Source organism: Micromonospora sp. ANENR4, from assembly GCF_015354395.1.
Classification (GTDB): domain Bacteria; phylum Actinomycetota; class Actinomycetes; order Mycobacteriales; family Micromonosporaceae; genus Micromonospora; species Micromonospora aurantiaca.
This window is the reverse complement of sequence record NZ_JADKYQ010000020.1, coordinates 55,515-98,009: the sequence shown is the minus strand read 5'-3', so window position 1 is coordinate 98,009 and position 42,495 is coordinate 55,515. Positions and strand designations below refer to the sequence as shown.

The 42,495-nt window shown below is 72.9% G+C and carries 35 protein-coding genes (1 of these 35 cut by a window edge); 23 read left to right on the top strand and 12 right to left on the bottom strand.

The genetic code is table 11. The annotated features are described in order from the left end of the window. Window positions 1–159: 159 nt before the first annotated feature. The gene (typA, locus tag IRY44_RS28170) at window positions 160–2,028 is read right to left on the bottom strand and encodes a translational GTPase TypA (RefSeq protein ID WP_194803196.1); all 1,869 of its coding nucleotides are present in this window, start codon (window positions 2,026–2,028) and stop codon (window positions 160–162) included. A 131-nt stretch (window positions 2,029–2,159) separates the two neighbouring features. Here typA and IRY44_RS28165 point away from each other — a divergent pair, with 131 nt between their 5' ends. Then, window positions 2,160–3,605 (top strand): DedA family protein, encoded by a 1,446-nt coding sequence (locus IRY44_RS28165; protein WP_194803195.1) that lies wholly within the window; start codon window positions 2,160–2,162, stop codon window positions 3,603–3,605. A 32-nt stretch (window positions 3,606–3,637) separates the two neighbouring features. Next, complete coding sequence (locus IRY44_RS28160; RefSeq protein WP_194803194.1) at window positions 3,638–4,507, top strand: lytic transglycosylase domain-containing protein; 870 nt, start codon at window positions 3,638–3,640, stop codon at window positions 4,505–4,507. A 70-nt stretch (window positions 4,508–4,577) separates the two neighbouring features. Here IRY44_RS28160 and IRY44_RS28155 read toward each other — a convergent pair whose 3' ends face one another. Further along, window positions 4,578–6,704, bottom strand: a complete 2,127-nt coding sequence (locus tag IRY44_RS28155; RefSeq protein ID WP_194803193.1) for an MMPL family transporter — start codon at window positions 6,702–6,704, stop codon at window positions 4,578–4,580. A gap of 138 nt (window positions 6,705–6,842) precedes the next feature. Here IRY44_RS28155 and IRY44_RS28150 point away from each other — a divergent pair, with 138 nt between their 5' ends. The 5 genes from IRY44_RS28150 to IRY44_RS28130 all read left to right on the top strand — a co-directional run bounded on the left by IRY44_RS28150 (window position 6,843) and on the right by IRY44_RS28130 (window position 12,030). Further along, window positions 6,843–7,358 carry a MarR family winged helix-turn-helix transcriptional regulator gene (locus IRY44_RS28150; RefSeq protein WP_194803202.1) on the top strand — a complete coding sequence of 172 codons (516 nt, stop codon included), beginning with the start codon at window positions 6,843–6,845 and terminating at the stop codon, window positions 7,356–7,358. Next, on the top strand, window positions 7,355–9,010 hold the full coding sequence (locus IRY44_RS28145; RefSeq protein ID WP_194803201.1) for a CocE/NonD family hydrolase: 1,656 nt from the start codon (window positions 7,355–7,357) through the stop codon (window positions 9,008–9,010). The genes IRY44_RS28150 and IRY44_RS28145 overlap by 4 nt, the downstream gene beginning before the upstream one ends. 170 nt (window positions 9,011–9,180) lie before the next feature. After that, window positions 9,181–10,089, top strand: a complete 909-nt coding sequence (locus IRY44_RS28140) for a hypothetical protein (protein ID WP_194803192.1) — start codon at window positions 9,181–9,183, stop codon at window positions 10,087–10,089. Between the two features lie 97 nt (window positions 10,090–10,186). Then, entirely contained in the window at window positions 10,187–10,759 is a 573-nt protein-coding gene (locus IRY44_RS28135; protein WP_194803191.1) for a helix-turn-helix transcriptional regulator, read from the top strand. After that, complete coding sequence (locus IRY44_RS28130; RefSeq protein WP_194803190.1) at window positions 10,756–12,030, top strand: MFS transporter; 1,275 nt, start codon at window positions 10,756–10,758, stop codon at window positions 12,028–12,030. Before IRY44_RS28135 ends, IRY44_RS28130 begins: the two co-directional genes overlap by 4 nt. 49 nt (window positions 12,031–12,079) lie before the next feature. Here IRY44_RS28130 and IRY44_RS28125 read toward each other — a convergent pair whose 3' ends face one another. Continuing rightward, a complete protein-coding gene (locus IRY44_RS28125) occupies window positions 12,080–12,283 on the bottom strand; it encodes a cold-shock protein (RefSeq protein ID WP_013287480.1) in 204 nt (67 codons plus the stop codon). A 181-nt stretch (window positions 12,284–12,464) separates the two neighbouring features. On the opposite strand from IRY44_RS28125, the gene IRY44_RS28120 reads away from it, so the two are divergent. Both IRY44_RS28120 and IRY44_RS28115 read left to right on the top strand, forming a co-directional pair. Continuing rightward, entirely contained in the window at window positions 12,465–13,139 is a 675-nt protein-coding gene (locus IRY44_RS28120; protein WP_194803189.1) for a methyltransferase, read from the top strand. A 98-nt stretch (window positions 13,140–13,237) separates the two neighbouring features. Continuing rightward, window positions 13,238–13,846 carry a DedA family protein gene (locus tag IRY44_RS28115; RefSeq protein ID WP_194803188.1) on the top strand — a complete coding sequence of 203 codons (609 nt, stop codon included), beginning with the start codon at window positions 13,238–13,240 and terminating at the stop codon, window positions 13,844–13,846. A 45-nt stretch (window positions 13,847–13,891) separates the two neighbouring features. Here IRY44_RS28115 and IRY44_RS28110 read toward each other — a convergent pair whose 3' ends face one another. Then, on the bottom strand, window positions 13,892–14,545 hold the full coding sequence (locus IRY44_RS28110) for an MBL fold metallo-hydrolase (protein ID WP_194803187.1): 654 nt from the start codon (window positions 14,543–14,545) through the stop codon (window positions 13,892–13,894). Window positions 14,546–14,553: 8 nt separating this feature from the next. Next, on the bottom strand, window positions 14,554–15,270 hold the full coding sequence (locus tag IRY44_RS28105; RefSeq protein ID WP_194803186.1) for a maleylpyruvate isomerase family mycothiol-dependent enzyme: 717 nt from the start codon (window positions 15,268–15,270) through the stop codon (window positions 14,554–14,556). A 238-nt stretch (window positions 15,271–15,508) separates the two neighbouring features. Here IRY44_RS28105 and rsgA point away from each other — a divergent pair, with 238 nt between their 5' ends. From rsgA to IRY44_RS28080, 5 genes are all read left to right on the top strand, one after another. Further along, window positions 15,509–16,588, top strand: a complete 1,080-nt coding sequence (gene rsgA, locus IRY44_RS28100) for a ribosome small subunit-dependent GTPase A (protein WP_194803185.1) — start codon at window positions 15,509–15,511, stop codon at window positions 16,586–16,588. Window positions 16,589–16,797: 209 nt separating this feature from the next. Continuing rightward, window positions 16,798–19,740, top strand: a complete 2,943-nt coding sequence (gene uvrA, locus IRY44_RS28095; RefSeq protein ID WP_194803184.1) for an excinuclease ABC subunit UvrA — start codon at window positions 16,798–16,800, stop codon at window positions 19,738–19,740. A 100-nt stretch (window positions 19,741–19,840) separates the two neighbouring features. Further along, window positions 19,841–20,329 (top strand): Rieske (2Fe-2S) protein, encoded by a 489-nt coding sequence (locus tag IRY44_RS28090; RefSeq protein WP_194803183.1) that lies wholly within the window; start codon window positions 19,841–19,843, stop codon window positions 20,327–20,329. An 83-nt stretch (window positions 20,330–20,412) separates the two neighbouring features. Further along, window positions 20,413–22,365, top strand: a complete 1,953-nt coding sequence (uvrC, locus tag IRY44_RS28085; RefSeq protein WP_194803182.1) for an excinuclease ABC subunit UvrC — start codon at window positions 20,413–20,415, stop codon at window positions 22,363–22,365. A 626-nt stretch (window positions 22,366–22,991) separates the two neighbouring features. Continuing rightward, a complete protein-coding gene (locus IRY44_RS28080; protein WP_194803181.1) occupies window positions 22,992–23,648 on the top strand; it encodes a C39 family peptidase in 657 nt (218 codons plus the stop codon). A 92-nt stretch (window positions 23,649–23,740) separates the two neighbouring features. Here IRY44_RS28080 and recQ read toward each other — a convergent pair whose 3' ends face one another. Next, entirely contained in the window at window positions 23,741–25,612 is a 1,872-nt protein-coding gene (recQ, locus tag IRY44_RS28075) for a DNA helicase RecQ (RefSeq protein WP_194803180.1), read from the bottom strand. Window positions 25,613–25,810: 198 nt separating this feature from the next. Here recQ and rapZ point away from each other — a divergent pair, with 198 nt between their 5' ends. The 8 genes from rapZ to IRY44_RS28035 all read left to right on the top strand — a co-directional run bounded on the left by rapZ (window position 25,811) and on the right by IRY44_RS28035 (window position 32,887). After that, a complete protein-coding gene (gene rapZ / locus IRY44_RS28070) occupies window positions 25,811–26,707 on the top strand; it encodes an RNase adapter RapZ (RefSeq protein WP_135244018.1) in 897 nt (298 codons plus the stop codon). Further along, the gene (gene yvcK, locus IRY44_RS28065; protein WP_135241181.1) at window positions 26,704–27,708 is read left to right on the top strand and encodes a uridine diphosphate-N-acetylglucosamine-binding protein YvcK; all 1,005 of its coding nucleotides are present in this window, start codon (window positions 26,704–26,706) and stop codon (window positions 27,706–27,708) included. The genes rapZ and yvcK overlap by 4 nt, the downstream gene beginning before the upstream one ends. Before the next feature lie 54 nt (window positions 27,709–27,762). Beyond that, the gene (whiA, locus tag IRY44_RS28060; protein WP_018788213.1) at window positions 27,763–28,743 is read left to right on the top strand and encodes a DNA-binding protein WhiA; all 981 of its coding nucleotides are present in this window, start codon (window positions 27,763–27,765) and stop codon (window positions 28,741–28,743) included. A gap of 264 nt (window positions 28,744–29,007) precedes the next feature. Continuing rightward, entirely contained in the window at window positions 29,008–30,012 is a 1,005-nt protein-coding gene (gene gap / locus IRY44_RS28055) for a type I glyceraldehyde-3-phosphate dehydrogenase (protein ID WP_194803179.1), read from the top strand. Between the two features lie 52 nt (window positions 30,013–30,064). Next, window positions 30,065–31,264, top strand: a complete 1,200-nt coding sequence (gene pgk / locus IRY44_RS28050) for a phosphoglycerate kinase (RefSeq protein WP_194803178.1) — start codon at window positions 30,065–30,067, stop codon at window positions 31,262–31,264. Continuing rightward, entirely contained in the window at window positions 31,265–32,056 is a 792-nt protein-coding gene (gene tpiA, locus IRY44_RS28045) for a triose-phosphate isomerase (protein ID WP_135241179.1), read from the top strand. It abuts the gene before it with no gap. A gap of 95 nt (window positions 32,057–32,151) precedes the next feature. Beyond that, window positions 32,152–32,412: a preprotein translocase subunit SecG gene (gene secG, locus IRY44_RS28040; RefSeq protein ID WP_091420428.1), complete on the top strand. Its 261-nt coding sequence runs from the start codon at window positions 32,152–32,154 to the stop codon at window positions 32,410–32,412. Window positions 32,413–32,542: 130 nt separating this feature from the next. Then, the gene (locus IRY44_RS28035; RefSeq protein WP_018788218.1) at window positions 32,543–32,887 is read left to right on the top strand and encodes an RNA polymerase-binding protein RbpA; all 345 of its coding nucleotides are present in this window, start codon (window positions 32,543–32,545) and stop codon (window positions 32,885–32,887) included. A gap of 133 nt (window positions 32,888–33,020) precedes the next feature. On the opposite strand, the gene pgl is transcribed toward IRY44_RS28035, so the two are convergent. The 6 genes from pgl to tkt form a co-directional block, all read right to left on the bottom strand. Then, window positions 33,021–33,791: a 6-phosphogluconolactonase gene (gene pgl, locus IRY44_RS28030; RefSeq protein ID WP_194803177.1), complete on the bottom strand. Its 771-nt coding sequence runs from the start codon at window positions 33,789–33,791 to the stop codon at window positions 33,021–33,023. Between the two features lie 69 nt (window positions 33,792–33,860). After that, window positions 33,861–34,877 (bottom strand): glucose-6-phosphate dehydrogenase assembly protein OpcA, encoded by a 1,017-nt coding sequence (locus IRY44_RS28025; RefSeq protein ID WP_194803176.1) that lies wholly within the window; start codon window positions 34,875–34,877, stop codon window positions 33,861–33,863. A gap of 31 nt (window positions 34,878–34,908) precedes the next feature. Continuing rightward, the gene (gene zwf, locus IRY44_RS28020; protein WP_194803175.1) at window positions 34,909–36,423 is read right to left on the bottom strand and encodes a glucose-6-phosphate dehydrogenase; all 1,515 of its coding nucleotides are present in this window, start codon (window positions 36,421–36,423) and stop codon (window positions 34,909–34,911) included. Between the two features lie 50 nt (window positions 36,424–36,473). After that, window positions 36,474–38,045: a glucose-6-phosphate isomerase gene (locus tag IRY44_RS28015; RefSeq protein WP_194803174.1), complete on the bottom strand. Its 1,572-nt coding sequence runs from the start codon at window positions 38,043–38,045 to the stop codon at window positions 36,474–36,476. A gap of 99 nt (window positions 38,046–38,144) precedes the next feature. Further along, window positions 38,145–39,323, bottom strand: coding sequence for a transaldolase (tal, locus tag IRY44_RS28010; RefSeq protein ID WP_194803173.1), 1,179 nt, complete (start codon window positions 39,321–39,323; stop codon window positions 38,145–38,147). A gap of 16 nt (window positions 39,324–39,339) precedes the next feature. Beyond that, window positions 39,340–41,478, bottom strand: a complete 2,139-nt coding sequence (tkt, locus tag IRY44_RS28005) for a transketolase (RefSeq protein ID WP_194803172.1) — start codon at window positions 41,476–41,478, stop codon at window positions 39,340–39,342. A gap of 263 nt (window positions 41,479–41,741) precedes the next feature. Here tkt and IRY44_RS28000 point away from each other — a divergent pair, with 263 nt between their 5' ends. Continuing rightward, a protein-coding gene (locus tag IRY44_RS28000; RefSeq protein ID WP_194803171.1) for a heme o synthase crosses the window boundary here: on the top strand, window positions 41,742–42,495 show its 5' portion. Its footprint extends 206 nt past the window's final position; only the first 754 of its 960 coding nucleotides appear in the window; it begins with the start codon at window positions 41,742–41,744; its stop codon lies off the right edge, out of view.

The window sequence follows — 42,495 nt, the reverse complement described above, 5'->3', positions numbered from 1 at the left end:
TCTCCAGAACTGCCGTCAACTTCATGATCGACCGGGGAGCGGCGACCGGCGACCGGGGACCGGGGACCGGCGAGCGGGGAACGGTGGGAAGGGGGGAGCCCGGTCCGCCGAAGGGGCGGGCCGGGCTCCGGGTGGGGCTCGTGAGCAGGCTGGCTGAGGTCAGCCGGCGTGCTTGCGGCGGGCGGCCATCCGGCCGCGCTGGGTCTGGTCCAGCACCACCTTGCGGATGCGCACCGCGGCCGGGGTGACCTCGACGCACTCGTCCTCGCGGCAGAACTCCAGCGCCTGCTCCAGGGACAGCTTGCGCGGCGGGATCAGCTTCTCGGTCTCGTCGGCGGTCGACGAGCGCATGTTGGTGAGCTTCTTCTCCTTGGTGATGTTGACGTCCATGTCGTCGGAGCGGGAGTTCTCACCGACGATCATGCCCTCGTACACCTCGGTGCCCGGCTCGACGAAGAGCTGGCCGCGCTCCTGGAGGTTGGTCATCGCGAACGCGGTGACCGAACCGGCGCGGTCGGCGACCAGCGAGCCGTTGTTGCGGGTGCGCAGCTCGCCGAACCACGGCTCGTACGACTCGAAGACGTGGTGCAGGATGCCGGTGCCGCGGGTCTCGGTGAGGAATTCGGTCCGGAACCCGATCAGGCCGCGCGCCGGGACCAGCCACTCCATCCGGATCCAGCCGGTGCCGTGGTTGACCAGCTGCTCCATCCGGCCCTTGCGGGTGGCCAGCAGCTGGGTGATGGCGCCGAGGTACTCCTCCGGGGCGTCGATGGTCAGCCGCTCGACCGGCTCGCAGGTCTTGCCGTCGATCTCCTTGGTGACGACCTGCGGCTTGCCGACGGTCAGCTCGTAGGACTCGCGGCGCATCTGCTCGACCAGGATCGCCAGGGCCAGCTCGCCACGGCCCTGCACCTCCCAGGCGTCCGGCCGCTCGGTGGGCAGCACCCGCAGCGAGACGTTGCCGATCAGCTCCTTGTCGAGCCGGTCCTTGACCATCCGGGCGGTGACCTTGGCGCCCTTGACCCGGCCGACGAGCGGCGAGGTGTTGGTGCCGATGGTCATCGAGATGGCCGGCTCGTCCACGGTGATCAGCGGCAGCGGCACCGGGTTCTCGGCGTCGGCGAGCGTCTCACCGATCATGATCTCCGGGATGCCGGCTACGGCGATGATGTCGCCCGGCCCGGCGGAGTCGGCCGGCTTGCGCTCCAGGCCCTCGGTCATCAGCAGCTCGGAGATGCGTACCCGCTGGGTGCTGCCGTCGGTGCGGCACCAGGCCACGGTCTGGCCCTTGCTGATGGTGCCCTGGCGAACCCGGCACAGCGCGAGCCGGCCCAGGAACGGCGAGGCGTCGAGGTTGGTGACGTGGGCCTGCAGCGGCGCGTCCTCGTCGTACGCGGGCGCGGGGATGGTGTCCAGCAGCGTGCGGAACAGCGGCTCCAGGTTGCTGCTGTCGTCCGGGACGGCGCCGTCGGCGGGCTGGGTCAGCGAGGCGATGCCGTCGCGGGCGCAGGCGTAGACGATCGGGAAGTCGATCTGCTCCTCGTCGGCGTCCAGGTCGAGGAACAGCTCGTACGTGTCGTCCACGACCTCCTTGATCCGGGCGTCCGGACGGTCCACCTTGTTGATCACCAGGATGATCGGCAGCCGGGCGCGCAGCGCCTTGCGGAGCACGAACCGGGTCTGCGGCAGGGGGCCTTCGCTGGCGTCGACGAGCAGCACCACACCGTCGACCATGGTCAGGCCGCGCTCGACCTCGCCGCCGAAGTCGGCGTGACCGGGGGTGTCGATGATGTTGATGGTGACGGGCTCCGAGCCGTCCGCCGGCATGTACCGCACGCCGGTGTTCTTGGCGAGGATGGTGATGCCCTTCTCGCGCTCGAGGTCCATCGAGTCCATGACCCGCTCGGTGGTCTCACCACGGGCGCCGTAGGCGCCGGCCTGCCGCAACATGGCGTCGACCAGGGTCGTCTTGCCGTGGTCGACGTGGGCGATGATGGCGACGTTGCGGAGGTCGGTGCGTAGCTGCATACCCTCCATACTCCTGTCTGCGGTTGCCGGGGCACGCCTCGGGGTCACCCCGAGACAACCCGGATCTGCGTCGAAAGTGCTGTGCCGACCGTTCCAGCGACTGGCATGCTGACACCCGTGCGGGGTGCCCGATGCCTGACCTGCTGAGCTGGCTGCAGGAGCTGCCGCCCCTGCTGATCTACGTGGCCGCCGCGGCGATCGTCGCGGCGGAGACCGCGGTGATCGTCGGGCTGCTGATGCCCGGCGAGGCGACCCTGCTTCTGGTCGGCTTCCTAGCGTACGCGGGGACGCTGCGCCTCGCGCCCGTGCTGGTGGCGATGACCGCCGCCGCCGTGATCGGAGACACACTCGCGTGGCGGGCCGGCCGCCGCTACGGCCCCCGTCTGCGTGCCTCCGGGGTGGGTGCCCGGATCGGCGCGCACCGGTGGCGGCGGGCCGACTCGCTGCTGGAGCGCCTCGGCGGCCGGGGTGTGCTCGCGGCCCGCTGGATCGCGTTCGCCCGCACGCTGGCGCCCCGGCTCGCCGGGTCGGCCGGGATGCCGTACCGGCGGTTCGCGCCGTGGAACCTGGCCGGGGTGGCGAGCTGGGTCGGCGCCTCGGTGCTCGCCGGCTACCTCGCCGGTGAGTCGTACGAGCGGGTGTCGAAGCTGCTCGGCCGGGCCACCGGCGCGGTGCTGGTCCTGCTGCTGTGCCTGCTCGCCGTGGTGCTGGCCGGCCGCTGGCTGGGCCGCAACCCGGACCCGGTACGCGCGCTGGCCGCACGGGCCGCCGCGTTGCCGCCGCTGCGCTGGCTGCGGGCCCGGTACGGGGTGCTGTTCTTCCTGGTCGCCATGCGGGTCGGCCCGGCCTGGACGCTGCTGTTCAACCTGGCGCTGGGGCTGGCGCTGCTGTTCGTCGCCGGGCTGGCCGTGGCGGTCCTGCTGGAGGCGGTGGTCGCGCAGAGCGGGCTGTACGTCCTCGACGGGCTGGTCGCCGACTGGTTCGCCGCCCGGCGTACCCCCGGGGTGGACGACACGGCGCTGCTGGCGGTGTCGGTGTTGCGCGGCTGGGTGCTGATCGCCGCGGTGGCGGTGGTGGCCGCCGTGGTCGCCCGGCGCGGCCGGGCCTGGCGGGCGGACCCGCTCGGGGTGCTGGGGACCGTCGGGGCGGCCGTGCCGCTGGTGTTGCTCGTCGTCGTCGCGGACCTGACCGGCCCGGGCGGCCCGGACCGCCCCGGTGACCTGTTCCCGACGCAGAACGCGGTGGTGACCGCGAGCTTCGGCACGCTCGCCTGGCTGCTGTCGCGCGGCGCCCGCTGGCCGGTGGGCGCGGCGGTCTGGACGGTCGCGTCGGCGGGCGTGGTGACTGTCACCGGCGCGCGGCTCTACCTGGGCTTCAGCACGGCGAGCGGCACCGTCACCGCGGTCCTGCTGGGCGTCGCCTGGACCACCGTGTTCGTGGTGGCGTGGGCGACCCGGGACCGCCTGGCCGACCGGGACGAGCGACCGGCCGGCGCGGTGGCGGGGGAGTCGCCGCCCCGGCCCCGGCGGCGCCGGTCCGCGTTCCGGGTACCCCCCGGACCTGTCGATCCTTGCTAGGGTGCGCCGACGGGGGACTACGGGGAGGTCCGATGCGGCGAGGACTCGGCCGGTGGGCCGTGACAGTGGTGGCACTGGTCGCGGCGGCCACGCTCACGGCGTGCGGCGAGGAGGAACGGCCGGTCCGGGAGGTCGCTGCGGACCTGCCCACTGCGGCCCCGGCGGACCAGCCGCAGGAGGCGCCCGCCGACGCGCCGAGCGAGGAGCCACCGGCGGTCGCGGCGATGGGCGGACGGCCCAGCCCGAGCGCGTCGGCGAAACCGAAGCCGCGGGCGAAGCCGTCCCGCACGTCGACGGCGCCGCTGGCCCGGCCGAAGCCGCCGACCGAGACCCAGGTGCCACCGGCGCCGCCGAAGCCGGCCGACGACGGCTGCAAGCCGAGCTACCGGGGCACCAAGGCCAGCCAGAGCCAGGTGAAGGCGGCGCTCGCCGACGCCGCGGCGCGGACCTACTGGCCGACCTCGGCGCCGGACATCCGCATCCCGTCGGCGCTGCTGAAGGCCACCGCCTGGCAGGAGAGCGGGTGGCAGTCCAACATCATCGCCTGTGACGGCGGGGTCGGGCTGATGCAGGTCATGCCGGCCACGGCGGAGTGGATGAACCAGCGGTTCGGCCAGTCGTACGACATCGACGCCTACCGGGACAACGCCTACCTGGGCGGCACCTACCTGGCCTGGCTGACCAAGTACATCGGCGACATGTACTTCGAGTCCGACTACCGGCTCGACGCCTCGCTGTGCACCAGCGAGCTGAACTCCTGCCTGCTCAACGCCGTGATCGCGGCCTACAACTACGGGCACGGCGCGGTGGCGCGGGAGGATCAGCCGCTGACCATCCCCAACCCGCAGTACGTGCGCAACGTGCGGGCGCTGATGACCGAGTGCGAGTGCCTGAGCTTCTGAGCGAACCGACGAACGGGCGACCGGACGAACGGGCGGGGGCCGGCGTACGCGCCGGCCCCCGCCCGTCCGGTCAGTCCCGCGCGGCGACCGGCTCGGCCGGCGTCGTGGCGGGCGCGTCGGCGTCCCGCTTGATCCGTCCCGGCCACCAGAACCGGTCACCGAGCAGGAACGCCAGCGCCGGCACCAGCACCGTCCGGACCAGCAGCGTGTCCAGCAGCACACCGATGCAGACGATGATGCCGATCTGGGTGAGCGTGATCAGCGGCAGCACGCCGAGCACCGCGAACACCGCGGCCAGCAGGATGCCGGCGCTGGTGATCACGCCGCCGGTGACCCGCAGCGCCGACAGCATCCCGTCGCGGGTGCCGGTGCGCCGGGCGTCCTCCCGGGCCCGGGTGACCAGGAAGATGTTGTAGTCGACGCCGAGCGCCACCAGGAACACGAACGCGAGCAGCAGCACCCCGCTGTCCAGCGCCGGGAAGTCCAGCACGTGGTCGAAGAGCAGCCAGGCCGCGCCGAGGCTGGCGAAGAACGAGGCGATGACTGTCAGCACCAGCAGCAGCGGCGCCAGGAGCCCGCGCAGCAGCAGCACCAGCACCGCGCCGACCAGCAGCAGGATCAGCGGCAGGATCAGCTTGAGGTCCTTGGTGTTCGCCTCGTTCGAGTCGTACGTCGCGGCGACCGAACCACCGACCAGGGCACCGCCGGGGGCGTCCGCTCCGTCCACGGCGGGCGGTGCCGAGTCCGGTACGGCGGCCACGGCGTCGCGCAGCGCCACCACGGCCCGGTCGGAGGCGGCGCTGCCCGGCTCGGCGGTGAGCACCACGTCGATCTGGGCGACCCGGTCCCCGGCGGCGCCGGGCCGGGCCGAGGCGACCCCGTCGACGCCGCCCGCCGCGGCCAGGACGGCCTGAGCGGCCTGCGGGGTGGTGAGCACCGCGACCGGCTGGGTGCTGCCGGCCGGGAACGCCCGGGCGAGCGTCTCGGCTCCGGCGACCGCCTCGGGCTTCTCGCTGAACTGCTCGGTCTCGGACAGCCCGGTGCGGATGCCCAGGCCGCCGAGGGCGAGGCCGGCGAGCAGCAGGACGGCGAGCGCGGCGACCGGCAGCGGCCGGCGGACCACCATCTCGCCGAGACGGCCCCAGATCCGGCCCTCGCGGGCGGCGCTGCCGACGCGGGGGACGAACGGCCAGAACAGGCCCCGGCCGAACAGCAGCAGGGCGGCGGGGAGCACGAACAGGGCGGAGAGCATGGCGAGGATCACACCGGTGGCGCAGGCCAGGGCGAGCGCCCGGTTGGTCTCCTGCTCGGACAGCAGCAGCGTGAGCACGCCGAGGACGACGGTGCTGCCACTGGCCAGGATCGGCTCGGCGGTGCGGCGCAGCGCCGAGCGCATGGCGGCGAACCGGTCCTCCTCGCGGCGCAGCTCCTCCCGGTAGCGGGCGATGAGCAGCAGCGCGTAGTTGGTGGCGGCACCGAACACCAGCACACTGGCGATGCCCGTGACCTGCCCGCTGGGCAGGTAGATGCCGAAGGCCGGGACGAGGGACTCCACCACGCGCAGCGTGATCTGCTCGGTTGCGCCGACGACCAGCAGAGGCACCAGCCACAGGAACGGGCTGCGGTAGGTGACGAGCAGCAGCACCGCCACCACGGCGGCGGTGACCAGCAGCAGCGTGGTGTCCGCGCCCTGGAACACCTTGCCCAGGTCCGCGGTGAACGCCGGGCCGCCGGTGACCTCGACGGTCAGCTCGCCGGGCAGGTCACCGACCGCCTCGCGGAGCTTCTCCACCTCGTCGACCACCGCCGACGGGCCGCCCTCGGTGGACAGCGGCACCGCGACCAGCGCCACAGTGCCGTCCGGGGAGACCTGGGCGGGGGAGACCCGCCCGCCGGCGGCGAGCGAGTTCAACTCGCCGCCGAGGCCGTCGAGCACGCTGCGGTCGGCCCCGCTCAGCGGAGCCCGGTCGGCGCGGCTGACCACCACCAGGGCGGTCTGGGCGTCCTTGGAGGGCAACTGCTCCTGGAGCCGCTCGACCTGTGTCGACTGCCACTCCACGGACAGGCCGGTGTCGGAGACGGGCGCCGGATTGTCCGGCTTCGGAAGCCCGAAGGCGACCACGCCGACGACGAGTGCGGCGGCCAGCGTGAGCCAGGCGGCCAGCCGGCCCCGGACGACGCGGGTGAACAGAGACATCTGATGCCCTCACATATTGGTCGCGGGGGATTCTCTCTAAACGAGTATCTTGATGAGCGAGATTATCCGGGGTGGTTCTATGCTGCAACCGGAACTGTTCGACAGGGGGGGTGGCGGCAAGCGGTGGCGGCGCACAGGATGTACCGGCGACGCGACGACCCGCGCGGTCGCATGGTCGCCGACATCACAAACGACCTGCGCCGCTACTCGGTCGACGCGCAGCACATCGGGCACGCGTTCGCCGGGCTGCACGGGCTCAACGCCACCGACCTGTACGCCCTGATCGCGGTCATGGAGGCCGAGCTGGTGGGCGACCCGATCACCCCCGGCCGTCTCGGCGAGGCGCTCAACCTCTCCTCCGGCTCCGTGACCGCGCTCGTCGACCGGCTGGAGCGCGGCGGCCACATCCGGCGCGACCGGGACACCGCCGACCGCCGCAAGATCCTCCTGCACTACGCCGACCGGGGCGCCACGCTGGCGCAGAGCTTCTTCGGGCCGCTCGGCCGCCGTACCGACGAGGTGATGGAACGCTTCAGCGACGACGAGCTGGCCGTGGTGCACCGGTTCATGGCCGAGATGGTGCACTCCATGCGTACCCACCGGGACGAGATCCGCGCCGCGCCCCGCCGTGGCGCCGGGTCCGGAGACGCCTGATCGTGCGGCTCGCCACCCGGGCGGCCACCGCGGCGCTGCGACTGCCCGCCGCCCGCACCGGGCGGGTCACCGTCACCCGGGACATCCCGGTCCGGGTACGCGACGGAGTGACGCTGCGCACCGACCACTACGCGCCCGGCCTGCCCGCCGCGCCGTGCGTGCTGATCCGCACCCCGTACGGGCGCGGCGGACCGGTCCGGCTGCTGGGCCGCCTGATCGCCGAGCGGGGTTTCCACGTGGTGATCCAGTCGTGCCGCGGCACGTTCGGCTCCGGCGGCGAGTTCGCGCCGCTGGTGCACGAGCGCGACGACGGTCTCGACACGCTCGACTGGCTGCGCCGCCAGCGGTGGTGGACCGGCGCGTTCGGCATGTTCGGCGCCAGCTACCAGGGCTTCGTGCAGTGGGCGCTCGCCGCCGAGGCGGGCGACGAGCTGCGCGCGATGGTCGCCGTGGTGACCGCTTCGGGCACCCGCGACTCGACGTACGCGGGGGAGTCGTTCGCCCTCGACACGGTGCTCACGTGGGCCGAGCTGCTCCAGGCGCAGACCGTGCCCTGGCTGGCCCGGCAGTGGGAACTCAAGCGCGGCCAGCCCCGCCTCGCCCGGGCCCTGGCGCATCTGCCGCTGGCCGAGGCCGACCGGGTCGCCACCGGCGTCACGGTGCCGTTCTTCCAGGAGTGGCTGCGCCACCACACGCCCGGCGCCGACTACTGGCGTACCCGGGTCTTCGGCGACCGGATCACCGAGGTCCGCGCCCCGGTGGCGATGGTCAGCGGCTGGCAGGACATCTTCCTGCCGGCCCAGCTCGACGACTACGCCCGCCTGCGGGCCGCCGGGACGCGTACCCGCCTGGTCGTCGGGCCGTGGACGCACGGCAGCCCGGGGCTGCTCCTGGCGTCGCTGCGGGAGGGCCTGGACTGGCTCGACACCCACCTGGCCGGGCGGCCCGGGCCGGACCGCGCGCCGGTGCGGGTGCACGTCGGCGGCGACGGCGGCGGCTGGCGCGACCTGCCGGACTGGCCGCCACCGGCCACCCCCGCGCGATGGCATCTGCGATCCGCCGGCGGGCTGGCCCCGGAACCGCAGGAGCACGGCGCACCGGACCGGATCTGGTACGACCCGGCCGACCCCACCCCGTCGCTCGGCGGCCCGCTGCTGGTGGCCCAGCGGGCCGGCGCGGTGGACAACCGGCCGGTCGAGGCGCGCCCGGACGTGCTGACCTACACCACTGAGCGGTTGCGTGAGCCGGTCGAGGTGGCCGGGCCGGTACGCGCCGAGATCCACCTGCGCAGCGAACTGTCGTACCTGGACGTGTTCGTGCGTCTGTGCGACGTGGACCGGCGCGGGCGCTCGTGGAACGTCTGCGACGGCCTGGTCCGCGTCGAGCCAGGCCGGTTCCCGCGCGATCCGTCCGGCGTGGTCACCGTGCCGGTCACGCTCTGGCCCACGGCGTACCGATTCGCGCCCGGGCACCGGCTGCGCGTGCAGGTCTCCGGCGGCGCTCACCCGCGATACGCGCGCAATCCCGGCACCGGTGAGCCGCTCGGCACCGCCGTGACCCTCCGTGCTGGATGGCGGGAGATCCTCCACGATCGCGAGCATCCCTCGGCACTGGTGCTGCCGCTCGTTCCGGCACCGTCCACAGCGGGCTGATAGTTCAAAAAACCGCTTCTGAGCTGGGCACTTCTGCCTAACCGTGGTTAAGCTCGGAGCAAGTGCCCGGTGCCGTGCAGTTATCCGGCGGGGCGCGTCCGCGGATCGCATGTCATCACGCGGTGTGATTTTCGTGCCCTCGCCGGTCATCGATCGGAAGGGGATCTGTCATGACGTCGGCCCCGGCGAACCTGCTGGCCGTCCGGAATCTCTTACTCACCTACCTCAACGTCGACAAGAACGCCGTACGCGCCGACGACCTGGAGCCGGCGGAGGTCGGCATCGTCGGAGACGTCAACCACCGCGGCGGCTACCACTGCGGCTCCGACCGGGTCGTCACGAACGACTACTCGGTGGTGGAGTCCAACCGGGACCGGTCGGGGCTCACGCTGTACGCGTCGGCGCTGGACGTCGGCACGTTCTCCGTCCGCTCCGGTGGCGGCACGCACAATCTGCGGACGTTCTCCACCTGGATGGTGGCGCAGTGCGTGGCGAACGCCGCGGACACCCGGGACATCCGGGAGGTCATCTACTCGCCGGACGGGCGGACCGTACGCCGCTGGGACCGGCTGGGACGGCGCACCGGCGGCGACAGCAGCCACCTGTTCCACACCCACTTCAGCTTCTTCCGCGACTCCACGAAGGCGGGCCGGGACCAGACCCCGCTGTTCCGCCGCTATCTGACCGCGATCGGGATGATCGCCATCGCGAAACCGGAGGACGACATGGAACAGACCGACAAGCTCATCCGCGACACCGGCGCCAAGAACCGTACCGTCGGCGACGTCCTGGCCGACCTGCAGAACCTGCGCAACTGGCTCATCTCGCCGGCAAACACCACCGGGCTGGTCAATCCGCCGATGGCGAACTCGCCGTTGCAGCAGATGCTGGCGATGCTGCGCGCCTGGCCGGCGCTGGTGGCGCAGGTGAACGAACTGTCCGGCAAGGACTTCACCGACGAGGAGCAGATCGTCTCCGGGGTGCTGGCCGGGCTGCCGCCGGAGAAGATCGCCGAGGCCATCCCGCCGCAGATCGCCCGGGACGTCGCCGACGAACTGTCCCGGCGGCTGACCGCCTGACCGCCCGGCGCCGCGACCGTCGCGTCGCGGCGCCGCGGTCCGGGCAATTCGGCAAGAGCTGTTGCGCAACAGCTCTTGCGAATGCCAGACTCGCCGCATGGAACCCACCGTCCGGCAGGTCACCGACTCGCGGGTGCTCGCCGCGCTCGCCCACCCCCTGCGCCGCCGGCTCATGGACGTCCTCAAGGTGTACGGCCCGTGCACCGTCGGCATGCTCGCCGAGCACACCGGCCAGGCGCCCGCGAACGTCAGCCACCACCTCAAGGTGCTCGCCGCCGCCGACCTGCTGGTCGAGGCGCCCGAGCTGGCCCGCGACCGCCGGGAACGCTGGTGGCGGCTGCGCGACCGCGGGGTGCGCTGGTCCAACAGCGACTTCGACGACGACCCGGCGGCCCGGCTGGTGGCCGACGCGGCCAGCTCGCTCAACCTGGAGCGGCACGCCGAGCTGGTCCGCGCCTGGCACGCCGCCTCCGACGAGGCCCACGCCGCGTGGGGCGAGGGGCCGTTCAGCACCGACAAGTGGCTGCACCTGACCCCCGACGAGCTGGCCGAACTCAGCCGCGAGGTGATCGCGCTGTTCGTCAGGTGGGCCGACCGGCCGGTGCCCGAGGACGGGCAGCGCCGCGAGCCGGTCTTCGTGTTCGCCCACGGCGTGCCGGGCCGGCCGTGACCGCTCCCGCGCGCACCTCCGGGCCGGTCGAGGTGCCGCCCGCCCGGCTGTCCCGGCACCGCGACTTCCGGCTGCTCTGGACCGGTCACACGGTCAGCGCCGTGGGCAGCAACATGACCGCTGTGGCGCTGCCGCTGGTCGCGGTCGCGGTGCTCGACGCGACCACGTTCCAGGTGGCGGTGCTCACCGCCGCGGCCTGGCTGCCGTGGCTGCTCGCCGGCCTGCCGGTCGGGGCGTGGGTCGACCGGGTCCGCCGCCGGCCCGTGATGATCGCCGCCGACCTCGCCGCCGCGGCGCTGTTCGCGAGCGTGCCGGTGGCCGCCCTGGCCGGGCTGCTCACCGTCGGGCACCTGCTGATCGTGGCGCTCGGCGCCGGCCTGGCCCGGGTCTTCTTCGAGACCGCCGACCAGGTCTACCTGCCCACGCTGCTGCGTCCCGAGCAGGTGCCCGAGGCCAACGCGCGGCTGCACGCCACCCAGACGGCAAGCTACCTGGTCGGGCCGGGACTGGCCGGTCTGGTCGCCCAGCTTGTCGGCGCGGTGACCGCGGTGGCGCTGGACGCGTTCAGCTTCCTGCTGTCCGCGCTGTGCCTGCGTCGCATCCGTGCCTCCGAACCCCGCCCGCACCGTCCGGCCGGGTCGACGTCGCTGCGCCGCGAGGTCGCCGCCGGGCTGCGGTTCGTCGTCCGCGACCCGTACCTGCGGGTTCTGACGGTCTTCGGGGCGGCGAGCAACATCGGCCTCACCGGCTACCAGGCGGTGCTCGTGGTGTTCCTGGTCCGCTCGGCCGACCTTCCGGCGGGCCTCGTCGGCCTCCTGATCGGACTCGCCAGCCTCGGGGGCGTGATCGGCGCCGCGCTCGCCGCGCGCCTGTCCCGCCGGCTCGGCAGCGCCCGTACGCTGCTGGTCGCCGGCGTCCTGACCGGCCCGCCCGCGCTGCTCATCCCGCTCGCCGGACCCGGCGCGCGCACCGGCTGGCTGGTGCTCGGCGGGGTGCTGGTGAGCCTCGGCGTCGCCGTCGGCAACGTGGTGAAGGGCAGCTTCCGGCAGACGTACACGCCGCACCGGCTGCTCGGCCGGGTGACGGTGAGCATGCATCTGCTCAACTACGGCACCATTCCGCTGGCCGCTCTGCTCGCCGGGGCGCTGGGCGCGGTCTGGGGGCCGGGCGGCGCGATCCGGGCGATGACCGCCTGGCTGGCGCTGACCCCGCTGATCCTGCTGGCCGGGCCACTACGGAAACGGCGCGACCTGCCGGCCGCGCCGTCCTGAGGATGCACTGCGGCGGCGGTCGGATCCCGACCGCCGCCACCGGCACGCGTTACATCGGACGGACGTTGTCCGCCTGCGGGCCCTTCTGGCCCTGGGTCACCTCGAACTCGACCTTCTGGCCCTCGTTCAGCTCGCGGTAGCCACTGCTCTGGATGGCCGAGTAGTGGACGAACACGTCCGGGCCTCCGCCGTCCTGCTCGATGAAGCCGAAGCCCTTTTCCGAGTTGAACCACTTGACCGTGCCGGTTGCCATGCGTCTCTCCCTGTTCCAATGCGGGCGAGCATCGGCTCCGCGGCCGGTGATCGCCCTGTACCACCCCGACAGTAACCGTCCGGACCGGAATCCGCTGCCGGAAGCGCGCGGCGCGCCCGTGAATACGTGCGGGACCGGAAAAAGACCCCGCCGCCGGGCGGCGCGCGGCATGCTTGCCCCGATGAGCAGGCAGACGGCTCTGGCCGACCTGGAGCAGGAGATCGCGGCGCCCGGCGCGGGGCCGGACCGCCTGCGCCTGGTCGGTACGCCGTTCGTGCCGGAGGTGCGTCTGCACCTGGCCGAGGACGCCATCCTGTGGTGGGCCCGGATGGAGGCCGCCGCCGGGCGGTCGCTGCCGCCGCCGTACTGGGCGTCGGTGTGGGCCGGTGGGCAGGCGCTCGCCCGGCACCTGCTGGACCACCCGGAGCTGGCCGCCGGGCGACGGGTGCTCGACCTGGGCGCCGGATCGGGGCTGGTCGCCATCGCCGCCGCGCTCGCCGGCGCCGACGAGGTGGTCGCCAACGACATCGACCCGTACGCGGTGGCGGCGGTCACCGTCAACGCGCGGGCCAACCGGGTCCGGGTGACGGCCGACGGCGCCGACCTGCTCGACGGGGTGGCGGGCGCCGACCTGCTGGTGGCAGGGGACGCGCTCTACGACGCGGGCCTGGCCGCCCGGGTCCTGCCGTACCTGCGGCGCTGCGCCGCACACGGCGTACAGGTGCTGGTCGGCGACCCGGACCGGGGCCACCTGCCGCCGGACGGGCTGGAACTGGTGGCCAGCTATCCGGTGCCGACCACGGAACCCTACGTCGACTCCCCGGTACGCCGGGTGCAGGTGCTCCGCCCCCGCTGACCCGCCTGACCCTAGGGGTCTCCCCGGCCGGGTGTCGGGGACCACTGGGGGATCATGCCCGATGTGCCGGCGTGCCCCCGCCGCATAGCGTGCAGCTCATGAACGAACTCGTGGCCGCCGCCGGTGAGCTGCCCACCACCCTGCTGATGGGGCTGCTCGGCGTGGTCATGCTCGCCGACGCCGTACCCCTGATCGGGGTGCTGGTGCCCGGCGACGCCGCGGTCCTCGCGGCGGTCGGCGCGGGTCGTCCGGCCGGTGGGGCGTTCACCGTCGCGGCGGTGGTCGCGGGCTGCCTGGCCGGCTGGTCGCTGAGCTTCTTCGCCGGCCGGCGCTGGGGCGGGCGGCTGCGGGACAGCCGGGTGGGCGGCTGGATCGGCGAGTCCCGCTGGGCCGCCGCCGAGACGCTGCTGCACCGCGGCGGCGGACGGATCGTGCTGGTGGCGCCGTTCCTGCCGGTGTTCAACGCGTTGCTGCCGCTGGCCGCGGGCGGGCTGCGGATGTCGTACCGGCGGTTCCTGGTCTGCGCGGCGGCCGGAGCCACCGCCTGGGCGGGGCTCTACGTGGCGCTGGGGCTCGCCGCACGGGCACTGACCGGCCTGCTGCCCGCGGCGCTGAACCCCACGGTGCTGACCATGGCGGTCGGGCTGCTGCTGGCCGGCCCGGTGCTGCTCGCCACCCGGCGGCGGCTGCGGGCGGTCACCGGCTGACCGCGCCCGGCCCGGCCGTCACGGGGGAGGCCGGACCGGGCGTGCTCACCAGCCGCGTGCGCGCCACTGCGGCACCGCGGGCCGCTCGGCGCCGATGGTGCTGTCCTTGCCGTGGCCCGGGTAGAACCAGGTGTCGTCCGGCAGCCGGTCGAAGAGCTTGGCCTCGACGTCGTCGATGAGCCGGCCGAAGCGCTCCGGGTCCTGGTCCGTGTTGCCCACGCCGCCCGGAAAAAGTGAGTCACCGGTGAAGAGGTGCGGGGGGCCGGCCGGGTCGCGGTAGAGCAGCGCGATCGAGCCCGGCGTGTGCCCGCGCAGGTGGATGACCTCCAGCGCGCAGTCGCCGACCGGCACCGTGTCGCCGTCGGCGAGCCGCTCGGCGGAGATGGGCAGACCCTCGGCGTCGTCGGCGTGGACCAGCGCGCGCGCCCCGGTCTTGGCCACCACCTCCTCCAGCGCGACCCAGTGGTCCATGTGCTGGTGGGTGGTCACCACGGCGGCCAGCCCGCCGTCGCCGGCCAGCTCCAGCAGGCGCGGCGCCTCGTTCGCGGCGTCGATGAGCACCTGCTCGCCGGTGGCGTTGCAGCGCAGCAGATAGGCGTTGTTGTCCATCGGGCCCACCGACAGCTTGGTGACGGTGAGCCGGTCGAGCTCGCGCACGGCCGGCGGACCGCCGGGCGTGACGTCTCCGGTGTAGGTCATGACGATGTTCAGATCCATTCCGGTGGGTTCGGCAGAGGACCGTCGGGTTCGACGGTGAGCAGCTCGCCCGCGCCCCGGCCGGTGAGCCAGGCGGCGAGTTCCGGCGCGGGGCCGGTGACCGTGGGCGCCCCCTCAGGGTCACCCACGACGAGTTCGGACGCCGCGCCGTCGAAACGCAGCACCATGGCCGGCGCGGCCGGGGTACCGGCCAGCCCGGTCACCACCTCGTGCAGCAGCCGCTGGGCGAACGCGTCCGGCCAGTCCGCGGGCCGGTAACCGGCCGCCAGGTCGACGTGGTGCACCTCGACCTCGCGCAGCCTGCCCCAGACCAGCATCGCCGCCGGCCAGGGGCCGCGCCGGGTCTGCACCGTGGCGCCCCACGCGTCGGCGGGCATCGCCGCGACCGCCGCGTCGAAGCGCTGGCCGCTGCGGCGCAGGTCGTCCAGCAGGTCGGCCGGGCCGCGCCCGGCGCCGGCGTCGATGTCGTCGGCGCGGGCCTGCGCCGAGGCGTACATCGGGATCTCCTCGCCGGTGCGCGCCGAGGTGAGCAGGTTGACGAACCCGTCGGCGTTGCGGGCCAGGTGGGTGAGCACGTGCGCGCGGGACCAGCCCGGCAGCAGGGAGGGCGCCGCGACGTCCGCGGCGGTCAGGCCGGACACGGTACGCAGCAGCCGGTCGTTCGCCTCGGCCAGCGGGCCGGTCAGCAGCAGGGGGTCGGCGGTCATCGCGTTCTCACCCGTCCGACCCTAGCGGGCCGGACCGGGCCGTGCCCGGGGGGAAATCGCTTTCGGCGCGTCGGCGGGACACCTACCGTCGGGGCCGACGACATCGGACCGGCGCCGCACGCGCCAGGCGTCCACGTCGTCGCGAACGCGGCACCGGGAGTCGGAGGGGAGGTGGTGTGCATGCCGGTCGCAGCGCGTGTGTTCCGCCGTATCTCCCCTCGACACCGATGAGGACACCATGACTCTCGATCTGACCGCCCTCGGCTGGGACGCCGGCTGGGCGGACCGTCTCGACCGGCGCGCCGGCCACCGTCCCGGGCGGGTCGCCCGGGTGGACCGGGGCGTCTGCACCGTGCTGTGCCCGCAAGGGCCGGTGCGGGCCAGCCTCGGCGGCGGCGTGCTGTCCGCCGCCGCCCGCGACCTGACCGCGCTGCCCTGCGCGGGTGACTGGGTGCTGCTGTCCACCTGGCCGGACGGCCCGGTCACGGTGGAGGTGGTGCTGCCGCGGCGTACCGCGCTGGTGCGGCGCACCGCGGGCAAGGACTCCAGCGGCCAGGTGCTGGCCGCCAACCTCGACGCCGCCGCGGTGGTCGAGCCGGTGCACCCGGAACCGGACGCCGCGCGGATCGAACGGCTGCTCTCCCTGGCGCACGAATCCGGGGCGGAGCCGCTCGTCGTGCTCACCAAGGCCGACCTGGCCGCCGACCCGGCGGCGGTGGCCCGGCAACTGGCCGACCTCGCGCCGGGGGTGCCGGTGCTGCCGGTCAGCGCCGAGCGGGGCACCGGCCTGGCGCCGCTGCGCCGGCACGTCGCCCCGGGCCGCACGCTCGGCCTGCTCGGCCCCTCCGGGGCCGGCAAGTCGAGCCTGGTCAACGCGCTGGCCGGGGCGGACGTGATGCGCACCCAGGCGATCCGCCGGGTCGACGGCAAGGGCCGGCACACCACCACCTGGCGGTCGCTGGTGCCGCTGCCGGGTGGGGGAGCGGTGCTGGACACCCCCGGGGTACGGGCGGTCGGCCTGCTCGACGGCGCGGCCGGGCTGGACCGGGCGTTCGCCGACATCACCGAGCTGGCCGCCGGCTGCCGGTACGCCGACTGTGCCCACGACGCCGAGCCGGGCTGCGCGGTGCGGGCCGCGCTGGACGACGGCGAGCTGCCGGTGCGCCGCTGGGAGAGCTGGCGGCGGCTGCAGCGGGAGATCGAGCACGAGGGCGGTCGCCGCGCGGCCCGGCTGGCGGCCGAACGGCGGGGAGGATGGCGGGCCGGTCGGCGACGCACCGGACGTCCGGCGACTCCGCCCGCTCCCGGGGCATTCTGAGCCGGCCCGGGTCGGTCGGGTGGACCTGCGTGGTTCGCGCCCGACCGGCCTGAGCTGGGGGAATGTTCGCGCGACGGAAGTTGTCATACGTCGGGGCTAGAGTTGCCGGGGCGTCTTCTCTGCGCCCCCGACAACCTGTGAAAACCACCCAGACCCGGCGTCTGGTGCACAGATCCGCCTCATATTCTTCTTCCGGGAGCACACGCACCGTGGCCGACCGACTGATCATCCGTGGCGCGCGCGAGCACAACCTGCGTGACGTCAGTCTCGACCTGCCCCGGGACGCCCTGATCGTCTTCACCGGGCTCTCCGGTTCGGGCAAGTCGAGCCTGGCGTTCGACACCATCTTCGCCGAGGGGCAGCGCCGCTACGTCGAGTCGCTGTCGTCGTACGCCCGGCAGTTCCTCGGCCAGATGGACAAGCCCGACGTCGACTTCATCGAGGGCCTCAGTCCCGCCGTCTCCATCGACCAGAAGTCCACCTCGCGCAACCCCCGCTCCACCGTCGGCACCATCACCGAGGTCTACGACTACCTCCGCCTGCTGTTCGCCCGCATCGGCGAGCCGCACTGCCCGATCTGCGGCGAGCGGATCTCCAAGCAGAGCCCGCAGCAGATCGTCGACCGGGTCCTGGCCATGGCCGAGGGCACCCGGTTCATGGTGCTCGCGCCGGTGGTGCGCGGCCGGAAGGGCGAGTACGTCGACCTGTTCGCCGAGCTCCAGGCCAAGGGCTACGCCCGGGCCCGGGTCGACGGCGTGGTGCACCCGCTGACCGAGCCGCCGAAGCTCAAGAAGCAGGAGAAGCACACCATCGAGGTGGTGATCGACCGGCTCAGCGTCAAGCCCAGCGCCAAGCAGCGGCTGACCGACTCGGTCGAGGCCGCGCTCGGTCTCTCCGGCGGCCTGGTGCTGCTCGACTTCGTCGACCTGCCGGAGGACGACCCGGCCCGGGAACGCCGCTACTCCGAGCACCTGGCCTGCCCGAACGACCACCCGCTCGCGATCGAGGACCTGGAACCCCGGGTCTTCTCCTTCAACGCCCCGTACGGCGCCTGCCCGGAGTGCACCGGCCTCGGCACCAAGAAGGAGGTCGACCCGGAGCTGGTCATCCCCGACCCGGAGCGCACGCTGCGCGAGGGTGCGATCCAGCCCTGGGCCACCGGGCACAACCTCGAATACTTCCTGCGGCTGCTGGAGGCGCTCGGCGAGGCCGAGCACTTCGACATCGACACCCCGTGGCGGGCGCTGCCGTCGCGGGCGCAGAAGACGATCCTGCACGGCTCCGACGACCAGGTGCACGTGCGCTACCGCAACAAGTACGGCCGCGAGCGCTCCTACTACACCGGCTTCGAGGGTGTGGTGCAGTGGATCGAGCGTCGGCACACCGACACCGAGTCGGAGTGGTCCCGGGACAAGTACGAGGGTTACATGCGGGACGTGCCCTGCGCGGCCTGCGGCGGCACCCGGCTCAAGCCGGAGGTGCTCGCGGTCACCCTGGCCGGCAAGAGCATCGCCGAGGTCTGCAACCTCTCCGTCGGCGAGGCGGCCGACCTGCTCGCCGGCATCGAGCTGACCGACCGGCAGAAGATGATCGCCGAGCGCGTGCTCAAGGAGATCAACGCCCGGCTGAAGTTCCTGCTCGACGTCGGTCTGGACTACCTCTCGCTGGACCGCCCGGCCGGCACGCTCTCCGGCGGTGAGGCCCAGCGCATCCGGCTGGCCACCCAGATCGGCTCCGGCCTGGTCGGCGTGCTCTACGTGCTCGACGAGCCGTCGATCGGCTTGCACCAGCGCGACAACCACCGGCTCATCGAGACGCTGCTGCGGCTGCGCGGCCTGGGCAACACGCTGATCGTGGTCGAGCACGACGAGGACACCATCCGGGTGGCGGACTGGATCGTCGACATCGGCCCGGGCGCGGGCGAGCACGGCGGCAAGATCGTGCACAGCGGGTCGGTGCCGGCGCTGCTCGACAACACCGAGTCGGTCACCGGGGCGTACCTGGCCGGGCGCAAGGCCATCCCGACGCCGGCCGGCCGCCGGCCGCAGACCCCGGGCCGCGAACTGGTGGTGCACGGCGCGCGCGAGCACAACCTGCGCAACCTCACCGTGAGCTTCCCGCTGGGCCAGCTCATCGCGGTCACCGGCGTCAGCGGCTCGGGCAAGTCGACGCTCGTCAACGACATCCTCTACACGGTGCTCGCCAACCAGATCAACGGTGCCCGGCTGGTGCCCGGCCGGCACACTCGGATCACCGGCCTGGAGAACGTGGACAAGGTCGTCGGCGTGGACCAGTCGCCGATCGGGCGGACGCCGCGCTCCAACCCGGCCACCTACACCGGCGTCTGGGACCACATCCGCAAGCTGTTCGCCGAGACCACCGAGGCCAAGGTCCGGGGGTACGGCCCGGGTCGGTTCTCGTTCAACGTCAAGGGCGGGCGCTGCGAGGCGTGCTCCGGCGACGGCACGATCAAGATCGAGATGAACTTCCTGCCGGACGTCTACGTCCCCTGCGAGGTGTGCAAGGGCGCGCGCTACAACCGCGAGACGCTCGAGGTGCACTACAAGGGCAAGACGGTCGCCGAGGTGCTGGACATGCCGATCGAGGAGGCGGCCGAGTTCTTCTCCGCCATCCCGGCCATCCACCGGCACCTCCGGACGCTCGTCGACGTCGGCCTCGGCTACGTCCGCCTCGGCCAGCCCGCGCCGACGCTGTCCGGCGGCGAGGCGCAGCGCGTCAAGCTCGCCTCCGAACTCCAGAAGCGCTCCACCGGCCGCACCGTCTACGTGCTCGACGAGCCCACCACCGGCCTGCACTTCGAGGACATCCGCAAGCTGCTGATGGTGCTGGAGGGCCTGGTCGACAAGGGCAACACGGTCATCACCATCGAGCACAACCTCGACGTGATCAAGACGGCCGACTGGCTCATCGACATGGGCCCGGAGGGCGGTCACCGGGGCGGCACCGTCATCGCCACCGGCACGCCGGAGGAGGTCGCCGAGGTGCCGGAGAGCCACACCGGGCAGTTCCTGCGGCCGATCCTCAAGCTCGACGGCGAGGCCAAGGGCGCCAAGGCGGCCACCACCCGGGCGGCGAAGGCCAACGGCAGCGCCAAGTCGCGGACCCGCAAGGTCCCCGCCGGGGCACGCTGACCGGCGTCCTTCAACGCGGCTCCCGGTTCGTTGACGCGTCAATATGAACCGTGCCGCAAGCTGGTGCGTGTTCCGCAGTAAGCCGAGAGAGAGGCCGGACATGAGTGATGATCAGGCGCTGACCCGACCGTTCACCCAGAGCCGCCGCAGTCTGCTCGCCGGAGCCGGCGCGGTGGGCGCAGCCGTGGTGCTCGCGGGCTGCGGCAGTGACGACGACGCGTCCCCCGGGGCGGCCCCGACCAGCGGCGGCCCGCCCGGCGCCACCGCGACCGGCGACGCGGGCGGCGGCGACCGGGACGGCAGCAGCGCGCTGGCGCGCACCTCGGACATTCCGGTCGGCGGCGGCGCCGTCTTCGCCAGCCAGGGTGTGGTGATCACCCAGCCCGAGGCCGGCCAGTTCAAGGCGTTCGACCCGATCTGCACGCACCAGCGCTGCCCGGTGTCGAACGTCGACGGCGGCACGATCAACTGCACCTGCCACAACAGCCGGTTCTCGATCGTCGACGGCTCGGTGAAGGGTGGCCCGGCCACCAAGCCGCTCGCGGCGAAGGAGATCAAGGTCGACGGCGACCAGATCAAGCTGGCCTGACCCGTTCCGCGCCCCCGTCGGCACGCCGTCGGCGGGGGCGCGGCGACGGTCGCGTGTCAGGGGTGCGGACTAGGCTTGACGCCGTGGCTGACCCCTCGACCTACCGTCCCGCGCCCGGCACCATCCCGGAGTCGCCAGGGGTCTACCGCTTCCGCGACGGCACCGGCCGGGTGATCTACGTCGGCAAGGCGCGCAACCTGCGCAGCCGGCTCAACTCCTACTTCGCCGACCCGGTCGGCCTGCACCAGCGCACCCGGCAGATGGTGTTCACCGCCGAGTCGGTCGACTGGATCACCGTCGCCACCGAGGTCGAGGCGCTCCAGCAGGAATACACCTGGATCAAGCAGTACGACCCCCGGTTCAACGTCCGCTACCGCGACGACAAGTCCTACCCCTATCTCGCGGTCACGCTCGACGAGGAATACCCGCGGTTGCAGGTGATGCGCGGGGTGAAGCGCAAGGGCGTGCGCTACTTCGGGCCGTACTCGCACGCCTGGGCGATCCGCGAGACGCTCGACCTGCTGCTGCGGGTCTTCCCGGCGCGGACCTGTTCGTCCGGGGTGTTCAAGCGGGCCGGCCAGGTCGGCCGGCCCTGCCTGCTCGGCTACATCGGCAAGTGCTCGGCGCCGTGCGTCGGCAGCGTCACCGCCGAACAGCACCGGGAGATCGTGGACGGCTTCTGCGACTTCATGGCCGGCCGCACCGACAGCATGGTCCGGCGGCTGGAGAAGGAGATGCTCGACGCCAGCGAGCAGCTGGAGTTCGAGCGGGCCGCCCGGCTGCGCGACGACGTCGCGGCGCTGCGCCGGGCGATGGAGAAGCAGACGGTGGTGCTCGGCGACGGCACCGACGCCGACGTGGTCGCGTTCGCCGACGACCCGCTCGAAGCCGCCGTGCAGGTCTTCCACGTGCGCGGCGGCCGGGTGCGCGGCCAGCGCGGCTGGGTGGTGGAGAAGACCGAGGAACTGACCACCGGTGACCTCGTGCACCACTTCTGCACCCAGGTGTACGGCGGCGAGCAGGGCGAGGCCGATGTGCCCCGCGAGCTGCTCGTGCCCGAGTTGCCGGGCGACGCCGAGGCGCTCGCCGACTGGCTCACCGCCCGCCGGGGCAGCCGGGTGTCGCTGCGGGTGCCGCAGCGCGGCGACAAGCGGTCGCTGCTGGAGACCGTCGAGCGCAACGCCAAGGACGCGCTGGCCCGGCACAAGCTCAAGCGGGCCGGTGACCTGACCACCCGCAGTCAGGCGCTCGACGAGATCGCCGACGCGCTCGCCATGAACACCTCACCGCTGCGCATCGAGTGCTTCGACGTGTCCCAGATCCAGGGCACCGACGTGGTCGCCAGCATGGTCGTGTTCGAGGACGGGCTGCCTCGCAAGAGCGAATACCGCCGGTTCATCGTGCGCGGCGCCACCGACGACCTGTCGGCCATGTCCGAGGTGCTGCGGCGGCGCTTCGCCCGCTACCTCGACGCCCGCGCCGAGACCGGTGAGCTGGGCGAGGAGACCGCCTCCGACCCCGACCGGCCGGGCATCGACCCGACCACCGGGCGGCCGCGCAAGTTCGCGTACCCGCCGCAGCTCGTCGTGGTCGACGGCGGCCCGCCCCAGGTCGCCGCCGCCGCGAAGGCGCTCGCCGAACTGGGCATCGACGACGTGGCGTTGTGCGGGCTGGCCAAGCGGCTGGAGGAGGTCTGGCTGCCCGACGACGAGTTCCCGGTGATCCTGCCGCGCACCTCCGAGGCGCTCTACCTGCTGCAGCGGGTCCGCGACGAGGCGCACCGGTTCGCCATCACGTTCCACAGGCAGCGGCGTTCCAAGCGGATGACCGAATCCGCGCTTGACAACATCCCCGGCCTCGGCGACGTACGCCGCAAGGCGCTGCTGCGGCACTTCGGCTCGTTGAAGCGGCTGTCGTCCGCCACCGTGGAGGAGATCACCGAGGTGCCCGGGGTGGGCAGGCGTACGGCCGAGGCGATCCTGGCCGCACTGGACGGCTCCCCAGCCGACGCCCCCACGGCCGCCCCCCGTTCCTGACCCTTCTCTTGCTCGCGCCTGCCGTCGTAGGCCCCGGCCGGTGTCCAGCGTGCGTCAACAAACGCCCGTTGTCCGGTCCGCCGGCCCGCCACCGCCGTCGCTGCCGTGGGTGGAACGCCGTGGGTGTCTCCGCCCGCCTTTGACACCTACGCCGTTCCAGCCACGCCTGTTCCTGATGGGCGAAACCGCCATCCCGTCCCCTGATCTTGCAGTTGGTGCCCAACAAGTGCCCGATTTGCCGCCCGGCGCGTCCTGGGACCGGTGTCCGGTTTGCCCGGGTGGGCGCGTTGTGGTCGGCGCCATGCTCACGGCGGAATCCGGGGTGGGGTGCAGGCGTTGTACATGGCTGACCGCCCAGGCACCAGGTCGAGCGCCGGACACCGGTCCGCCGAGGCGCCCGGATTGGTCAGGGAATCGGTCCGGCCCGGTCGTCGTTACATCCCCGAGCGACGGGCACCGCCGTCCCGGAATGACCCCGGCCCGGTGGTCGTTACATCCCCGAGCCGCGCAGAGCAGGCCCCTCCGGGCCGCCCGCGTGCCGCCCGTCCGACGGGCACCCCTCAAGACTTTCCCCCTTCGCGGCACCCCCTGCCGCGCTTATCCCCCACTTCAGGGAGGCAACCATCATGGCTACCACTCTGCTGCGTAAGACCGTTCTGACCGCTGCCGGTATCGCCGCCACCACCGGAGGCATCGCCGGCCCCGCGATCGCCGCCCACGCCGCCCCGGCCGAGCGCACCGCTCAGATCACCACCGACCGTAAGGGCCACGGCGAGCGGGAACTCGACGTCCGCTACGAGGCGCAGCCCAACTTCTACTTCTGCGGCCCCGCCGCCGCCCGCAACGCCCTGTCCGTACAGGGCAAGAACATCGACGTGCACGCCATGGCCCGCGAGATGGGCACCACCGAGGCCGGCACCAACTCCATCAACGACATCACCCCGGTGCTGAACAAGGAGACCGGCGCGAAGGACGCCTACAAGTCGGTCGAGATCAGCACCCCCAAGGCCGACGACAAGCAGACCGACAAGCTTCGCGCTGACGTGGTCAAGACCGTCGACGCCGGCCGGGCCGTGGTCGCCAACATCGCCGGCACCGCCACCGACACCGACGGCAACACCCACTCCTTCGAGGGCGGCCACTACATCAGCGTCATCGGCTACCGCGACGACGGCAAGACCGTCACCATCGCCGACAGCGCCGACCCGAACACCGCCACCTACCGCATGAGCATCGACAACCTCGCCGACTGGATCGCCACCCGCGGCTACAGCACCAGCTGACCAACCGCCGCACCAACGGCTGCAGAGCAAGAGCAAGACGCACGCGAAAGGGCCCGACCCCCACCACGGGGGCCGGGCCCTTTTCGCGTGCGTCAGGACTCGGCGAGCACGGCCAGGATCGCCTCGCCGTACTTGGCGAGCTTGTTCTCGCCGACCCCGTTGACCCGGGACAGCTCGGCCAGCGAGGCGGGCGGCTCGGCGGCGATCTGCCGCAGGGTCGCGTCGTGGAAGATGACGTACGCCGGGACGCCCTGCTCCTTGGCGGTGGCCGCGCGCCACGCGCGGAGCCGCTCGAAGACGGGCGCGGCGGCGGGGGACAGGTCGGCGACCACTGTGGCGGCGCCCCGGGGTTTGGCGGACCGGCCGCCCGCCGGACGTTCCGGCTCCTTGCGCAGGGTGACGGTACGGCGGCGGCCGAGCACGTCCGCGCTCGCGTCGGTCAGTGCCAGCGTGCCGTAGTCGCCCTCGACGGCGAGCAGGCCCTCGGCGAGCAGTTGCCGCACCACGCCACGCCACTCCGCCTCGCGCAGCTCGGTGCCGATGCCGAAGGTGCTGAGCGCGTCGTGGCCGTGCTGATCGATCTTGTCGGTGTGCTTGCCGAGCAGGATGTCGATGCTGTGCCCGGCACCGAACCGCTGGTTGCGTTCGCGGTCGAGCCGGTAGACGGTGGACAGCAGCTTCTGCGCGGCGACGGTACCGTCCCAGGACTCCGGCGGTTCGAGGCAGGTGTCGCAGTTGCCGCAGTCGGCCACCTCGGTCTCGCCGAAGTATTCGAGCAGCTGGGAACGGCGGCAGCGGACCGTCTCACAGAGCGCCAGCATGGCGTCCAGGTGGGCGGCGAGGTTACGCCGGTGCGCCAGGTCGCCCTCGGACGTCTCGATCATCTTGCGTTGCTGCACGACGTCCTGGAGCCCGTACGCCAGCCAGGCCGTGGACGGCAGCCCGTCGCGCCCGGCGCGGCCGGTCTCCTGGTAGTAGCCCTCCACCGACTTCGGCAGGTCCAGGTGGGCGACGAAGCGTACGTCGGGCTTGTCGATGCCCATGCCGAACGCGATGGTGGCGACCATGACCAGGCCGTCCTCGCGCAGGAACCGCTGCTGGTTGGCGGCGCGGGTCGAGGCGTCCAGCCCGGCGTGGTACGGCAGCGCGGGGATGCCGTTGGCGACCAGGAACTCGGCGGTCTTCTCCACCGAGGCGCGGGACAGGCAGTAGACGATGCCGGCGTCGCCGGGGTGCTCGTCACGCAGCAGGCTCAGCAACTGCTTGCGTGGTTCCCGTTTGGGGACGATGCGGTACTGGATGTTGGGCCGGTCGAAGCTGGCCACGAAGTGCCGGGCCTCGGTGAGCCGCAGCCGGGTGGCGATCTCGGTGCGGGTCGCCCGCGTCGCGGTGGCGGTCAGCGCGATTCTCGGTACGTCCGGCCAGCGCTCGTGCAGCATCGACAGGTTGAGGTAGTCGGGGCGGAAGTCGTGCCCCCACTGCGACACGCAGTGCGCCTCGTCGATCGCGAACAGCGCGATCCGGCCGCGTTCCAACAGGCCGAGCGTGGATCGCACGGCCAGCCCTTCCGGGGCGAGGTAGAGCAGGTCCAGCTCACCGGCGAGGTAGGCCGCCTCGACCCGGCGCCGCTGCGCGGGATCCTGGGTCGAGTTGAGGAACCCGGCCCGGACGCCGACCGCGGTGAGCGTGTCGACCTGGTCCTGCATGAGCGCGATGAGCGGCGAGACGACCACCGCCACGCCGTCGCGGACCAGCGCGGGGATCTGGTAGCACAGCGACTTGCCGCCACCGGTGGGCATCAGCACCAGCGCGTCGCCGCCGGCCACCACGTGTTCGACGACCTCCTGCTGGAAGCCGCGGAAGGCGTCGTACCCGAAGACCCGCCGCAACACGTCGAGCGCGTCGCCGGTCGGTGGGGAGCCGGCCGGTGCGGAGGTGGTCCGCTCATCGGTGGGGGAGACCATCCGCGCAGTCTACGAGCGTCCCCCGACAGCGCCCGTCCGGCGAGCCGTTCCGGGGGCGGCGACATGTTCCGGTGGTCACCCCGTGGAATCCCGGGCCGGGTCGCAGCCGTTAGAGTCGCTGATTGACCATGCGCGGCCGACCGGCCGCGGCGCCACGGCTGGGGGTAGCGGGTGAGCGAGGCGCGTACAGCGGGTGACCTGGGGCGGACCGAGGGGGAGACGGCGCCGGCCGAGTCGGACACCTCCCTGGTGGTGGTGACCGGCCTGTCCGGCGGCGGGCGCAGCACTGTGGCGCGGGCGCTGGAGAACGTCGGCTACTACGTGGTCGACAACCTGCCGCAGGCGCTGCTGCTGGACATGGCCGAGCTGGCGTTCAAGGCCGGCGGCGCGGCCCGGCGTACGGCGATGGTGCTGGACGTGCGCTCGCGCGCGTTCTCCACCGACCTGGCCGGGGCGATCCGCGAGCTGCGCGAGCGCGGTTTCCAGCCCCGGGTGGTATTCGTCGACGCCGACGACGAGGTGCTGATCCGCCGGTTCGAGAGCGTGCGCCGCTCGCACCCGTTGCAGGGCGACGGGCGGCTGGCCGACGGCATCGCGGTCGAGCGGACGCTGCTGGAGGAGGCCCGCGAGCAGGCCGACGTGATCATCGACACCAGCCACCTGAACGTGAACCAGCTGCGTCGCCGGGTCGAGGAGCTGTTCGGCGGTGAGGACGCCCGCCGGCTGCGGATCACCGTGATCTCGTTCGGCTTCAAGTACGGCCTGCCGCCGGACGCCGACTTCGTGATGGACGCCCGGTTCCTGCCGAACCCGTACTGGGTGCCGGAGCTGCGTGAGCACACCGGCCGGGAGGAGGCGGTGAGCGCGTACGTGCTGGGCCAGGAGGGCGCCGACGCGTTCGTGGCCGGCTACGCCGACCTGGTCAACGCCACCACCGCAGGGTTCGAGCGGGAGGGCAAGCGCTACCTGACCGTGGCGGTCGGCTGCACCGGCGGCAAGCACCGCAGCGTGGCCATCGCCGAGGAGCTGGCCTCCCGGCTGCGTCATTCCGGCATCGCCGCCAACGCCCAGCACCGGGACCTGGGGCGGGAGTGACCCCGACCAGGGTGGTCGCCTTCGGCGGCGGGCACGGGCTCTCGGCGTCGCTGCGGGCGCTGCGTCACTGCGTACCCGAACTGGACCTGGACATCACCGCGGTGGTCACCGTCGGTGACGACGGCGGCTCCAGCGGCCGCCTGCGCGCCGAGCGCGGCGGCCTGCCACCGGGTGACCTGCGGCAGGCGCTCGTCGCGTTGGCCGGTGACCATCCGGCCACCCGGCGCAGCGCGGCGCTGTTCCAGCACCGCTTCGCCGCCGCCGTGCCGCCGGCGCCGACGATCGCCGCGCCGGTACCTGTCGCGGTGGGCGACTCGCTCGCCGGCCACGCGGTCGGCAACCTGCTCCTGCACGGGCTCACCGAACTGCTCGGCGACCCGGTGGCGGCGCTCGACCACGCCGGGGCGATGCTCGGCGCGGTGGGGCGGGTGCTGCCGATGTCCCGCCAGCCGGTGGGGATCGAGGCCCGGGTCCGCGGCGCCGACCCGGAGCACCCGGACGAGGTGTCCACGGTGCGCGGCCAGCACCAGGTCGCGGTCACCCCGGGCACCGTCGAGTCGCTGCGGCTCAGCCCGTCCGCGCCGGCCGCGTGCGCCGAGGCGGTGACAGCGGTACGCGCGGCGGACTGGCTGATCTTCGGACCTGGTAGCTGGTACACGAGCGTGCTGCCGCACCTGCTGGTGCCGGGGCTTGCGGACGCGATCGTGTCCAGCCCGGCGCGGCGGCTGGTGACGCTCAACCTGGTGGCCGAGAAGGAGACCTCGGGGCTCTCCCTGCCCGACCATCTGGACACCCTGCGGCGCTATCTGCCCGAGCTGAAGGTGGACCGGGTGCTCGCCGACTCCACGGCGGTGGGTGATCCCGCGGCGGTCGAACGTGCGGCAGAATCGCTTGGTGCCCGGCTGGTCCTCGCTCCCGTCGCCGTCCTCGACGGCACGCCCCGTCATGATCCAGCCGCACTGGGCGCCGCGCTGGTGCCTGTCCTGCGCGCCGATCGTTAGACACGTACGTAATCACCGGCGACACGCCGGAACCGGTCCGTGAGGGGGCGCACTATGGCGATGACGGCTGCGGTCAAGGACGAGCTGAGTCGGGTCGACGTGCCCAAGCCCTGCTGTCGGCGGGCGGAGATGGCCGCCCTGCTGCGTTTCGCCGGCGGCCTGCACATCGTGTCGGGCCGCGTCGTGGTCGAGGCGGAGCTGGACACCGGCGCGGTCGCGCGCCGGCTGCGGCGGGAGATCGCCGAGGTGTACGGCTACCCGAGCGAGATCCACGTGCTCGCCTCCGGCGGGCTGCGCAAGGGCAGCCACTTCATCGTGCGGGTGGTCAAGGACGGCGAGGCGCTCGCCCGGCAGACCGGCCTGCTCGACGTGCGGGGCCGCCCGGTGCGCGGCCTGCCGCCGCATGTGGTGGCCGCGAACGTCTGCTGTGCCGTGTCGGCGTGGCGGGGCGCGTTCATGGCGCACGGCTCGCTCACCGAGCCGGGCCGTTCCAGCGCGCTGGAGATCACCTGCCCCGGCCCGGAGTCGGCGCTGGCGCTCGTCGGCGCCGCCCGCCGGATCGGTATCACCGCCAAGAACCGCGAGGTGCGCGGCGTGGACCGGGTGGTGGTCAAGGACGGTGACGCGATCGCCGCGCTGCTCACCCGCATAGGCGCGCACTCCAGCGTGCTGGCCTGGGAGGAGCGGAGGGTACGCCGGGAGGTGCGCGCCACCGCGAACCGGCTGGCCAACTTCGACGACGCCAACCTGCGCCGTTCCGCCCGTGCCGCGGTGGCCGCCGCCGCCCGGGTGACCCGCGCGCTGGAGATCCTCGCCGACGACGCGCCGAACCATCTGACCTCGGCCGGGCGGCTGCGCCTGGAGCACCGTCAGGCCTCGCTGGAGGAACTGGGCGCGCTCGCCGAGCCGCCGCTGACCAAGGACGCCATCGCCGGCCGGATCCGCCGGCTGCTCGCGCTGGCCGACAAGCGTGCCCGTGACCTGGGCATCCCGGATACGGAAGCGGCAGTCACGCCGGACATGCTCGTGGTCTGATAGGACTCGGGCGGCAGCGCACCGCGTGCGGGATCACCACCCGCCGCAGCGCGACGCCGCGCGCTCGGATATGGTCGCTGCGTACGGCAAGGGGGCCGGAACAGGCGCTCCTCGCCGTGCTCACCGCCTCGGGCGGTCAGGTCTCCGTGACCGCGGCGGGGTGGCCGAGATGACATGTCGACGGCCGGCTCCAACGGTCGGCGCACACACCTCCGCCGGCCCCGGTCTGGCGCCGGCGGACCAGAACGCGAGGAGATGGGACCTGTGACCATCCGGGTTGGCATCAACGGCTTCGGCCGGATCGGCCGCAACTTCTTCCGGGCAGTGCTGGCGTCCGGCGTTGACATCGAGGTCGTGGCGGTCAACGACCTGACCGACAACGCGACGCTCGCCCACCTTGTCAAGTACGACAGCATCCTGGGCCGCCTCCCGCACGAGGTGAAGGCCACCGCCGACGAGATCACCGTGGGCGGCAAGACCATCAAGGCGTACGCCGAGAAGGACCCGGCGAAGCTGCCGTGGGGCGAGGTCGGCGCCGACGTGGTCATCGAGTCCACCGGCTTCTTCACCGACGGCACCAAGGCGAAGGCGCACCTCGACGGCGGGGCCAAGAAGGTCATCATCTCCGCGCCGGCGAAGAACGAGGACGTCACCGTGGTCATGGGCGTCAACCAGGACCAGTACGACCCGGCCAAGCACAACATCATCTCGAACGCCTCCTGCACCACCAACTGCCTCGCGCCGATGGCGAAGGTCCTGCAGGACACGTTCGGCATCAAGCAGGGTCTGATGACCACCATCCACGCGTACACGCAGGACCAGAACCTGCAGGACGCGCCGCACAAGGACCTGCGCCGGGCCCGGGCCGCCGCGCTCAACATCGTGCCGACCTCGACCGGTGCCGCGAAGGCGATCGGCCTGGTGCTGCCGGAGCTCAAGGGCAAGCTGGACGGCTACGCGCTGCGTGTGCCGATCCCGACCGGCTCGGCCACCGACCTGACCGTGGAGGTCGGCCGGGAGACCACTGTGGACGAGGTCAACGCCGCGCTCAAGGCCGCCGCCGAGGGCCCGCTGCGGGGCATCCTCACCTACAACGAGGACCCGATCGTCTCCGCCGACATCGTGACCGACCCGGCGTCGTGCATCTTCGACGCGCCGCTGACCAAGGTGATCGGCAACCAGGTCAAGGTCGTCGGCTGGTACGACAACGAGTGGGGCTACTCGAACCGCCTCGTCGACCTGGTCAAGCTGGTGGGTCAGTCCCTGTGAGTGCGAGGAGCGAGCTTGCGAGCCCCGCAGTCACGAACGGAGGGCTAGCTCTGTGAGCATCCGCAACCTCGACGACCTGCTCGCCGAGGGGGTGTCGGGTCGGCGCGTGCTGGTGCGCGCCGACCTGAACGTCCCGCTCGACAAGCAGACCGGGGACATCACGGACGACGGCCGGATCCGGGCCGTCCTGCCGACGCTGAGCGCGCTGGTGCAGGCCGGCGCGAAGGTGGTCGTCTGCTCGCACCTGGGCCGCCCGAAGGGCGCGCCGGACCCGCAGTTCAGCCTCCGCCCGGTCGCCGGGCGGCTCGGTGAGCTGCTCGGCGCCCCGGTGCACTTCGCCGAGGACACCGTCGGCGACTCGGCGCGGTCCACCGTGGCCGACCTCGCCGACGGTCAGGTCGCGCTGCTGGAGAACCTGCGGTTCAACAAGGGCGAGACCAGCAAGGACGACGCGGAGCGTGGCGCGTTCGCCGACCAGCTCGCCGCGCTCGGTGACGCCTACGTGGACGACGCGTTCGGCGCGGTGCACCGCAAGCACGCCAGCGTGCACGACGTACCGGCCCGGCTGCCGCACTTCGCGGGCCGGCTGGTGCTGCGCGAGGTCGAGGTGCTCAGCCGCCTCACCGGCGAGCCGGAGCGGCCGTACGTGGTGGTGCTGGGCGGCTCGAAGGTCTCCGACAAGCTCGCAGTGATCGAGGCGCTGCTGCCGACCGTGGACCGGCTGCTCATCGGCGGCGGGATGTGCTTCACCTTCCTCAAGGCCCAGGGCCACGAGGTGGGCACGTCGCTGCTGGAGAAGGACATGGTCGAGACCTGCCGCAACCTGATGGAGCGCGCGCCGGGCAAGATCCTGCTCCCGGTCGACGTGGTGGTGGCCGACGCGTTCGCGCCTGATGCCGCGCACGACACCGTGCCCGCCGACGGCATCCCCAGCCACCGGCTGGGCCTGGACATCGGCCCGGAGACGGTGGCCGGCTTCGCCGCCGCGCTGTCGCAGGCGAAGACCGTCTTCTGGAACGGCCCGATGGGCGTGTTCGAGATGGCGGCGTTCGCCAACGGCACCCGGGGAGTGGCCGAGGCGATCACCAAGGCCGACGCGTTCAGCGTGGTCGGCGGCGGCGACTCGGCCGCGGCGGTGCGCGCGCTGGGCCTGGACGAGTCCTCCTTCGGGCACATCTCCACCGGTGGTGGCGCCTCCCTGGAATACCTGGAGGGCAAGACCCTCCCCGGCATCGCGGCCCTGGAGAACTGAATGGCGAGCACGACCCGCCGGCCGCTGATGGCCGGCAACTGGAAGATGAACCTGAACCACCTCGAGGCCAACCTGCTGGTGCAGAAGCTGGCCGCGAGCCTGAACGAGAAGCAGCTCACCGACGTCGAGTGCGTGGTACTGCCGCCCTTCACCGATCTGCGTACCGTGCAGACCGCGGTGGACGGCGACAAGCTGCTGATCGGCTACGGCGCGCAGGACCTGTCGCCGCACCCGTCCGGCGCGTACACCGGTGACATCGCCGGTCCGATGCTCGCCAAGCTGGGCTGCGGTTACGTGGTGGTCGGGCACTCCGAGCGGCGGCAGTACCACCACGAGGACGACGCGCTCGTCAACGCGAAGGTGTCGGCGGCGCTGGCGAACGGGCTCACCCCGATCCTCTGCATCGGTGAGGGCCTGGAGGTCCGGGAGCAGTCGGGTCAGGTGCGGCACTGCTGCGACCAGCTCGACGGCGCGCTGAAGGGGCTCACCGCCGAGCAGGTCACCAAGGTCGTCGTCGCGTACGAGCCGGTCTGGGCGATCGGCACCGGCAAGACGGCGACCCCGGACGACGCCCAGGAGGTCTGCGGCGCGGTGCGTAAGCGCATCGCCGAGACCTACGACGAGGGCACCGCCGAGCAGGTCCGGATCCTGTACGGCGGGTCGGTCAAGGCGTCGAACGTCGCCGCGATCATGGCGCAGCCGGACGTGGACGGGGCTCTGGTCGGGGGCGCCAGCCTGGACGCGGAGGAGTTCGCGCAGATCTGCCGGTTCCCGGAGCACATCACCCGCTGATCGCTCGCTATCCTTGACGCTGCCCGTCCACCGGTCGGTGCCGCAGTGCCCGACAGGTCCGGGCAGTGATCGCAACGAGAGGACTGACCCCCGCCATGCCGATCTGGTTCGCCTACACGATGATCACGTTGCTGGTCATCACGAGCGTCCTGCTCACCCTGCTGATCCTCCTGCACCGCGGTAAGGGCGGCGGGTTGTCGAGCATGTTCGGCGGCGGCGTCAGCTCCAGCCTGGCCGGTTCGTCGGTGGCCGAGAAGAACCTCGACCGCTACACCGTTCTGGTGGGAATCGTCTGGTTCGCGTGCATCGTCGGGCTCGGACTCTGGCTGCGGCTGCAGATGGCCAGCGGCACCTGAGTCGGCGCTGAGAAGCGTACAATCTGCGCGCGGTCCGTCACGGACCGCGCGCAGTTTTGTTTCTCCGCACGTCGTCCGTCGCCCACCCCCTCCGGCGGCGGTCCCCTCCGACGACAGGGAGCGAGCAACCGTGCCCAGCAACAACGTCATCCGCGGCACCCGGATCGGGTCCGCCCCCGAGCGGTTCGACCAGCGGGTGGAGCCCGCGCCGCGCCGCCCGGTCGTCTACTGGTGCCGCCACGGGCACCGGGTCGAGTTCCTGATCGCCGCCGAGGCGGAGACGCCCGCGACCTGGGAGTGCCCGCGCTGCGGCGAGCCGGCCGGCCCCGACCCGGGCGACCCGCCGGGCCGCCAGCGCGCCGAGCCCTACAAGACCCACCTGGCGTACGTGCAGGAGCGGCGCACGCCGGAGGAGGGGGAGGCGTTGCTCGCCGAGGCCCTCGACGCGCTGCGGCGGCGCCGCGGCCGCGCCTGAGCCGGCGAGTTGGCGTCGCCGATCGCCAGATCGGGGTGGTGGTCGTGTCGGGGTGCCCCGGATGCCGGCGAGCTGGTGTCGTCGATCGCCAGATCGTGGACGGGCCCCGGCAGGGGCCCGACCACGACCGGGATCAGCGGAGGCTGCGCAGCCGCGGCGGCACGTTCGCCGCGGCGGCCCGGTCGAGCAGCCAAAGGGTACGCGAGACGCCCCGCACCCCGGCGGCCGGCAGCTGCACCGGCCCGGCCCCAGCCAGCGCCATGCCCACCGCCCCGGCCTTGTCCGCTCCGGCGGCGATCAGCCACACCTCCTCGGCCGTGTTGATCGTCGGCAGCGTCAGCGTGGTCCGCACCGGCGGCGGCTTCGGGCTGCCCCGTACCGCGCTGACCGGCCGCTTGTCGTGGTGCACCGGGTGCTCCGGGAACACCGAGGCCACGTGCCCGTCCTCGCCGACGCCGAGCATCAGCACGTCGAAGTGCGGCACGATCGCGTTCCCGGGCCGGGCGGCGGCGGCCAGCTCCCGCGCGTACCCGGCGGCAGCCGCCTCCGGGTCGTCACCCGCGGGGCCGTCCGATGCCGGCATCGGGTGCACCCGGGCCGGGTCCAGCGGCACCGTGTCCAGCAGCGCCGCCCGGGCCTGCGTCTCGTTGCGCTCCGGGTCACCGGCGGGCAGGAACCGCTCGTCGCCCCACCACACGTCGACCCGGGACCAGTCGACGGCGTCCCGGGCGGGCAGCTGCCCGACCGCCCGGTACACCGCCGCGGCGATCCGCCCCCCGGTCAGCACCACCGACGCCTGGCCGCGCTCGGCCTGCGCGTCGAGCAGCTTCACCACCAACCGGGCCGCCACCGCCTGCGCCAGCAGGTCGGGGTCGGCGTGTACGGCGACACTCGCCTCAGTCATCCGTCGAGCCCTCGTGTTCCGACCGCCCACCGGCGGTCAACTGTGCCTCCGACCACCCGGTCCGGGTGGTCACTCGTTCGCGGTCGCGCCCGCGTGCGCGGTCACGCCGGCCTCGGCCCGCTGGGCGGTCGCCGGATCCTTCCACACGTGCACCCGCTGGGCGGGGCGCTGGTCGAGCCCGGTGATCCCGGCCGCAGCGCCGAGCGCCTCCGCGTACACCTGGTCGGCGTCGAGGCGGCGCAGCTCCTCGGCCAGCTCGTCACCGAGCGGCCGGCGCACCAGCGGCAGCGTGCGGTCCTCCTGCCCGGTACGCCGGAACACTGCGATGCTGTCGTCCCGGGTGAGCGTCAGCTCGTCGCCGTTGGCGCAGCGCAGCTGCACCTGACGCATCCGCGGGAACTCCTCGGTGGCGGTCAGGATCGGGTCGATGCCGAGCCGGGCGTTGAGCCAGCCGCGCATCAGTGCCGCCGTCGGATCCGACGGGGGCGCCACCACGCTCGCCTCGGTGACCCGGGCCTGGGTGGTGTCGAACGCGCCCGCCACGAGCGTGCGCCACGGGGTGATCCGGGTCCACGCCAGGTCGGTGTCGCCCGGGGCGTAGTCGTGCGCCCGCTGCCGCAGCGCGGCGATCGGGTCGGCGGCCTGCGCCGAGTCGGTGATCCGCCGGTCCGCGACCACACCGAGGAAGTCGGTGGCGATCTCCTCCGGCGGCTCGCCGTGCCACCACGTCACCACCGGTACGTCCGGCACCAGCAGCGGCATCACCACGGATTCGGCGTGCAGCGCGAGCCGCCCGTACATCCGGGTCACCACCGCCTCGCACGGCCCGAGCCGGCCACCCACGACGATCTCCGCGTCCAGCCGGTTGCGGTCCCGCTCGACGTCGGAGCGGACCACCACGAGCAGCCGGCACGGGTGCGCCGCGGCGGCGATGGTGGCCGCCGCCTCGGCCTCGCGTACCCGCTTCTCGTCCACCACCACGATCAGCGTGAGCGCCATGCCACTGGCGACCCCGCCCGCGCTGCGCCGTTCCGCGGCCAGCGCCTTGACCACCTCGTTGCCGGTGGTGTCCCACAGCCCGATCAATGGAGCCTCCTGGTTCGCTCGCAGTGCTCGCTCACGCTCTCCGCCAAGCCCGGCCCTCGCGGGCCAGCATCTCGTCGGCGGCCCGGGGCCCCCACTCACCGGCCCGGTACGGCTCCGGGGTCGTGCCCTCCCAGGCGTGCTCCAGCGGGTCGACGACCTGCCAGCTCTGCTCCACCTCGGCGGCGTCCGGGAACAGCGTCCGGTCGCCGATCAGCACGTCCAGCACCAGCCGCTCGTACGCCTCGGGGCTGGACTCGGTGAACGCCTCGCCGTACTGGAAGTCCATCGCGATGTCGCGGACCTCCATCGTGGTGCCCGGCACCTTGGAGCCGAACTTGAGCACCACGCCCTCGTCCGGCTGCACCCGGATGACGAGCTGGTTGGGGCCGAGCGACTCCATGTCGGCGGCGTTGAACGGCAGGTGCGGCGCCTTCTTGAACATGATGGCCACCTCGGTGACCCGCCGGGGCAGCCGCTTGCCGGCCCGGATGTAGAACGGCACCCCGGCCCAGCGGCGGTTCTGGATGCCCAGCTTCACCGCCACGTACGTCTCGGTGGTGGAGCCCTCCGGGACGCCCTCCTCCTCCAGGTAGCCCTTGGCGCGCTCGCCGCCCACCCAGCCGGGCAGGTACTGGCCGCGCACGGTGTCCTCGGTGACGTCCCGCGGCACGGTGATCGCCTTGAGCACCTTGAGCTTCTCGGCCCGGATCTCGTCGGCGTCGAAGCTCGTCGGCTCCTCCATCGCGACCAGGGCGAGCAGCTGGAGCAGGTGGTTCTGGAGCACGTCGCGGGCGGTGCCCACGGAGTCGTAGAAGGCCGCGCGGGTGCCGATGCCGACGTCCTCGGCCATGGTGATCTGCACCGAGTCGACGTACTTGGAGTTCCACAGCGGCTCGAACAGGTTGTTCGCGAAGCGCAGCGCCAGGATGTTCTGGACCGTCTCCTTGCCCAGGTAGTGGTCGATCCGGAACACGTCCTTGCTGGTGAAGACGTCGTCGACCAGGTCGTTGAGCGCCTTCGCCGACGGCAGGTCGTTGCCGAACGGCTTCTCCACCACCACGCGCCGCCAGCCGCCGGACTTGGCGTTGTCGGCCATGCCGGTGCGGGCGAGTTGCTTGAGCACCACCGGGAAGGCCGCCGGGGGGATGGAGAAGTAGAAGGCCGCGTTGCCGGCGATGCCGTGCGAGTCGCGCAGCTCGTCGAGTGTGGCGGCGAGGTGGTCGAACGCCGCGTCGTCGTCGAACGAGCCGCCGACGAACTTGATGTTGCCGGCGAGGCGGGCCCACACCTCCTCCCGCCACGGGGTGCGGGCGTGCTTCTTGGCCGCGTCGTGCGCCACCGACTCGAAGTCGCCGTCGCCCCAGTCCCGGCGGGCGAAGCCCAGGACCACGAAGCCGGGCGGCAGGAGCCCTCGGTTGGCCAGGTCGTAGACCGCCGGCAGCAGCTTCTTGCGGGCCAGGTCGCCGGTCACCCCGAAGATCACCAGGGCACACGGCTCGGGGATCCGGGGTAGTCGCCGGTCCTGCGGATCGCGCAGCGGGTTCACCGGGCCACCTCCTCCTGCGTCTCGGTCCGCTGATTCCAGGTCGTTGATCGTCACGTGCGTGTCCGTCCGGCCGTTTCCAGGAGCTGGGCGGCACCCGCCGCCCGCTCGGTCAGGTGCAGGCGCAGCACCGGTCGCTCCCGGCCGGCCAGGGCCCGCCGGTCGCCGGCGGCCTGGGCCGCCTGGAGCTGCGCGAAGGTGTACGGACGACCGGGCACGTCCAGATCATCGGTGACCGCACCGGTGATCTGGAGGTACCGGCCGTGCGGGTCGGTGTGTTCGGCCCGGCGCGGTCCCCAGCCGAAGGTGACCGGACGGCCGGCGGCCCGCGCCAGCAGCGGGCGCAGCCCGGCGACCGACGCGTCGGCGTGCCGGTCGAGGTACGCGGTCACCACGAGGTGCTCCCGTTCGCCCAGCCCGTCGAGCAGCCAGCGCAGCGCGCCGGTCAGGTCGGCGGGCGCGCCGCTCGGGGCGTACACCTCGATCGCGCCCTCGACCGACGACGGCGGCCCGCTCTCCGGCGCCGCGTCGTCGCCCACCGGGTCCGGCGGCGCGGCGAACGGGTCGGCCCGCAGCGTCACCGCGGCGGTGGCGGCCGCGTAGGCCCAGGTGAGCAGGTGCGCGCCGAGCGGGCCGTTGACGGCCACGTCGGCCGCCACGCCCGGCCCGACGCCGGCGCCGAGGGCGCCGCCGAGACCGACTGTGAGCACGCCCGGCCCGGTGGCGCCGGGGGAGTCGGGGGACTCCGCGACCACCGGCAGCAGCCGTCCACCGGTGGCCCGGGCGAGCAGCGCGCCGGCCCAGCGGCCCAGGCCGTCGAGGCCGGTGCCGTCCGGGACCAGCGCGATCGTGTCCCGTCCGGCGCCGGGCGCCGCGCCCAGGGCCGCGCCGAGCGCCAGGGCCGGGTTGTCCCGGTCCCGGTCCAGCACGCCGGTGAGCGCCTCCGCCTCGTCCAGCGCCTCGGCCACCGCCGCGCCGGCCAGCGCCGCCGGGACCAGACCGGACGCGGTGAGCGCGGCCCACGGCCCGGCCACGCCGGACTCGGCCGGGATGACCATCGCGCCCAGCTCGTCGGCGCGCGCCGCGAGGTCGGAGCCGGGTTCGGTGACCACCACGACGTGCCGGGCGGCGTCGGGGCCCTCGTCCGCCCACGCCTGCCGGTAGACCCGCAGGTGGGCGTCGGTGGTCCGGTCGAGGCCGCGCCGGGCGGCGAGCACCAGGAGGGTCCGCGCCGGGCGGTCGGCGAGCGCGGCCCGGACCGGTCCCGGGTCGGCGGTGTCGAGCACCGTCAGCGGCCGGCCCAGGCACTCGGCCAGCACCTCCGCGGCGAGCGTGTCGTCGCGGGCGCCGGCCAGCACCACGTGGTCCAGGTCGCCCAGCTCGGCGGCCAGTTCGGCGAGCTGGGGGAGCAGGTCCCGGCTGCGCCGGTGGGCGTGCAGCCAGCCCAGCCCGTCGAGGGCCGCCGGCTCGGCGGCGGGTCCCCAGAGGGCCGGGTCGGCGGCGGCGAGCCGGGCCGGGACGTCATGGGAGACGAGCGTGGCGCGGGTGGACGCACCGAGGGCGTCGGCTCCGCGCACGGCCAGGCCGGCGGCCATGTCCGCCCGCCCGGCCAGCAGGTCACTCACGGCGCCACCTCGGCTTCCACACAGCGCCCCCTCACCGCTTCCACGGTACGGCGCGACGCGTCCCGGGGCCGGGCCCCGGGACGCGTCGGACGCCGTCTGTCACGCGTTGCCGCCGGCCTGCTGCGCCGCCTGCGCGTTCTTCCCGGCGGCCCGGTGCGGGCTGCCCGAGCCCTTGGCCGCCTCGGCGAGGGACTTCTTGACCCCCTCCAGCAGCTCCACCCAGCTCGCCTCGAACTTCTCCACGCCCTCGCGCTCCAGCGTGGCGATCACGTCGGACAGGTCCACGCCCACCGCCAGCAGGTCGTCGAAGACCTGGCGGGCGTCGTCGTACGCGACGGTGACGGTGTCCGCCTTCGTCTCGCCGTGCTCGGCGTAGGCGTGGATGACCGGCTCCGGCATGGTGTTGACGGTGCCGGGCGCGATCAGCTCCTCGACGTAGATGACGTCCCGGTAGTCCGGGTTCTTCGTCGAGGTGGAGGCCCACAGCGGGCGCTGCGGGTGGGCGCCCGCGTCGGCCAGCTTCTGCCAGCGCGCCGAGGAGAACACCTCGCCGTAGCGCTCGTACGCCAGCCGGGCGTTGGCGACAGCGGCCTTGCCGCGCAGCGCCTTGGCCTGGTCCGACCCGATCTTCTCCAGCCGCTTGTCCACCTCGGTGTCGACCCGGGAGACGAAGAACGAGGCGACCGAGCCGATCTTCGACAGGTCGTGCCCGTTGGCCTTCGCCTGTTCCAGGCCGGCCAGGAAGGCGTCCATCACCTGCGAGTACCGGTCCAGGCCGAAGATCAGCGTGACGTTGACGCTGATCCCCTCGGCCAGCGTCGCGGTGATCGCGGGCAGGCCCTCCTCGGTGGCCGGGATCTTGATGAACAGGTTCGGCCGGTCGACCAGCCACCACAGCGCCTTGGCCTCGGCGACGGTCTTCGCCGCGTCGTGCGCCGAGCGCGGGTCCACCTCGATCGACACCCGGCCGTCCACGCCGCCGCTGACGTCGTACGACGGGCGCATCACGTCGCAGGCCCACCGCACGTCGTACGTGGTGAGCATGCGGACCGCCTCCTCGACGTCCACACCGCGTACGGCGAGGTCACGAAGCTGCCAGTCGTACTCGTCGGCGTCGCTCAGCGCCTTGGCGAAGATCGTCGGGTTGGTGGTCACCCCGGCTACGTGGCTCTCCCGGCGCAGCTTGTCCAGCCCGCCGGAGGTCAGCCGTACCCGGGAGAGATCGTCGAGCCAGATCGCCACACCGGCGCCCTGGAGGTCCTTCAGCCTGTCCGTCATGCCGTCCACGCTCCCCTCAGTTGCCGGTCGTGAAACCGGTGATGTCGCCCACCCGGGTCAGCGCCGCGTGCGCGGCGGCCACGATCCGGTCGGGGGTGAAGCCGAACTGCTCGAAGAGCACGGTGTGCGGCGCGCTGGCGCCGTAGTGCTCGATGCTCACGCACTCGCCGCTGTCGCCGACGATCGCGCGCCACGACATCGCGATGCCCGCCTCCACGCTCACCCGTGCCTTTACCCCGCGAGGCAGCACCGACTCCCGGTACGCCTCGTCCTGGGCGAAGAACCACTCCTGGCAGGGCATGGAGACGACCCGGGTGGGGGTGCCGTCGGCCTCCAGCCGCTCCCGCGCGGTGAGGCAGAGCTGCACCTCCGACCCGGTGCCGACGAGAATCACCTGCGGCTTGCCGTTCGACGCCTCGGCCAGCACGTAACCGCCCTTGGCGACGCCCTCGGCGCCGGCCAGGTCGGTGCGGTCGAACGTCGGCAGCGCCTGGCGGCTGAGCGCCAGCGCGGTCGGCCGGTCGGTGTGCTCCAGCGCCTGCCGCCAGGCCCAGACCGTCTCGTTGGCGTCGGCCGGGCGGACCACGTCCAGGCCGGGGATGGCCCGCAGCGCGGTCAGGTGCTCGATCGGCTGGTGCGTCGGGCCGTCCTCGCCGAGGCCGATCGAGTCGTGCGTCCAGACGTACGTCACCGGCAGCTTCATCAGCGCGGCCAGCCGTACCGCCGGGCGCATGTAGTCGCTGAACACCAGGAACGTGCCGCCGTACGGGCGGGTGCCGCCGTGCAGGGCGATGCCGTTGAGGATCGAGCCCATGGCGTGCTCGCGGATGCCGAAGTGCAGCGTGCGGCCGTACTCGTCGCCCGGGAAGTCCTTGGTGGCGTGCGCAGCCGGGACGAACGACGGCTCGCCCTTCATCGTGGTGTTGTTGCTCTCGGCCAGGTCGGCCGAGCCGCCCCACAGCTCCGGCAGCACCGGCGCCAGGGCCTCCAGGATCTTGCCGGATGCGGCCCGGGTGGCGACGCCCTTGGCGTCCGCCGGGAAGGTCGGCAGCGCGTCGGTCCAGCCGGTCGGCAGCGTACGGGTGGCCATCCGGTCCCACAGCGCCTTGCGCTCCGGGTTGGCCTGCGCCCACGCGTCGAATCCGGTGGTCCACTCGGCCTGCTCCTGCGCGCCGCGCTCCAGCACCTGACGGGCGTGCTTGAGCACCTCCTCGTCGACCTCGAAGGTGCGCTGCGGGTCGAAGCCGAGGATCTCCTTGGTGGCCTTGACCTCGTCCGCGCCGAGCGCCGAGCCGTGGATCTTGCCGGTGTTCTTCTTGTTCGGCGCGGGCCAGCCGATGATCGTGCGCAGCGCGATGAACGACGGCCGGCCGGTCTCCGCCTTGGCGGCCAGCAGCGCCTGGTACAGCGCCTCCACGTCCTCGTGGTAGTCGCCCTGGTCGGCGTCGCCGCGGCGCCAGTCGACGGTCTGCACGTGCCAGCCGTACGCCTCGTAGCGGGCCGCGACGTCCTCGCTCTTGGCGATGCGGGTGTCGTCCTCGATCGAGATCTCGTTGTCGTCGTAGATCACGCAGAGGTTGCCGAGCTGCTGGTGACCGGCGAGCGCGCTGGCCTCGTGGGTGATGCCCTCCTCGATGTCACCGTCGGAGGCGATGCACCAGATGTCGTGCCGGAACGGCGAGTCGGCGCGGTCCGGCTCGCTGTCGAACAGGCCGCGCTCGCGGCGGGCCGCCATCGCCATGCCGACCGCGTTGCCGAGGCCCTGGCCGAGCGGACCGGTGGTGGTCTCCACGCCCGGGGTGTGGCCGTGCTCCGGGTGGCCCGGGGTGAGCGAGCCCCACTGGCGCAGCGCCTTGAGGTCGTCCAGCGCCAGCGGGTAGCCGGAGAGGAAGAGCTGGATGTAGAGCGTCAGGCTGGAGTGCCCGGCCGACAGCACGAACCGGTCGCGTCCGGCCCAGTTCGGGTCGGCGGGGTTGTGCCGCATGACCCGGTTGAAGAGCAGGTACGCCACCGGGGCGAGGCTCATCGCCGTCCCCGGGTGGCCGTTGCCGGATTTCTCCACGGCGTCCATGGCCAGCACGCGGACCGTGTCGACGGCCCTGCGGTCGAGGTCGGACCAGTTGAGAGCGGGAAGCTCGGGTCGGTTGGCAGCCACGATGGTTGTGCTCCTCGGCAGATGGGCGGAACCCTCACTGATGACCCTATCGAGCGGCGCTAAACGTCCGCCCGGGGATCTCAGCATGCTGTTCTGTACGGATCGCGGACGTCCGGTCGTTCAACCGCAGGTGTGACGGCTCGCACCGTTGCCGGGTCCACGGGGCAGCGAAAACGACGCCGCGTAGTGTGTGGGGCGGTGTGTGGACCCGCAGCGGTCCGGGCCGAACGACCTCCCCCGCCGATGCCGGAAGGTGGCAATCCGTGAGCATGATCACCGAGCGCCCCGTCAGCAACCCTGCCGGGCAGTCGCCGGTGGGCGCGGTGGCGGAGGCGCCGGCGAGCGGCCGGCGGGACGTACGCGCCGTGGTGGCGGCGTACGTGACGCTGACCAAGCCGCGGATCGTCGAGCTGCTGCTGGTCACCACCGTGCCGGCGATGATGCTCGCCCACGGCGGGATGCCGTCGCTGTGGCTGGTCGCCGTGGTGCTGGTCGGCGGGTCGCTCGCGGCCGGCGCGGCGAGCGTCATCAACTGCTACATCGACCGCGACATCGACCAGCTCATGCGGCGTACCAAGCGCCGCCCGCTGCCCGCGCACACCGTGTCGCCGCGCAGCGCGCTGGTCTTCGGCCTGGTGCTGGCGGTCGTGTCGGTGGCGCTGATGGCGGTGGCGACGAACTGGCTGGCGACGGTGCTGACGCTGGCCGCGATCGCCTACTACGACCTGGTCTACACGCTGTGGCTGAAGCGGACCACGGCCGCGAACACGTTCTGGGGCGGCATCTGCGGCGCCGCGCCGGTGCTGATCGGCTGGGCCGCTGTCACCGGCACGCTGGCGCCGGCCGCGTGGGGCCTGTTCGCTGTGGTCTTCTTCTGGCAGATGCCGCACTTCTACGCGCTGGCCATCAAGTACAAGGCCGACTACGCCCGCGCCGGGGTGCCGATGCTGCCGGTGGTGGCCTCGGTCCGGCGGGTGAACGCGGAGATCATCGGCTTCTCCTGGCTGACGGTGCTCT

What these genes read in the sequence shown, in the direction of transcription:
- typA (WP_194803196.1), bottom strand. Translation starts at nt 2,028, where the DNA reads ATGCAGCTACGCACCGACCTCCGCAACGTCGCCATCATCGCCCACGTC.
- IRY44_RS28165 (WP_194803195.1), top strand. Translation starts at nt 2,160, where the DNA reads ATGCCTGACCTGCTGAGCTGGCTGCAGGAGCTGCCGCCCCTGCTGATC.
- IRY44_RS28160 (WP_194803194.1), top strand. Translation starts at nt 3,638, where the DNA reads ATGCGGCGAGGACTCGGCCGGTGGGCCGTGACAGTGGTGGCACTGGTC.
- IRY44_RS28155 (WP_194803193.1), bottom strand. Translation starts at nt 6,704, where the DNA reads ATGTCTCTGTTCACCCGCGTCGTCCGGGGCCGGCTGGCCGCCTGGCTC.
- IRY44_RS28150 (WP_194803202.1), top strand. Translation starts at nt 6,843, where the DNA reads ATGTACCGGCGACGCGACGACCCGCGCGGTCGCATGGTCGCCGACATC.
- IRY44_RS28140 (WP_194803192.1), top strand. Translation starts at nt 9,181, where the DNA reads ATGACGTCGGCCCCGGCGAACCTGCTGGCCGTCCGGAATCTCTTACTC.
- IRY44_RS28135 (WP_194803191.1), top strand. Translation starts at nt 10,187, where the DNA reads ATGGAACCCACCGTCCGGCAGGTCACCGACTCGCGGGTGCTCGCCGCG.
- IRY44_RS28125 (WP_013287480.1), bottom strand. Translation starts at nt 12,283, where the DNA reads ATGGCAACCGGCACGGTCAAGTGGTTCAACTCGGAAAAGGGCTTCGGC.
- IRY44_RS28120 (WP_194803189.1), top strand. Translation starts at nt 12,465, where the DNA reads ATGAGCAGGCAGACGGCTCTGGCCGACCTGGAGCAGGAGATCGCGGCG.
- IRY44_RS28115 (WP_194803188.1), top strand. Translation starts at nt 13,238, where the DNA reads ATGAACGAACTCGTGGCCGCCGCCGGTGAGCTGCCCACCACCCTGCTG.
- IRY44_RS28110 (WP_194803187.1), bottom strand. Translation starts at nt 14,545, where the DNA reads ATGACCTACACCGGAGACGTCACGCCCGGCGGTCCGCCGGCCGTGCGC.
- IRY44_RS28105 (WP_194803186.1), bottom strand. Translation starts at nt 15,270, where the DNA reads ATGACCGCCGACCCCCTGCTGCTGACCGGCCCGCTGGCCGAGGCGAAC.
- rsgA (WP_194803185.1), top strand. Translation starts at nt 15,509, where the DNA reads ATGACTCTCGATCTGACCGCCCTCGGCTGGGACGCCGGCTGGGCGGAC.
- IRY44_RS28090 (WP_194803183.1), top strand. Translation starts at nt 19,841, where the DNA reads ATGAGTGATGATCAGGCGCTGACCCGACCGTTCACCCAGAGCCGCCGC.
- IRY44_RS28080 (WP_194803181.1), top strand. Translation starts at nt 22,992, where the DNA reads ATGGCTACCACTCTGCTGCGTAAGACCGTTCTGACCGCTGCCGGTATC.
- recQ (WP_194803180.1), bottom strand. Translation starts at nt 25,612, where the DNA reads ATGGTCTCCCCCACCGATGAGCGGACCACCTCCGCACCGGCCGGCTCC.
- whiA (WP_018788213.1), top strand. Translation starts at nt 27,763, where the DNA reads ATGGCGATGACGGCTGCGGTCAAGGACGAGCTGAGTCGGGTCGACGTG.
- tpiA (WP_135241179.1), top strand. Translation starts at nt 31,265, where the DNA reads ATGGCGAGCACGACCCGCCGGCCGCTGATGGCCGGCAACTGGAAGATG.
- secG (WP_091420428.1), top strand. Translation starts at nt 32,152, where the DNA reads ATGCCGATCTGGTTCGCCTACACGATGATCACGTTGCTGGTCATCACG.
- pgl (WP_194803177.1), bottom strand. Translation starts at nt 33,791, where the DNA reads ATGACTGAGGCGAGTGTCGCCGTACACGCCGACCCCGACCTGCTGGCG.
- tal (WP_194803173.1), bottom strand. Translation starts at nt 39,323, where the DNA reads ATGACGGACAGGCTGAAGGACCTCCAGGGCGCCGGTGTGGCGATCTGG.